Origin of the sequence: Clostridium boliviensis, assembly GCF_033342255.1 — a bacterium.
Lineage (GTDB): Bacteria > Bacillota > Clostridia > Lachnospirales > Lachnospiraceae > Lacrimispora > Lacrimispora boliviensis.
Map to the genome: position 1 here is coordinate 1 of NZ_JAWONS010000103.1, position 57,482 is coordinate 57,482.

Here is a 57,482-nt window from a genome sequence, read left to right on the forward strand (position 1 = left end):
ATAATTATAAATAATATCATTTTCAAGTTATATTTATTATAAAAGAGTTCTTTTATTCTGTCAATAGTTTTATCACATTTAATTGTTATAAATTAATTTGTTCTATTTATTTTTTTGATTGACAGAAATACCTGGTAGTGTTATCATTTGTATGTACAAACAAGAGAGGTGATGTTTTGAGAAAAAATGACACACCAGAGGAACAGACCTGTTCCCTGAACAGCTGCCTGTTTTTTACGACAGTAAAGCTTTCCAGAGTTTTTGGCAAAGTTGCAGAAAATGCATTTTCTAAAACCGGGCTCTCTCCCAGTCACTCTCTTCTGCTATCTCTGGTTAATCAGAAGGAAGAAATTCTGCAGAAGGAACTGGGAGAGACATTGTTTCTGACCCCCTCCACCATTACCCGGCTGATTGAAAAACTGGAGCGCAAAAAGCTTGTTTCCAAACGATGTGAGGGGAAATCTGTAATTTTAAGCACCACACCGGAGGGTCTTGCACTTCAGACAACCATTATGGAATCCTGGGAGTCACTTCATAGGGAATACCAGGGAATATTAACACAGGAAGAGACAGTTCTCTTTCTAAACCTCAGCAAAAAATTACTGGGAAAACTAGAAAACAATTAGGAGGATTTTTTATGCAGGAGATTTTTAACAGACGGAGTATCCGCAAATTTACCACTGATGCCGTAGAACCAGAGAAAATTGACAAGCTTCTTCGTGCCGCCATGCAGGCACCGTCAGCAGCAAACCAACAGCCATGGGAATTTATTGTAGTACAGGACAAAGAGAGTTTGAAAAAGCTCTCCGACGTATCCCCCTATGCAAAACCTGTAGCAGGGTCACCTGTTACCATTGCACTTTTAGGTAATGAAAAGGAATTTAAAGTACCAAAGGGCTGGGAAGAAGATATGGGAGCCGCTTCACAGAATATTTTGTTAGAAGCTGTTCACTTAGGTCTGGGAGCCGTCTGGCTGGGCGTAGCTACATCAAATGAGGTTACTGATCATGTACGTAGTTTCTTTCAGCTTCCGGACCATATTAAACCATTTGGTCTGATTGCCATTGGTTATCCGGATGGACAGAAAAACGAATTTACAGAACGCTACAAAGAGGAACGTGTTCATTACGAGACGTGGGCATAAGTAAAGGAGAACAGATGATTAAGGTTGTTGCTAAAAATTATATCAAAGAAGATAAAATCAATACATTTATTGAAACTGCCGTGGAACTTGTGAAAGAGACCAGAGCAAAGGATGAAGGATGTATCCGTTATGAACTGGTTCAGGATGTAAAAGATCCCCGCATTTTAACTATGCTTGAAGAATGGGAGGATCAGTCCAGCCTTGCCGCTCACGGAGGTTCCCCGCATTTTAAAAAGGCCATGGAGGCCATGAAAGATCTGGTAGAAAAACCTGGAGACAGCAATTTTTATAAAACTCTTATATAGAAGAAAGGATTGATTCCTATGAAACCTGTTTTTCCTGTGGAAAAAACCATCCGGGAGCGCAGCAGTGTCAGGTCCTATGACCCCCGTGCGCTTTCAACAAAGGAAAAAGATCTGTTCTATGATTTTATTAAAAGTTTAGATAATCCATTTTCTGTTGACGTCAACTTCCGGCTTCTGGAAAACAATGACGCCTTGAAAGGAGAAAAGCTGGGTACCTATGGAGTCATTAAAGGTGCCAGAAATTTCATTGGAGCCTCTGTTCCTGATACAGATCTTGCGTTAGAGGCGCTGGGCTATTCTATGGAGCACTTAATCCTTTATGCCGTAGCCCTGGGATATGGTACGTGCTGGCTGGGCGGCACCTTTGACCGGAGTGCATTTTCTCATGCCATGAACTTAAAGGAGGGAGATTTGTTTCCTGTTATTACTCCCCTTGGATATCCTGCTGAAAAGAAACGGCTTATGGAGTCCCTGATGCGGTGGGGCGCTAAATCAGATCAGAGAAAGGATTGGAATGAGCTTTTTTTCAAGGATAACTTCTCTACTCCACTCATAAAAACCGATGCCGATGATTTTGCATTTGCCCTGGAGATGACGAGACTGGCCCCCTCTGCTGTGAATAAACAGCCATGGAGAGTAGTGAAATCTCAGAATGCCTACCATTTCTATGAAGCGAAGACATTAAAGGAAGGGAAGCACTCATTTGATATCCAGAGAGTTGATATAGGAATCGCAGCCTGCCATTTTGGTCTGGCTGCTGCAGAAAAGAAGCTGCAAGGCGGATTTAAAAAGCTGTCGCTTCCAGATATCAGCTCTCCTGCTGAAATGATATATTTATTTTCCTGGGACCTTAATTCATAAAAAATGGAGGTAAATTCATTGAACATATTAGTAGTTACTGGTAGTCCGAGAAAGAACGGTAATACAGAAATCATGGCTTCTGCTTTTGCAAATTCAGCAAAAGAGGCAGGTCATAAAGTTACAGTAAAAAATTTAAGTATCTTAAAAGTAGAGCCCTGTATGGCATGTACATACTGCTTTTCTCATGACGGCGTATGCATTCAGAATGATGATATGAACAGCATTTTAACGGATCTAGATCAGGCTGACATGCTGGTACTGGCATCCCCTGTTTACTGGTTTGATGTATCAGCCCAGACAAAGTGTTTTATTGACCGGATGTATGCTTTCGGGAAAAAAGGGTTTCATATCAAATCCATAGCTATGCTCTTAAACTCAGCTTCTGACGGAGTTTATGATGCGGCAAATGCCCAGGTGAATTCTATTTGCTCTTATTTAAAGTGGGAAAACAAAGGTGTACTCACAATTTCCGGTATGAATGAAAAAGGGAGCATGCTCAAATCCGAAGAGCTTAATAAGGTCCGCAATTTTGCCATGAACTTGTAAACGTTCCTGCTGGTGTCACGTTTTGTGACTCTGTCACAGACATTTTTCCTCTGACGTCCTATACTGAGAATGTCAAAAACATAACAAACTAATTATAATTTTTATATATCAGGAGGCAGACAATGAAGAAAACTGTTATAATCGGCGGAGTCGCAGGCGGAGCCAGCTGTGCGGCCAGACTTAGAAGGTTAGATGAAGAGGCTCAGATCATTATCCTGGAGCGCGGCGAATATATCTCCTACGCAAACTGCGGTCTTCCTTACCATGTGGGCGATGTAATCAAATCCAGAGACGCTCTGCTCTTACAGACTCCGGAGGCTATGAGAAAAAAGTACGAAATCGATGTCAGAGTAAAAAATGAAGTATCTGCCATTGACAGAGAGAACAAAAAAATTACAGTCCGCAAACTTGAAACTGGGGAGACCTATGAGGAATCTTACGATACCCTGGTAATTTCCACCGGTTCTTCTCCAGTCCGCCCGCCGATTAAAGGAATTGAATCTTCCCGCATACAGACTCTTTGGACAGTTCCTGATACCGACCGGATCCGTGGTATGATTAAAGAAAAAGGAATCAAAAGCGCCGCTGTGATCGGCGGAGGCTTTATCGGACTTGAGATGGCCGAAAACCTTCGTCATGCAGGTCTTTCGGTTTCTTTGATTGAAATGCAGGATCAGGTCATGGCTCCTGTGGATTATGAGATGGCACAGCTGCTTCATGAAAACATTGTTCAAAATGAAGTTTCTCTTTATCTGGGTGACGGAGTCTCCTCATTTACAGATGAAGACGATTCTGTTTCTATCACACTAAAAAGCGGTAAGATTTTAAAAGCTGAACTGGTGATACTCTCTATCGGTGTCCGCCCAAACAGTGAATTGGCTAAATCCTGCGGGCTTGCAGTCAATGAACGGGGAGGAATCATTGTTGATGATACCTTAAAAACCTCTGATCCTGATATATATGCTGTAGGTGATGTGATTCAGGTCAATGACTTCACCTTTGATGATGCTGCCATGGTTCCTCTTGCAGGTCCTGCCAATAAGCAGGGACGCATTGCTGCAAATAACATTGCAGGCGGGACAGAAACCTATAGAAAGACACAGGGAACCTCTGTTGCCAAAGTATTTGACCTAACTGCTGCTTCAACAGGAGCCAATGAAAAAATCCTGATTAAGAGAGGCTTTAAAAAGGGAACCGATTATGAAAGCATCATCATTACCCAGAATTCTCATGCAGGTTATTATCCGGGTGCTGTTCCGCTTACGTTAAAGCTTCTGTTTTCTCTGGATGGGAAAACTATATACGGTGCACAGATTGTCGGCAGAGATGGTGTAGATAAGCGGATCGATACAATTGCCGTTTCCATTCGCCTTGGAGCTACAGTTGAAGATTTAAAACATCTGGAATTTGCTTATGCTCCCCCCTTCTCTTCTGCCAAGGACCCTGTTAATATGGCAGGATTCACAGCCGAGAACCTGTTAAAAGGAAGAGCTTCCTTTGCTGCCTGGGACGTGACAGAAACCAATAAGAACGCTCAGTTTCTTGATGTCAGAGAAGATGCGGAACTGATGGCTTTCGCCCTTCCAGAAGCCGTGCATATCCCTCTTGGACAGCTGCGGGAACGGTTAAAAGAACTGGATCCCTCCAAAGAAGTGATTACCTTCTGTGCCATTGGAGTCCGTGCCTATAATGCAGCACGAATCCTGATGCAAAGTGGATTTTCCAATGTAAAGATCTACCCGGGCGGTGTCAGATTCTACCAATCTACGCATTACCAGAGTGACACCACTCCAAAAATAACCGCACCAGCCTCTTTTTCGGATAACGGACAAATGGATACCAAAGATATCCCAACCACAGCCATGCGTTTGGACTGCAGCGGTATGCAGTGTCCTGGTCCTATTATGAAGGTTTTTGAAACCATGAAGGAGATGAAGGAAGGTACAGTCATGGAAGTCTCTGCCTCTGACCCCGGATTTGCAAGAGACATCGGAGCATGGTGCCGCCGCACAGGACACACCCTCTTATCCAATGAACGGAGAGGTGATGATTATGTGGCACTGGTTAAAAAAAGCTCCACTGCTTCTGCTGCCCCTGCGAAAGAAGCTGTAGATGGAAAAACGCTGATTGTTTTTTCCGGTGATTTAGATAAGGTTCTTGCCAGCTTCATCATTGCCAACGGCGCTGCTGCCATGGGCAGACCCGTCACCATGTTTTTCACATTCTGGGGTCTGACTGCATTAAGAAAAGAAGAGAAGCAGCCTGTTAAAAAGACCATGATGGAATCCATGTTCGGAGCCATGCTCCCGAGAGGAAGCAAGCGGCTGAAACTGTCTAAAATGAATATGGGCGGAATGGGTACTGCAATGATGAAAAAAATCATGAACGATAAAAACGTGGACTCTCTGGAAACGCTGATAAAGAAAGCCATGAAGGCCGGTGTTCGTATTGTTGCCTGTACCATGAGCATGGATGTAATGGGAATTCATAAGGAAGAGCTCATTGACGGAGTAGAGCTTGGCGGCGTCGGCGCATACCTGGGAGATGCGGAAGAATCCAATGTAAACTTATTTATCTGATGTTAAATATAAAAAAAGCACGGAATCAGAGGCGTGCTCCTGTTTTGCAGCATCATTGACATTTCTGTCAAGTAAAGATATACTAACCTTATTTGAAATGAGGTGACAGATAAAATGGCCAGACCTGTAAAACAGCGCCGTGTATGCGAATTGCCTGGAACAATGGAATTTGCCCCCTGCAGTAAAGAAAATTATAATATCGTAGAGATGACCGTAGACGAATATGAAGTAATCCGCTTAATTGACCACATTCATCTAACCCAGAGTGAGTGCGCACAGCAGATGGATGTTGCAAGAACTACCATACAGGCAATTTATGACAACGCCAGGAGCAAGATTGCGGACACCATAGTAAATGGAAAGAAACTGGTGATCCAGGGAGGCACCTATACACTGTGCCCCCAATCCGGTTTCTGCTGCGGTAAAGACTGTTCCCTCCGCCGGGGCCTGCTTGGACATTGCAGGGATCAGAGCCGGGCGGATATCTGCTGCGGTAAAAACCGGTTCTGCAGTAAATTGCTCTAAGTAACTGATTAACCAGGAATAAAACCGGAACCAGCTGGCTCCGGTTTTATATTTGATCTTTTCCTTCACCTCTATAAAAGGCGAATCCTTTTTTATCGTTCTGCTTTATGTAATACATTGCTTTATCGGCAGCACTGTATAATTCTGCATAGCTGCTTCCATCTTTAGGTGCAACCGCAATACCAATACTTGCAGAAACCCTCATCACAATATAATCTTCCTCCATTGTGCTGTCCATCAGCTTCATAATTGACTGCGCCATATCCACAATCAGCTGGTTTTCCCAGCTGTCTGCGATAAAAATAACAAATTCATCTCCGCCTACTCTTGCAACAATTCCGTCACTGCCCACCAGTTTATCAAATGCTCTTGCCACTCGGGTCAAAACCTGGTCGCCTACAGCATGTCCGCACGTATCATTGATTTCCTTAAAATTATCCAGATCAATCATAAAGAAAACACCGCTGCAAAGAAGTGACAATTTTCCGTCAATAATCTCTTCTCCAGACCGGTTATATACTCCGGTCAGCGGATCTTTATTAGCACGGTTAAGGAGCATCTCCTCTCTTCCCAGTTGAACGGTAATATCCTCCAGCTTGCCTACCATACGGGGTTTACGGTTTGCTATATCAGGAAGAATCTTGTATTGACAGCTGAACCAGCGATATTCCCCAGACTGACCTTTTAAACGGATTTTGCAATACCGCACCTCATCTGGTTTACTGCCCAGCAATGCCCACCTAAGCCGGTCCCCATTCTGCCAATCCTCTGGATGCATTAAATAAACGCCCCTGTTAAGCCTCACAATACCTCTCGTCTTTAATTGCTCTAAAAACAGCTTTCTTCTGGCGTTTGATGTAAATTCTATGGTGTCGGTTTCATAATCGTATTCATAAAGAAGTGTGTCTGTAAACTGGGAGAGAACGGAATAACGTTCTGATTCCAGCTTCAGCTTCTTTTTTTGTATGTAGAATAATAAGAATATCCAAAAGCAGCCAGCTATTGTCAGCACAATCAGCAGAAGTGCCGTACCAAAAAACATTCCGAAAACATATTCGGAACGAAGCATGATATCAGGAGAACAAACATAGTTAACAAGACTCCAGTCATTTACTCCTACTTTCATCACTGAGATATAGTATTTTTTCCTATATCTGGAAAGTAAGGTAGTGAAAGAATCCTCTTTTTCAATCCGTGTTTTTATGACATCCCCATACTGATTAACAATTCCATTCTTTGTGTCGGTGGTAAACAGATTCCCGGTACCATTGTTGTGATTATTGCTGGAGTAAACAATACTGCCATCCGGCTCAATGATGAAAGAATGAATGTTCTTGAACGGTGTATGACCGCCCGCTTCCTCTCCTAACTTCTTCATCTGATATGCCGAAAATAAAACCCCTTTCACCGTACCATTCTTTTGCAGGGGCTGAGCCACTGAAAATATGTAACCGCTCTCGTCTTCCGGTGAATCCTGTATATCCAGTATAACCATCTTCTCATCTAGTACTTGTTTATAAATCTCCTTTTTTCCTTCTCCGGATATTGTTTCTTTCCAATTGCTGCTTGAGACATAATCCAAGTTATAATCCGGATTATCCCGCTCCAACTCTGCCAGATAGTGATTCATCCATTGATCCTCCGGTGACAGGCCCGCGGCTTCCATCATAAATTCCAGGCTTATCCCCAAATTTTTCGCATCACCGGCCATCTTTAAGATCTGATCTTTCTGCACATCTGTATAAGACGTAAGACTTGAATAAATCAACTGATTGAATTCCTGATTCAGCTTTTTCTGCTGACTGGACAAGAAAATAAAAGCAAGGACCATCAAAATAAGAACACTGAACATGCCCACGATCACAGATGCAATCCTGGAGTCTCTTCTGTAGTTCATATAAGTGATCTCCGTTCTAAAAACATTTTCCGAAAAAAGCCAGTGGAATTAATCCAGCTGGCTTTTCCCAATTCTATATTCATTATATCTCTGCAAGAACGGTTTTACAATATATTTCAGACTTCAATTCCTCTTAATTTTATATAATCCTTAATAAGTCTGGCTGTCTGCTCCAGATCAATCCGGCTGGTATTAATTATAAGATCATAGTTGTTCCAGTCTTCCCAGTTTTCCCCTGTATAGTAACGGTAATATTCTTTTCGCTCTTTGTTAATCTTTTTTACCCTCTTTGCAGCTTCTTTCTCATCTATCTTATCCACTTCCATGGTTCTCTGGATCAGTGTGGGCGTATCAGCATAAACAAAGATTTTCACAAGTCCCGGCACATTTTCCTCATCCCGGTCTAATATATAATTCGCACACCTTCCGGCTATGATACAGGATTCTTCATTTGCAAGTTCTTTTATGACCTGAGACTGAAACCGGAATAAATTCTCTGGTTTTACAATATCTGCGTCGGTAGAGGGCTTACCCAGCTGAGGCTTTAATCCGCTGACAATCCGGTATAATAAATTATTGCCGGCCTTTTCATCTGCAAGGCGGAAAAAAACTTCTCCAACCGCACTCTGCTCTGATGTAATTGTCAGAATCTCCTCATCATAAAAATGAATCCCCAGTTCCTCTGCAAGAGCTTTTCCTACAATACGTCCGCCGCTGCCGTACTGCCTTCCTATGGTGATGACCAGATTACTTTTTTCTTTCATATGCCTGCCTCCTTTTCCCTGTGTTAAATAAGGGATTCCTTACTTCTATTGTACTCTATTATGGCAGTATTTTCAATTATTATTGCTTCGCAGCTGTATTAAAACAGATGGAACCATAAGGTCTGATGCTCATGCGGTAAGCATTGCCTTCTCCCAACGCATTTTCCATATAGGAGATATATTCATCTGTAATCTCATTGGGAAGCACTGCCATGATAACACCGGCAAATCCACCACCATGAATTCTGCATGCGCCCTGTTTTTTGCTGGAAATATACAGTTCCGTAAGCGCTAGAGCAACCGTAATTCCCTGTTCCTGATAGCTGGTATTGGTAAAGCAGTTCTGCAGCCATTTCCAGGAAGAATTCCCGGAAGCCGTAATATTAGAAAGGAATTCATCAAATCTTCCTTCCTTTAACGCAGCTACTTCAGCGTCCACCCGCTTATTCTCCTCAAAGAAATGAAGTGCACGCAGTACCGAACGGTCCCCTGCAAATTCCCGCACCTCACTTAACTGCCCGATCACATCATCTTCGGATATATCTGCACAGACTTCTTTTCCAAAAAACTCAGCCACCTTTTTCATCTCAGCAGGTACAGAAGAATAATCGGCACTTAAATCTGCATGTCCCTTTCCTGTATTAACGATAATCAGGCTGTGATTCTGGGAAGCAAAATCAAAATCAATCTGTTCTACAGCTGGCTGGGAAGGATTCTTAAAATCAATGGTGATCAGACCTCCCACCGCACATGCCATCTGGTCAAGCAGACCGGAGGCCTTGTCCCAATAGACATTTTCCGCAAATCTTCCTATATGGGCATAAGCCACTGTATCCATGCGGCTTTCATTAAAAAATGTATTCAAAATGGAACAGAGCAGCATCTCAAAGGAAGCAGATGAGCTGACACCTGCAGCACTGATTACATCGCTTGTGATATAGGCATTAAACCCGCCGATCTCATACCCTTTTTCGATAAATCCCTGTAAAAGTCCTTTCACTAAATCAATGGTGCCGGCCTTTTTATCGCTTGGGGATAAATCCGTTAAATCAATGGTAAAGCTCTGGTTGTAAGTCACGCTGACAATATTTACGATGCTGCTGTTGTTCTTTGCAGCCACGCCTACGCAGTCTAAATTAATACTCCCTGCCAGGACTTTGCCGTGGTTGTGGTCTGTATGATTACCGCTGATTTCCGTCCGTCCCGGTGAAGTAAACAAAAGTACGTCCTCTTCCGGAAAATGATTTTTAAAGTCGTTTATCAGATTCTGATACCGTATTATATTCTCTGCTGCGGCCTCCCTGCCATATAAAGCAGTCATCAGTTTTCCTGCCTCTTCGGATTCCAAAAAACGGATTGTTTCATCTGTTCTCATGCTGCAAATTCTCCTTTTCCCCATTCATTGGCAAACAAACGCCATTGTCTCGAGTATAACATAAGTGCTAAAGTTTTCACAATATAATATTTTACGAAAACCTATAAAATAATTTGACTTCCCTCTCTCCCTCTTCTATAATGGTACAATCAAAATGTAGGAGGTCCAAATGCTCTGGAACGACAAGCCTTACCACTCTCTGGATTACGAACTGAAAATGCAATATGGGCAGAAAGTCTATAAACTTGCCCTTGATGGAGGCATGACCTGCCCCAACCGGGATGGGACACTTGGTAATCGAGGCTGTATCTTCTGCAGCAGTGGCGGATCAGGGGAATTTGCAGAGTCCAGTACACTTCATTCTTCTGTTGCAGAACAGATTCAGTCAGCCAAAAAACGGGTTGCCTCTAAGATGAATACAGACGGCGGACTTTATATCGCTTATTTTCAATCCTATACCAATACTTACGCCCCTGCCGCGTATTTACGGGAACTGTTTACACAGGCTGTTTCTGAGCCTGATGTTGTTGTCCTTTCCATTGCCACCAGACCGGACTGCCTCCCTCCTGATATCATCCTCCTGTTAAAGGAGTTAAACCAGATTAAACCCGTCTGGGTGGAGCTGGGACTTCAGACCATTCATGAATCCACAGCATCGTTTATACGGAGAGGTTACCCCCTGTCCACTTTTTATAAGGCTTATCAATCTTTAAAAGAAGCGGGAATCAAGGTGATTGCCCATGTAATTTTAGGGCTTCCAGGCGAATCAAAAGACATGATTTTAGAAACAGTCCGCTACCTGGGACAGATGGGAGATCACGGCATAGACGGCATTAAGCTGCAGCTTCTTCACATTCTGGAAGGAACAGACCTGGCTGACCTTTATAACCAGGGATCTGTACCTGTATATTCTCTAAGTGAATATACGGATCTGGTCATTGATTGCATCGCCCTTCTGCCTCCTGGCGTCGTGATACACCGGCTGAGCGGAGATGGTCCCAAAAAGCTCCTTCTTGCACCTTTATGGAGCGCAAACAAACGTCTGGTGCTGAATACTCTGGCAAAACGATTCAAAGAACGAGGTATCTGCCAGGGTGACAGATACCTCGTCTGATTTAATTTCCGTTATTGTGTATTACACCATTGTCATCAATTGTGATACCAAATGAGAGATTCTGATAATACTGATAAAAATCAGCAGTTTTCTCCGGTTTTGCCAGTGTCCTTGTAAAGCCGGCACCGGAGGTACCCGGAACCAGGGAAAGCTTTGTGGTCTTGTCAGCAAAATTCACCTCTGCTCTCATAAGTGCCGTTTTGGGGATACTGCTTCCGAATATAAAATTACCCAGACTGTAACAGATTGGTTTCCCTTTATAATACTCCACTCCCTGTAAAACATGAGGGTGGCTTCCCACCACCAGATCTGCACCTGCATCAATGATCTGCTGCCCCAGCTGCCGCTGATAATTCTTTGGTTTCTCTTCCCGTTCTACGCCCCAGTGAACATAGACCACCAGATAATCACATAAATCTCTGGCTTCTTTGATCTCCTTAAGAAGGACAGCAGGATCGTAGCCGCTTACCATACCGGGCTTTTTGCTGTTCGCCACCCAGTCCGGATCAGGATAAACTCTTGAAGCTGCGAGAAATCCAAAGGTCCTTCCATTCACCTCTATGGTTTCCAGCTTCTTCGCCCGGTTCATGTCCGGTCCTGCGCCCACATAGCGTATTCCAGCTCCATCTAGCGCCGTGCAGGTATCAATCAGTGCATCCGTACCATAATCCAGTGTATGATTGTTGGCAATTGTTACAATATCAACTCCGATCTCTTTCATCATGGTTACCCGGTCAGGATTTAAGCGGAATGTAAACTGCTTGTCCGGTGCAGCCTTTCCCCGGCTGCTGAATGGAAATTCCTGATTGGCCATAAAAATATCTGCCTTGCTGATTTCTCCCCGCATCCCTTCATCAAGCACTCCATTAATACCGCCGTTTTTATCATATGCTGTCGTAACATGAGTAGATAGTAATATATCCCCTGCAAAAAGCAGATGAACCACTGGATCCGGATCCCTGGCTGTGGTTGATTCTTTGGTTTCTTCCGTCACAGTCAGTACCTCCTGGCTGCTGCTTTCTTTCACAGAGGACTTTTCCGGCTCCCCGTTCATAGAAGCCAGACTATCTCCGCTTACTGCCTCTTCGCCCCTCTGATTCTCTTTCCATTCTGTTCCTCCGATCCACCCTGCCAGCAATACAAACAGCAATATGGGAAGGATGATCAGAAATTTCATATAAACATTTGTCTTCTTCATTCTATCCTCCGATTGTTAATAATTTCCACATATATTTGATCAAATCATAACTTTTTCCACAATTACTAATGTTTTTTCCCCATATATGACCCAGCATCTCACTTTTACACAATCTATCTGTGGATAATTCATAACATTTCCCTTATATATTTTCTGGAAATAATTCCCGTTTTTACATCTTACACTGGTTCCAGGATTTTGTCAAATAAAGGGGAAGCGGTAACATACTTCAGGAGACAGCAAAAAAAGCCTGGTCTGCAGAATGGAATCTCTATTCCTGTTCCCTGCAAAACCGGCTTTTCTTTCCGTATGCACCTTTGACATGTCTGACTTAGAGAGTAACAATGATACCACCGTCATTGGCATAAACCGTTGCCACACCTGCTGTTTCCGTAATGATAACGTCCTTAAATATTCCTCTTTTCAGCATCTCCTGCTTTACAAACTCCGCTCTGTCCGGATTGTTACAGTGAGCGATAGCCAACACCTTGTTCCTGGTGTCCCCAGCTTCCTTCATGGCAATATCCGTCATGCGCACCAGTGCTTTATTAATTCCTCTGGCCTGGTCCAGCTTGATAATAACTCCGGATTCAGCTCCCATGACAGGCTTAATATTTAAAGCTGTGGCAAAGAAGGCCTGCAGACCGGTAAGCCGTCCATTCTTTCTTAATGTATCAAGACTTTCCAGTACAAAATAGGTCTTCATATCCTTAATGTAGGCTCTTACCTTATCTTCAATCTCTTCAAACGGCAGTGATGCCTGGCAGAGGGACTGAACAAAAAGAGCGATATTAAGCTGGCCGGATGATGCAGAATCAGAACCAAGTACTGCAATCTTTTTACTGTCTTTTCCATGTTCCTCTTCATACAGCTTCTTACCTAACACGGCACTGTTATAGCTTCCGCTTAAATGCTCGGATATAGTGATAACAAAGACCTCCTCTTCCTCACATTCGAATGCCTCTTTATATAATTCAGGAGACGGACATGCTGTTTTCAAAGATTCACTGCTGCTTTTTACCAATTCCAGAAATCGCTTCTGGTCAAACGTCTCATCATCAATAACCTGTGTATTACCAACCTGTAAAATTAATGGAATGATCTGAAAGTGGGGATCTTTTTTCAGATCCGGCGTCAGGTCTGTACAGCTGTCCCCAATGATTTTATAGCTCATATCTAAAATTCCTCCTGGCACGAAATTTATCATGTAGTATTCATTACTATATATTATAGAGAAACAAAGTTCGTCTGTCAATAGAATTCCCATGAAAAAAGATGGATGCCAGAAATAGCCGCCTTCTTTTTGAAGACCAGCTGTTTCTGGCATCCGTCTTTATCTTCTGTATAAACTATACTTCTGCCATGACTAACATCAGTTCATTGCTTCTTGCTATAAAACCTGTCATACGTTCTGGTGTCATAGAACCGTGGCTTAATGCCGCAAGATCATAAAGCTGCTCACAAATTGCATTGGTATGAGCACCGTCTTTGTGGTTTAACACATACTGAACCAGCTTGTTGTTGTAATTAAGAACCAGTGTCTCTCCACCTGCACCGAACATGGAAGCATCCATACCTGGCATGGTATACATCTTCATCATTTCCTGCATACGGCGAGATTCTTCAGAAACCGTAATCATGGAAGAAACCGTATCGTTCTTTAACTTCTCAACCTTTACCTCTAAATTCTCTTTATTTAATGCCTTACGGAAAAGGTCCGTCAATGCTTCTACATCAGACTTCATCGCTTCCTTGTCTTCTTCCGTAACTTCTTCTTTAAAGATATCTGATAAGTCGGAGTTAATGCATAAGAACTTCACATTTTCATTCTTCTGCTCTAAATATCCAACAAATGGATTATCGATATTCTCCGTCAAATAAACCGCATCAAGACCAGCTTCTTTAAAGAGGTTGATATACTGGCTCTGCTCCTTTTCATTGGTAATGTAGAATACGCGGTTTTCATGCTTTTCCTTATTCTCTTCCAGACAGTCAGCCAGTGTTAAATACTTGCCTTCCAGGTTCTTAAAGAGAATGGAATCATTTATCTTCTCTGCAAATTTTTCATCCTTTAAGCAGCCGAATTTAATGAATGGATGAATGTCAGACCAGTATTTCTCATAATTCTCACGATCTGTCTTGAACATACCGGTCAGCTTATCTGCTACCTTTTTCGTAATGTAATCTGAAATTTTCTTAACAAATCCGTCATTTTGCAGTGCACTTCTTGATACGTTCAAAGGAAGATCCGGGCAGTCAATCACACCCTTTAAGAGCATTAAGAATTCCGGAATAACTTCCTTAATGTTATCTGCAATAAATACCTGATTGTTATACAGCTTAATCGTTCCATCCAGGCTATCATAGTTTAAATTCAGTTTTGGAAAATAGAGAATCCCCTTTAAATTAAACGGATAATCCATGTTTAAATGAATCCAGAATAAAGGCTCTTTATAATCATGGAATACCTTGCGGTAAAAATCCTTATAATCCTCTTCTGAACATTCATTGGGGTGCTTATTCCAGAGAGGATTGGTGTCATTCACTGTCACCGGACGTTTTTTAATCTTATATTTTTCTTTGGCAGGAGATACTTCCACGGTTTCTTTCTCGCCGTTCTCCTTCTCTACTTCTTCTGTCTTGGCTTCCTCTACGATGGTCTCTACCACAGTATCTTTATCAGTCAGTTCTTCCTTTTCGATAGTCTCAAACTGAGGTTCTGCAGTTAAATTGGTTAAATAAATCGCAACCGGCATAAAGGAGCAATACTTTTCTAAAACTTCCTTTGCTCTGTACTCATTGCAGAATTCCAGGCAGTCTTCATTGAGATAAAGCTTAATGGTGGTACCAAATCCCTCTTTCTCTCCTTCTGCCATCTCAAACTCTGTACCGCCGTCAGACTCCCAGTGTACCGGTACAGATCCTTCTTTGTAGGACCGGGTATCAATTGTTACCTTATCTGCAACCATGAAGGCAGAATAAAAGCCAAGTCCGAAATGTCCGATAATCTGATCCTCATTGGTCTTGTCCTTATACTTCTCAAGAAAATCCTTTGCTCCTGAAAATGCGATCTGATTGATGTATTCATCAACTTCTTCCATTGTCATACCAATACCGTTATCGATAAAAGTAATAGTCTTTTCATTGGAATCGGTAATTACTTCAATCTTAAACTCCAGATCTTCTGGTTTCTGCCATTCTCCCATGACATCCAGCTTTTTCAGCTTTGTGATGGCATCGCAACCGTTGGATACCAGCTCACGGTAGAAAATATCATGGTCTGAGTACAACCATTTTTTTATAATCGGAAAAATATTTTCGCTGTTAATTGTTAAGCTTCCTGTTTTTGCCATATCAGTACACTCCTTCATCTCTTTTTCTATTTTTATTCCATGATCAACCTGGAATTTTCACAAATTATTCCTCAAAGAGTATTTTAATACGGAGAAATAGAAATGTCAATAGAAAATCAGCACTCAAACGGTTTGAGTGCTGATAATACTATTCTTCCAGATATACAATCTGATTTTGTTTTAAAAAAGCTTTCACTTCCTGGTCCCATTCCAGATCCAGTGTCTTATCCATGGTAAAAACAGAGACAGAACTTCCAGTCACACAGGTCAGCCTGTCGTCTTCGTATCTGATATTCATATAAAGTCCCTTTACCTCACTGGATTGAAGGGAGATCTGTCTTTCTGAAAGAAAGCGCTCCGTATCATCTTTTGGCAGCTGCATGACTATCTTAAAACTTTTTGGCAGCCGTTTTCCTTTTATTAGAGAGAAACAGAAGGGCTTCATCATGGCCCAGGTGGATAACTCTCCTAAGTTTAGTGCTTCCTTCTCATCCTCCGTATAATAGCCAGGCCGTATGGTTCCTTCAATAGTAAAGGTATTAAAGGTGGTAATGGATGCTTCTTTTATAAGAAACCGGTCAAAGACTTCTCCTACAAACAGCTTGGATGTAAAGGGCTTCATCTCGTCTATATTCAATGCAATCATGGTCTCATTCTCCCCATCCGTATATTCTCCGTTAACTATACAACGGATACTCTTCCCATGTCAACGCAGATTTCACACTCCCTTCAGTATTCCAAACCACCGCCTTCTATGCTATAATAGATCCACCGGTTTCTGGAAGGAACCAACAGGAAATGAGAAAAGAGGATAATGATATGAATGATTTCAAACAGCTGGAAGAACTGATTGCCGCATCCGTTTCTCCCTACCACTGTATTCTGGCGGCTGCCGACCTGCTTAGTGCAGGCGGATTTAAAGAACTTCCTTTAGCAGAGCCCTGGGAATTAAAGCAGGGCGGCTCCTACTATATAAACGCATTTGACTCCACCTTAATTGCATTCACATTAGGAAGTTCACTGACAGATGTCCCGGAACTGAAGCTGGCTGCGTCTCATACGGACTGGCCCTGCTTAAAGGTGAAGCCCTATCCGGAAGTAACATCTCTGGGATACGGTAAATTAAACGTTGAGGTCTATGGGGGACCTCTCTTAAACACATGGTTCGACCGTCCTTTATCCATGGCAGGCAAGGTCAGTGTAACAGGTGATTCCCTTATGAAGCCCCGGACTATCTATATCGATTTTTCCCGTCCGGTCCTCACAGTTCCCAATCTTGCCATTCACATGAACCGCAATGCCAATGAAGGATTCCCTATAAATGCCCAGGTGGATATGCTGCCACTGATCACACGGATCACCGATGAACTGAACAAAGAAAGCTTTTTCATCGATGCACTGGCAAAAGAAGCAGGGGTCAGGAAAGAAGATATTCTGGATTACGAAATCTATATATACAATTATGAATCAGGAACCACACTTGGCCTTGAAAATGAATTTTACTCCGCACCCAGACTTGATAACATCACTTCCGTTTCTGCATGCTTAAGCGGCATTCTTTCAGATACACACAGCCAGGGAATCCATGCCATTGCCCTGTATGATAATGAAGAGATCGGAAGCCGTACAAAGCAGGGAGCCGCCTCTGCATTAATGGAACATATTCTGGAAAAGGTCTACGCAGCCCTTGGATATACCAGAACCGATTTCTTAAATGCTTTGTTAAGTGGATTTCTTCTCTCAATGGATGTGGCTCATGCCATTCACCCAAACCACGGAGAGAAATGTGATATTAAAAACCAGATTATGATGGGAGACGGTGTGGCAATTAAGCTGGCTGCAAGCCAGGCCTATGCAACCGATGCATACAGCACCGGCGTGATCGAAGGTATCTGCCGTGCGGCCGACATTCCTTACAAGAAGTTTTCAAACCGTTCCGACGTAAAGGGAGGATCTACATTAGGCAGCATCTCTTCTGCCCTGCTGACCATGCGCACTGTCGATGTGGGTGTCCCCATGCTTGCCATGCATTCAGCAAGAGAGCTTATGGGTGTGAAAGACCAGGAAGCACTGGCAAGACTGGCTGAAGCATTCTTTAAAGCTTAAAAATTGTTTTTAACACTTTAGCCCCCAGATTTCCATTATATAGGATAGAAATCTGGGGGCTAAACAAAGTTTTATCACCTTCCCAACAATGTTCCATAAAGGAAATCAGCCTCAAAACGACTGATTTCCTTTTTTATGGAAGCTGCCCCATAGTCTCCGGCAGTACCTCTCTGCTGGATTCCAATGTTTCAGGAGAAGTTCTGCTTCCCTGAACGTACTGGTAACCAAACCAGACTCCTGCAGTCAGAACAACCAAGAGGAGAAAGAAAAATAAAAACATGATTACCCTCACAAATAACTCCTGACCGCCATTTCCCCTTCGCCTGCGGCTGCGCCTATTCCTCCCACTGCGAATCTCATCCTGCTTCATTGGTGGTTTACTCTTCCTTCCTTATCTCTCAATCTGGAAAATGTTTTTTATAGATTTCAAAAAAATCTGTTGTTTTGGTTTTATCATCTTTGGAAAATTTAAGGTCCTTCCAGATGTCATTGCTGAATGTAACAGGATTATCCTGCTTAAACTGAGCATAGATCTGGTCAAATGCTTCTTTTTTCCGGCTCGTATATAAACCAGCCTTCCGCTCCTGAGTGGCGGCCGCATCATAGTCATTGACACACCTTATAATATAGTATTTGCCCTCATTTTCTATTAAAGGACTTATTTCACCTGCAGCAAGTCCAAACGCTGCATCCTCCAATTCACCAGGAGTTTCTCCTCTGCCGATTTTACGCTCTATGGTAGCATCTTCTGAATATTCCTTAGCAAGTGCTGAAAAATCAGCTCCCTGCTCTTTGGTTTTTAACAGAACTTCTTCCGCAGTAGTTTTATCTGACATCACGATCTCTTCCAACTCAATTACCTTAGCTTCACTATCGCTGATCTCAAGATTCATATCCCTGGTAAGTTCCACCACTACTTTATTGGACAGATAGTATTCTTCATACATAGTTCTCACATCAGACTGGTTCACTCCCATATAAGCGATATCATCGGGAGTCAGAGAAGCATAATACTCCTCGGCCGCTTTGCGTACCTCTTCCTTCTCACCGCTTGTCAGAGTCACACCTTTCCTTTGTGCAAGAAGATTCATCATCTTCATATCCTGAAGAAACTCCCTTACCTGGTCCATCAGATAAGTTTCAAAGGTCTGGCCGCCAGGAATACTAACGCCCCAGATCTGGCTGGTATAAAGCTGTTGATATTTGTTTCTCTCTGTAGTCAGTATAATCATGGACTGGGGCAGAGAGTATAGCTTGGTATCCTTGATTTCTGAAACAAGGGGAATCTCTGTCTTGCAGCCTGTAAGTATGGCGGAAACTGCCGCCGCGATCAAAAGGAGTCTTCCCCAGTATCTGCGCAGGTTCTTCATACGCACCCCTCTTTCCTATAAAAGCAGTTTCAATATCTTTAATACGCCCTGATTTAAATTGGTATCTGACTGAAAGCGGGCCGCTTGTTTTACTTCTTTTCTGGCATTTCCCACAGCAAAGCTGTAGTATGCCTGATTGAGCATCTCAATATCATTGAGCTGGTCGCCGAATGCCATGGTTTCCTCCGGTTTAATAGAAAGACTTTCCTGAAGGATCTTTACTGCTTCACCTTTATTGACACCAGGTCTCATACAGTCCATCCACATATCTCCTGAAATAGTAATCTTAAGCCTCTCCCCGTACTTCTCTCTTAAATGTCTGGTATAAATTTCCACATCTGTTTTCCGGTACACACTGATCTTGATAAATTCTGACTGAACCTTTGTTAAATCCTCCACCGTTTCAACACGAAATTTGTAGTCGTTAATCATCCAGTCGAGGAATTCTCTGTCTTTCGTCTCTAAGTATACCACATCAGGACCACTGAGCATAACTTCAAGTCCTTCCATCGTCCTTACATCTTCCACCATCTCCATGACAGTCTTACGTTCAATTGGATTTAGAAACAGATTTCTGCCGTGACAGCCTATGTAAGCGCCGTTATCAGAAAGATAGAATATTTTTTCTTTAACCGGATCAAAAATGGATTCGATACTGGCCCACTGCCTTCCGCTTGCAGCAGCGAACTGAATCCCCTTTGCCCGTAATTTACGTATTACCTCATGAAGCTCATCCGGTACGTCATAACCACCGTCCGTCACCAGAGTTCCGTCTATATCCGATGCAATCAGTTTTATCATGCTTTCCCCTCCTGCTCACACATCTGCTTTAGTTCCTGATAAACACGTCCTACAGGCAATCCTACTACATTATTGTAATCTCCGTCAATCCCTTTGATAAAAGCAGCAAACCGCCCCTGGATTCCATAAGCACCTGCTTTATCCATCGGTTCCTCACTCTCCGCATAGGAACGGATCTCTTCCTGTGTCATCGGGTATACATGAACATCTGTCTGTTCTGCAAAAGACCGGACGATGTTTTCCGTCTCTCCACGAAGAATCATAGTCACGCCGGTAAAGACTTGATGAGTTTTTCCCTGAAAAGACCGGATCATCTCAAGGGCTTCTTCATGGCTCACCGGCTTTCCCATAATCTTACCGTCTGATGCCACCACCGTATCTGCTCCGATGACAATGGTACCCGGAAGCTGGTTTATCGCCACATCCTCTGCTTTCTGCCGGGACAGTTCAATTACTGCCTCCTGGGGAATGGTGGTTGTTATCTTCTCATCAATCCCGCTGGGCTCTATCACTGGCCCCAATCCAACTTGGTTTAAAAGTTCTTTTCGTCTCGGTGATGCCGAAGCAAGCACAATTTTTCTGTCACTTATCATTTGTACCCTCTCTTCATAAAAACTACTGCTATTTGAAATTGCAAACAGGCGGGACCCATAACGAATCCCGCCATTCTTTAATATACTTTCAGCCGTCCCACTAAGGACGATTCATCTTCTTCACAATCCGCTCTCAGCTGCAATCTCATGGTATATACAAAATCAGTTGCATAAAATATCAAGAGAAACAGGCCTGTAAAACGTTGAAAATTTTCAGGAATCAATCCAGCCGCCTGATTTACAAAGCCATTAAGAAAACGGAAATAAAAAATTCCCAGAAATCCCCATGCAATGCTGCTCTCCAGACATATAATTCCCTTGTAGTTAAACCTCTTCCTGCTGTAATCCCACCAGAATGATCCGAACAGCTTAATCATCATATAAGCTGTAACCAGCTCCATAAAAGTTGCCATCACCATAGAGGCGAAATACAGGCGTACCGGACTGTGCATAAAAGGGCTGAGTAAAACCATCGCTCCCACAGATCCGAATCCATATATAATACAGAACGGTCCGTGTCCAAATCCCCGATTAAAGACCGGTCTTTTATTTTCATAACTAAGAACTGCGCATTCAAGAAGATAACCCAGAAAGCTGAATAGGAAAAAACAGTTTATCCTATGATAAATTGACATATCCAATTTGCCTCCAAAATTAACAATTTTTTAACTTGTTAAAGTATAATATGGATATCTAAAGAAATCAAGGGTTATTTTCTTACGATTCCCCGAAATTAATCTTTATTATTAATAATATTGTGCAAGAAATACCGCAAGTAAAATGCCAAGAATGGCTCCTGCTGCAACCTGCAGTGGTGTATGTCCAACATATTCTTTTAATTTTTCCTGTAAAATCTCACCACTCAGCTTCAGGGGATTTTCTAATAATATGCTGTTTAACAGCTTTGCCTGCTTTCCTGTTTCTCTTCTTACTCCCATGGCATCATACATCACAATCATGGAAAGTACAAAACTGATAGCAAACTCAAAAGAACCGACGCCATAACGATAACTGGCGGCGGTCGTTAATGCACAAACCGTAGAGGAGTGGGAGCTTGGCATGCCGCCGGACCCCACAAGCCTCTCCGGGTTAAAATTCTTATTAAGAGCCAGATCAATCAGAGTCTTTAATACCTGTGCCACCAGCCAGCCGGTAACAGCAGTCACTAAAACCTGATTTCCCAGAATCACTTCCCAAAATTTCATGGTTTCCTCCATCTATGCCGCACTTTTTCTGCCTAAACCGTATAATACCCAACGTTTTATCCTTGCGGTGGTTTCAACCAAACCACATAGTTTATCCGCATAAATAATCACCATTCCGCCTTTTGTTCTGGGTGGAACAGGTGTCAGCGGCCACATATGCCGCAGAATCATGTTCTTCTCATTCTCCGTTAAATCGAAATGCTTTTCTGCATTCTTTAATGCAATTCTCGGGTGAGTAAAACCATGGAAACGTTCCCCGGTTTCTCTGGCACGTGTGTGCCAGTCATATAGAAAGAAATCATGAAGAAGACCTGCTCTGGCAGTTTCTCTGTATTCCCAGCCTAATTTTCTGCAAATGCTATAGCTTAAATAGGAAACCTTGATACAATGAGCCTTGCAGGTAGTATCTCCATGCTGCATATAGTTATCCATGGACTGGAACAGCTCGTGGTCTAAGATATCCTTCACACAGGCAAGATATTCCGAATCCATATTATAATCTTCCCGCTCTACCCATGAGGCATCCTCTGCCCACTTAAGTGCTTCCTTCTCCTCCTCCGGGGTTAAATACATATTTTTCATGGTTATTCTGTCGCTTCCTTCTTAATAATGTACACCGGCTTAACAGCCAGTCAGCCAGTCATAAAGCTCCTGATACTTCGTTGCTGAAGTTTTCCAGGAGTAATCCTTTGACATAGCCCGGTCGATGATCTTGTTCCACTCACGTCTCTTATCATAATATATGCGCTGTGCATATCGGACAGTGCCAAGCATCTCATGAGCATTATAGTTGGAGAAGGAAAAACCTGTCCCCTTACTCTCATACTCATTATAGGGCTCCACCGTATCTTTTAAGCCTCCGGTCTCCCTTACAATGGGCACTGTGCCATATCTTAAGGCCATCAGCTGGCTTAAACCACAGGGTTCAAACAAAGATGGCATCAAAAACGCATCACAGGCGGCATAAATCTTATGAGACATTGCTTCCGAATAATAAATATTTGCTGAAACCTTATCCGGATACTTCCATGCATAATGGCGAAACATATTCTCATACCGTTCTTCACCAGTACCAAGAATAACCAGCTGGATATCGTCCTGACACAACTCATCCATCACGCACTGGACTAAGTCCAGTCCTTTCTGATCAGTCAGTCTGGAAACGATTCCAATCATAAACTTCCCCGCATCCTGTATCAGGGAAAGCTCTTGCTGCAGAGCAGTTTTATTCTTTTCCTTTTCCTTGCGGAAATTCCGTAAATTATAATTCTCTACAATATACGAATCTGTCTCAGGGTCAAACTCGTCATAATCAATTCCGTTTACAATACCCCTTATGCTGCCTTCTCTTGCACGCATCAGGCCGTCAAGTCCTTCTCCATAGAAAGGCATCTTTATCTCCTGTGCATAGGTCTCGCTGACTGTAGTAATGGCATCTGCATATACGACACCGCCTTTTAACAGATTTCCATCCTTATAGGCTTCCAGCTTATCCGGAGTGAAGTAGTAATCAGGCAGGCAAGTCAGCGCCTGTATGGTTTTTGCGTCCCAGACACCCTGAAATTTTAAATTGTGAATGGTAATCACCGATTTCATACTGCGAAAGAATTCGCCTTCACGAAACCGGTCTTTTAGCAGAACAGGAATAAGACCAGTCTGCCAGTCATGGCAGTGTATCACATCCGGCTTAAATCCGATTACCGGAAGAGAAGATAAGGCGGCCCGTGAAAAAAAGCAGAACTTTTCCAGATCCTGATACCATTCCCCATAAGGTCTTGCGCCCTGGTAATAACCTTCATTATCAACGAAATAGAAGGTTATACCATCCCAGACACACTGAAGAATTCCCACATATCTGCTTTGCCCCAGATAATCCATATAAAAATGATCCATATACGTCATCTGGTTTCTCAATTCTTCGTTGATGCAAAGATATTTGGGTATCATAACTCTCACATCATAATATTCCTGATCAAAGCACTTGGGAAGGGATCCCACTACATCTGCAAGGCCTCCGGTTTTAACAAAAGGTACTGCCTCCGATGCAACGAACAAAATCTTCTTCATCCAAAAACCCCCCTTATCTTTTCCCTTCCGGGCATTGTCTGTTATGCTATAGTATACTGCATTTTCAGAAAATAAGGAAGTATCTTTCCCTTAAGTTTTATGAAAGTTTTTTATAATCCAGCCTTATTTTATCAGCAATGAGTGCAATAAACTCAGAATTCGTAGGTTTTCCTTTTCCTGTGCTCACGGTATATCCAAACAGATCATTGATGGTATCCATCTTTCCTCTGCTCCAGGCTACTTCTATTGCATGACGGATCGCACGTTCCACACGGCTTGGTGTCGTCTGATGTTTCTTTGCAATGGAAGGATAAAGGATCTTTGTGACAGAAGTGAGCATCTCCTGATCCTGTACCGATATTACAATGGCATCTCTTAAATACTGATATCCTTTAATATGTGCAGGAATTCCGATTTCATGAAGCATTTGTGTAACATCATTTTCTAAATTCTGCTCCATGTACTCCGTCTTATTGACATAAGGTTTCACCTTTTTCATGCCCTGAAGACTTGGTACTTTCGTCTTTCTCTGCCCCACTCTTCGTACCTTATCGACGATAATTTCCTTATTGAACGGCTTCATTATGTAATAATTCGCCCCCATCCGGAACGCATCTTCGGTAATATTCTCACTTCCTGCGGCGGTTACCATAATAAATGAGGGAATCTTTGACACAGCACCGTTTCCTCTCACCCGCTCCATAACTGTAATTCCGTCCATTCTCGGCATAATCACATCCAATAAGACAACATCCGGATTTGTTTTAAGGATCATGTTATAGGCGTCTTCGCCGTTATCCGCTCTTCCTACTACATGAAAATCCTCCTCTCCTTCCAGTATATCATTCAGCAGATTTAAGGTCTGCAGGTTATCATCTGCAATAGCGATACTGATTTCTGACATATTGATACTCTCCTCCTGATTCTTCAAAATAATTAAAACTAGTGTATAGCCATTATAATCTTGCCCCAGCTCATGCCGCAACGTGATTCTATCGCATAATTCGACAAGAAAAACATTTAATTTATCGAATATGGGATTCTGTTCTTATTGTCCCACTGTCGAATGAAGAAAAGGTCTTATTCGGTCTCACTCCATGTTTCCCCCCTTTTTTTTGCCGGTGTTGAAAATTGAAACTACTTGTCGTCAAAAAAAACAATAAACACGTCGTAACTAACTCTTATACTACCACATTACAAATAGGTTGAAAAGCCTTTCACAATGATTCTGCCTATTTTTAATACGTTCTTTTTAGCCGTTTTATAAATAAAATAAATGGTATACTTATTTTTATTATAAAAAAACCACAATATCTCTTGCTCCTTTTAAAATAAATGATTATAATTGTTACTGAATAAAAAAAATCAGGGGGAAATACATATGAAAGAACAAAACGATTTTAAGCCGTATGTACCGGCTGAAAAAATCACTCCGGAATTTACAGTAACCTCTATTGCTCTGGGCATCATATTGGCCGTGGTCTTTGGTGCCGCCAATGCCTATCTGGGTCTCCGGGTTGGTATGACCATCTCTGCTTCTATCCCTGCCGCCGTCATCTCCATGGGTGTGATCCGGGTAATTATGAAGAAGAACTCGATTCTGGAAAGCAACCTCGTTCAAACCGTTGGTTCTGCAGGCGAATCCCTGGCTGCAGGAGCTATCTTCACGCTTCCTGCTCTTTTTTTATGGGCTGCTGAAGGAAAAATGGAAACACCTGGTATTCTTGAAATCACACTTATCGCTCTGATCGGCGGTATCTTGGGTATCCTTTTCATGGTACCTCTCAGAAACGCGCTGATTGTAAAAGAACACGGAGTTCTTCCTTATCCTGAAGGTACTGCCTGCGCAGAAGTTCTCCTTGCAGGGGAAGAGGGCGGAGCCAATGCCTCTACGGTGTTTGCCGGAATGGGGTTTGCCGCGGTCTTTAAATTCATCATCGATGGACTGAAACTGGTTCCAGGAGAAGTGTCCTTCCGCGTAAAAGGCTATGCGGGTGAACTGGGAACACAGATCTATCCGGCAGTTATGAGTGTTGGTTATATCTGCGGTCCGAGAATCTCCTCTTACATGTTTGCCGGAGGTGTTATCAGCTGGCTGGTGTTCATCCCTGCAATCGTCCTATTCGGAGCAGATCTAACCCTTTATCCCGGTACTGTTTCCATTGGTGAGATGTTCGCAGGCGGCGGAGCTGGCGCCATCTGGGGAACTTACATCCGTTATATTGGTGCCGGTGCCCTGGCTGCCGGAGGTATCATAAGCCTGGTAAAATCCCTGCCGTTAATTATCCGTACCTTCGCAGATGCCATGAAAGGACTCGGCCAGAGCGGTGCAGGCACTGGCCTTCGTACACAGCAGGACTTAAACTTTAAGATAATCCTGGGCGGCGTGGGACTTCTTACTATCCTCGTCTGGCTCATCCCCACCATTCCGGTAAGCCTGATTGGTGCTATTATCGTAGTTATTTTCGGTTTCTTCTTTGCTACCGTGTCTTCTAGAATGGTTGGACTGGTTGGAAGCAGCAATAACCCGGTTTCCGGTATGGCGATTGCAACGCTTCTTATCGCTACTATCGTATTAAAAGCTACCGGTGACGGCGGAGTTCATGGAATGAAGGGTGCAATTGCCATCGGATCCATTATCTGTATCGTGGCTGCCATAGCAGGTGATACGTCACAGGATTTAAAAACCGGCTATCTGCTAGGAGCAACTCCGAAAAAACAGCAGATCGGTGAATTGATCGGAGTTGTCGCTGCAGCATTTGCAATCGGTGGAGTCTTATATCTGTTAAACGCAGCATGGGGCTTTGGATCTGAACAGCTGGGTGCACCACAGGCCATGCTGATGAAGATGATTATTGAAGGTGTTATGGATAATAATCTTCCGTGGGCATTAGTATTTATGGGAGTTTTCTTAGCCGTTGCAGTGGAAATCCTGGGAATTCCGGTTCTCCCCTTTGCAATTGGTGTTTATCTTCCTGTCCAGTTAAATGCATGCATTATGGTGGGTGGTCTGGTACGCCTTTACTTTGACAGAATGAAAAGAGACAAAAAGGAAAAAGAACAGCTGATCAGCGACGGAATGCTTTACTGTTCCGGAATGATTGCCGGAGAAGGTCTGGTAGGTATTCTGCTTGCACTTTTAGCAGTATTCGGTCTGGACAAGGCCCTGGATTTATCCGCAAAGCTGAGTCTTCCTTCCCCTGTCCTGGATTTTAGCAGTCTTGTTCTGTTTGGCCTGATCATCATAAGTCTTCTTAAATTTACGATTTGGAAGAAAGCAAAAAAATGAGTCATTTAAACAAAGAAAGCGGAAATTATCTGGATAAGATTCCGGTACGTGCAGAGCAGATTCACTGGTCTGTAGAGGAAAACGGTCTGGTGACACTGGATGTAGAAAATAAAGGATTCTTTCACGGAATTGCGCAGAAATTTTTTCACAAACCGAAAATCAGCCATATTCATCTGGATCCAATGGGAAGCTTTATCTGGTGCCTGATTGACGGAAAACGAGATATATTCAGTCTCTCCGCTTCTGTTAAGGAACGGTTTGGAGAGGAAGCCTCTCCTTTATATGAACGCCTTTCCAAGTACTTCCAGGTACTGCACAGCTATGGTTTTATCCTATTTAAGAATGACGTATAATTAAATTCATAGAAAAGAAAAGGACGGCACCGTAAGGTTACTTACGATTCTGTCCTTTTCTTTTCCGGCATTCTCTCTCAATGATTAACCATGTTTTCGATAAAGATACCATAGCCTCTTGTAGAATCCTGAATAAATACATGGGTAACGGCTCCTATCAGCTTTCCATCCTGAATAATAGGACTTCCCGACATACCCTGAACTATTCCCCCTGTTAATGCCAGAAGATCGGGGTCTGTAACTTTAATTACCATACCCTTGCTTTTGTGAATTGTGGAGTAATCAACCCGTTGGATCTCAATTTCATAATCACGTACTTTTCCGGAAGCATCACTTCTAATATACGCTTTTCCCTTCTTTACATCCTGTCTGTAACCGATTGGAAGCGCATCCTGGGATATGCTTTGTTTAAATCGTTCATTAACCGTACCGAAGATTCCCTCTTCTGTATTGGCCTTAATCGTTCCTAAGTTGGATCCCGGACCGTAATAGATAATTCCGCTCATCACACCGGGTTTTCCAAATGTGCCCTTTTCAATACCCAAAATTGCAGTTTCATACAAAGATCCTTCCGTGATCTGAACAACATTTCCCGTATCACTGTCACTGATTCCATGTCCCAGCGCTCCGAACTGTCCATTCATATCCACATAAGTCATCGTTCCGATTCCCTGGGTATCGTCACGAACCCAGACACCCAGCTTATAAGATCCATCCTCCGTTTCTATAGGATTCATCTTAATATCAATGTCCTCATCGCCTCTTCTTACTTTCAGGACAGCTTCAGAACCACCTGATTTGTTCAGTTCATTCATCAGTGTTTCCTTGTCACTTAAAGGAATCCCATTGATTGCTTCCAGATAATCCCCGGATTGTAAAACGCCAAAAGCTGGTTCTACAACCATTCCATCTTTTTTTGTTACATCACCAGTACCAATTACCATGACTCCGTTTGATTTAAGATAAATTCCCACCGGAGTTCCGCAAGGTATGGCATATTTGGTATCTACTACATTTACCTGAATATCTTTTAACTGTATCCAGCCAAACAGCTTTAAACCCAGCTTATAGCTTCCCAGATTCTTAGAATAGAGGGAAAACGGCTGATTCACCTGTAAGTGGATTTGATCCGAAGGAATATTGGAACCGTTTCCCAGAACCACTTCCTCACTGTCGGAATGCAGCGTCACATCAAAAGGCATGGAGAAATGAAACTGTTCTTCTTCTGCTGCAACGATGTTCAATTTGTCCGGAATGACCCGTTTCATATAAAACCACGTAAATCCGATACAAAAGATCAGGCTGATCCAGAACGCCCTTACAATTAGCTTATGAATTTTCTTTTTTGCCATCTCACATACCTCCTTAGAAGAATAAAGGAGACAATTTTTTGACTCCTTTCATAGTATGTGAGAAATCGTTAAAAACACTCTGTCATATTTTAGTTGAATTCATTTAATTCTGGTGCTGTAACCAATGATCAATTTTTTAACTTCTTTTTTGCAGCAAGACGCTTCATCTCTCTGGCGTTTTCTTTCACAGCATCTGTGATCTCTGCTCCGCCAAGCAGTCTTGCAAGTTCTTCCACCATTTCCTCCTCTTGTAATGCCCGGATACAAGTGGTTGTTTTTCCAGAATCTGCCGATTTTTTAATTTCATAATGGGAATCTGCCATCGCTGCAATCTGAGGCAGATGAGTTATACAAATTACCTGATGACTTCCTGCAATATAAGAAAGCTTTTCTGAAACCTTCTGCGCCGTTCTGCCGCTGATACCAGTATCAATTTCATCAAAAATCAAGGTTGGTATCTCATCGGAATCAGCAAGAACGGTTTTTACCGCCAGCATAATTCTTGACATCTCACCGCCGGAAGCTACGGATTTTAAGGGTTTTAAGGCCTCTCCAGGATTAGCGGAAATCATAAATTCTGCTTCATCAAACCCATTTGCCGTATAATGATTCAGTCTTTCAAACTCCATATCAAAATTTACATCAATAAAATTCAAATCATGTAAGCCTTCTTTTATTTTCGCGGTCAGTTCCTTCGCTGTTTCTTTCCTCATATAGGATAATTGTCCGCATAAACCTTCCAGTTTATCCTCGGTTTTAAGGATCTCTTTTTCGGTCTGCTGTTTTAAAAGATCATAATCTTCCAGTTCACCTAGTCTTTTTTTCTTTTCTTCCAGATTTTTGAAAATCAGATCTACACCTTTTCCATATTTTGCCTCTAGATTATGGATTAGATCCAGACGGGACTCTATGGTCTGGTAATCCTCCTCATCAAATGATAATTCCTTCATATAAGAAGAAATTTCATGATTAATATCGCTTAAGATAGAATCCACATCAAAAAGCTGGTCTCTGATAGAAAACAGCCGTTCATCATAAACTGCCGCCGCTTCCACCTCTTTTAATGCCCGCCCTGTCACATCGGAATTCACCGCATCATAAGCCAGAGAAAGGCTTTCCATAATCTTTTTTCCATGTAGAAACAGACGGTATTTAGAAGAAAGTGTTTCCTCTTCTCCGTCTTTTAAACCGGCATTCTCGATCTCTTCTATCTCATAACGGATAAAGTCCATCTCCCGGAGTCTGGTATCCTCATCAAGCTGAAACGACGCCAGCCGGTCCTTCAACCGGACATATTCCCGGTAAGTCTCTGCAATATTCATTTTTAGCTTATGGGACTTTTTATCCTGGTAACGATCCAGGATCTCAAGATGTGCTGATTTGTAAAGTAAAGACTGATGTTCATGCTGTCCATGAATATCGATCAGAAAGCCGGTGATTTCCCGCAATTTCCCTGAAGTTACCGTTTCGTCGTTAATTTTGCTTAAGCTCTTTGATGGCATGATCTTCTTTGAAATAATGACGATACCATCCTGATCGGGATACACATCCATTTCTTTTAACATTTGAATCTTTTTAGGATCACTGACTGTAAAAATCAGCTCTATGTAGGCATATTCCGCACCGTTTCTGATCATATCCTTTGGAACCTTGCCTCCCAGGGCAATGGTTACTGAGCCAATAATAATGGATTTTCCGGCACCTGTCTCACCTGTTAATACATTCAGTCCCTCTTTAAATTCCACATCGGCTTTTTCAATTAATGCTAAGTTCTTTACGTGTAATTCTGAAAGCATGGCTTGCCTCCTTTATCCCGTAACGAGTTTTTTTAGTTTATCCATCATCAATATGGTATCATCAACAGTCCTGATGGCGCACATAATGGTATCGTCTCCTGCGATGCATCCTACGATTTCGCTGAAATGAAGGGCATCCAGTGCTGCGGCAACTGCCATGGCCATTCCGGATACTGTTTTAATCACAAGTATATTCTGTGCCATATCCATAGATAAATACCCATCTCTTAAGATCCGGATGTATTTATCACTGAACGATCCCTGGTTCTGAAGCACCATATAGCGCTGCTTGCCGGATTCTGACTGCACCTTTGTCAGCTTCAGCTCCCGGATATCTCTGGATACGGTTGCCTGTGTTACTGCAAATCCAGCCTGATTCAGGTAATCTGCCAGCTCCTCCTGTGTTTCGATCTCATATTTTCCGATCAATTCTACAATCTTACTGTGTCTCTCCAGTTTCATCGTGTCACCTCCTTAGATACCTGCCATTTTGTTCCGAAGATTATCCAAAAATGATAAGTTTTTTAATTTTACTAATATTGTTTTAATTTCTGCCCGTTTTAATTCCATTCTATCCCCCGGTAAGAGCTGCACCGCTGAATCCCCATCAAACACCGCCGCCTGGCTTATGTCTTCCGGTCCCATAATTTCAATGCTGATCCTGTCTTCGGCTGACAGCACAATGCTCCTGGCATTTAAGGCATGGGAACAGATGGGTGTGAGCACCAGCATCTGGGAATCGGGTGCTATAATCGGACCCCCTGCAGATAAATTGTAGGCAGTAGAACCTGTGGGCGTTGCGGCAATGAGTCCGTCCGCTCTGTACTCTGTTAAGAATTCCCCGTTTACAAATACCTGAAACTGAAGCATCTTCAGATACTCACCTCTTGTTATGACGATTTCATTCAGGGCGATATCCCGGTAAATCTCTTTTCCTTCCCGGAATGCATTCCCGCTTAACATCATGCGCTCTTCCAGCTTATAGTCATCGTTATAAAGGGCTAAAAGGGCTGATTCCATGTCTTCGGTCCTGGATACCTGGGTTAAATATCCCAAAGTTCCCCTGTTGATCCCCAGAATGGGCAGATTGCGTCCGGACAAATCTCTCGCCGCCTGTATTAGTGTTCCGTCACCCCCAAGAGTAATCACACATTCCGTGGATTCCGGCACCATGGCTGAATCGGTATAATGCTTCTCTGACTGCCATTCAACCTTTTTTCCACCGCCAATCAGACAGACTGCTCCCCTGGCAGTAAGAAATTCACGTACTTGCTCTGCAGTCTCCCTGGCTCCCTTTTTATCCGGATTCATGATTACATAAAAATATTTCATACTAAGACTCCTTATTTGCCTTCGCTTAAGTCTTTGTGTGCCTCTTCCACCACTTTTTCAGGATCTATGCTGGTATCCGGAAAGCGTTCCCCTTCCGGGTGATTCTTTAGATGGAGCAGATATTCAATATTCCCTTCCGGTCCCTTGATGGGAGAGAACTCCAGATGAAGGACTTCAAACCCAATACTGATTCCGTAGTCGATCACGGACCGGATCACTTCCAGATGCACGGACTTTTCCCTTACTACACCTTTTTTCCCGACCTTTTCACGGCCAGCTTCAAACTGCGGCTTAATCAGGCAGACAATTTCCCCGTCTTGGGTGATAAGATTCTTTACTGGCAAAAGCACCTTGGTCAGAGAAATAAACGATACATCAATGGAGGAAAATCCGATGCGGTCCCGGATATCCTCAGACGTTACATAACGGATATTAGTCTTTTCCATGCAAACTACCCGGTCATCGTTACGAAGCTTCCATGCAAGCTGCCCGTGACCAACATCCACCGCATATACCTTCACCGCACCGTTTTGAAGCATGCAGTCCGTAAATCCACCGGTAGAGGATCCTACATCCATGCAGATCTTTCCTTCCAGTGTGACATCGAAGTGAGTCATGGCTTTTTCCAGCTTCAGCCCGCCCCTGCTTACATATCTTAATGTACTGCCTCTCACTTCGATCAGCGCAGCCTCATTAAACATGGAACCTGCCTTGTCCTCTTTATCCCCGTCCACGTATACAATTCCGGACATGATAATGGCTTTCGCCTTTTCCCTGGACTGCGCATGTCCATGTTTTACTAATAGCACATCCAATCGTTCTTTCATTTTACTTCATCTTATCCTTCCATTCCCTGTTCTGGCGTTCCACATCCAGATAATCCTTCTTCATGCGCCAGATTATGGAGTCACTGTCAATTCCCAGTCCCTTTCGCAGCAGAGAAACGTTTCCATGCTCCACATACGCATCCGGCAGCGCAATGTTTAACACCTTTACGGCTGGGTAGTGTTCGTGAATATACCCGTTAATCAGACTGCCGTACCCGCCCTGGAGCACGTTCTCTTCCATAGTCACAATCAGCCAGTGGTCTGCTGCCAGACGATCGATCAGCTTTTTATCGAAGGGCTTGATAAAACGTCCGTTTGCAAGGGTGCAGTTCCAGCCTTCCGCTTTCAGCTTCTGCCTTACATGCTCACCTGTGCTTACCATACTCCCTACTGCCAGAAGTGCGATATCCGTTTCCTCATAGATAATCTCACCTTTTCCATATTCAATGGGTGCTTTAAAATCTCCCAGCCCCTGATAGGCTTCTCCTCTTGGATAGCGCACTGCGATGGGACTGTTAAGAGAAAAAGCAAATTCCAGCCCTTTTTCCAGCTCCCAGCCATTCTTTGGCGCAAAAATGCTCATGTTGGGAATGGCACTTAAAAAGGAAAGATCAAAGATTCCCTGATGAGTCTCACCGTCGCTTCCTACCAGTCCCGCCCTGTCAACTGCAAATACCACCGGAAGGTTCTGAATGCATACATCATGAAGCAGCTGGTCAAACCCTCTCTGCAAAAAAGAGGAATAAACAGCCACTACCGGCTTTAAGCCGCCTGCTGCCATTCCTGCCGCTGAAGTCACCGCATGCTCTTCTGCAATACCAACATCGAAAAAGCGGTCCGGATACAGACTGGAGAACCGTTTTAAACCGGTTCCATCCGGCATCGCAGCAGTAACCGCCACAATTTTCTTATCCTCTTTTGCCAGACTGCAGATGGTCTTTGAAAATACATCTGTATAGTTTAAATTTTTCTTTTCTTTCTTCGGTTTGCCAGTAAGAATATCAAAGGGCTCTACTCCATGAAATTTAGATGGATATTTTTCTGCAGGAGCATATCCCTTCCCCTTTTTGGTAATTACGTGAACCAGTACCGTATGATCCAGATTCTTCGCTTCTTTTAAGGTTCTTGTTAAAGCCTTGACATCATGACCGTCAACCGGTCCTAAATAGGTGATTCCCATATTTTCAAACAGCATGCCTGGAATCAAAAGCTGCTTGATTCCGTTCTTCGTCCTGCTGATCTTATCAATGAGCTGCTCACCGATAACCGGAATCCTGGACAGCGTATTGGTAACGTGCTTTTTTAAATCCAGATAACCGTTCCCTGTCCGTATACTGTTCAAATAGGAGGACATACCTCCTACATTCTCGGATATGGACATATTGTTATCATTCAGGATGATGACAAAGTTTTTCTTCATCTGAGCCGCATTATTTAACGCCTCATATGCCATCCCTCCTGTAAGGGAACCGTCTCCGATCACTGAAACAACAAAATGCTCTTTCCCCAGTACGTCTCTTGCCTGGGCAAGTCCCAGGCCAGCAGAAATTGAAGTAGAACTGTGTCCTGTATCAAAGGCATCACAGGGGCTTTCCTTACGCTTTGGGAAACCGCTCATGCCGCCGTACTGGCGCAGTTCATCAAAATCCATTCTTCTTCCGCTTAAAATCTTATGGGTATAGGACTGATGTCCTACATCCCAGACGATCTTGTCCATGGGCAGATCAAAAGCCAGATAAATGGCCATGGTAAGTTCGACCACTCCCAGATTAGAGGCAAGGTGACCGCCTGTAGTACTTATTTTTTCTATTAAAAAATCACGGATTTCCTGACTTAAAAGCGTCAGCTCCTGTGGGGAGAATTTCTTAATATCGTCAGGTCCGTTAATCAATTCCAGTATCATAGTTTTTCAGATCCTTTATTTTTCCCGGTAGATCAGCATCCGGATCAGTTCTTCCAGAAAGCTGTTCTCTCCCGGCAGCTTTTGAAGGCAGGCAACTGCTTCCTCAGAAATTCTCTCCACAGCCTTCTTCGCCTGTTCCATTCCCTCCAATGTTACATAGGTGGTCTTGTGATTTTTCTCATCACTGAATACCGGTTTTCCTAAAACCTGGGCATTGCTGGTCACATCTAATATGTCATCCTGTATCTGAAACGCCAGCCCGATTTTGGATGCCATCTCTTCCACAGCCTTTAAATCGTCTTCTCCGGCTCCGGCAAGCAGTGCGCCAATCATCATGGAAGCTTCTAAAAGCGCACCTGTTTTTAATCGGTAGATGAAATCCAGTTTATCACATGGAATCGGCTTTCCAGCCAGCTCCACGTCAACTGTCTGGCCGCCTATCATACCAAATATTCCTGTTTTCTGCGCCAGAATTCCCATAGCCCCGGCCACCCGGTCCGGCCTGTCCGAACACTGAAGTGCTTTTGCTGCTGTCTCCATGGAATAGATTAAAAGACCGTCACCAGCAAGCACTGCCATATCATATCCAAATTTTACCCATGCAGTGGGAAGTCCTCTGCGTAGGGTGTCATTATCCATACAGGGTAAATCGTCATGGATCAGGGAAGAGGTATGGATCATCTCTATGGCTGCCATAAAGGGTTCAATCTCTTTTCCTGTTCCTCCAAAAAGGCGGTACATCTCCTGCATCAGCATGGGACGCAGTCTTTTTCCTCCTGCCCGCATACTATAGTCCATCGCCTCAAGAACGGTACTCTGGTGCCCTTCTACAGCTGGAAGAAAGCGTTCCACAATCTTCCAGACAGCTTTCGTGCATATGGACAGCTCATCATGAAAGTTCATGTTCTTCACCGTTTTCCTCCAGCACAATTATCTTTTTTTCAACTTTATCTATTTTATCATTGCAGGACTTGACAAGCTTCATGCCTGTCTCATAATACTCAAAGGATTCCTCTAAAGAGCTTTCACCGCTTTCCAGCTTTTTAACCAGCTCCTCTAAATCCTTTAATGTCTCTTCAATGGTTTTTTCCTTTTTTACTGCCATAAGCCTGTTTCTCCTTATTTATCTGCCTCTGACACTTCCTTTGGTTCCACTGCTGTCACTTCGGCTTCTATCATTCCGTCCTTCAGTGTGAGATGAAGAAGATCTCCGGTCTCTGCCTGCATAACAGAATCGATCCTGCGGTTTTTAAGATCCGTAATAAAAGCATATCCGCCGCCTATTTTCGTAAGTGGTGAACAGGCATGAAGGCGTCCTGCCAGCAATTCCATCCTGTGCCTGTCTCTTAACCTCTGCTTTTCCATAAGCCGGCTCATGATAAGAGCTGATTCGTCCAGGTGCCTTCTCTCTGATTCGATCCGGCGAAGAATCATGCTGTTTAACTTCTCCTCCAGATCATGAAGGCGCTGACGCCGCTCACGAATTGCACGCCTGGGATCAAAATACTTTAACTTTAAACCATACTGGTCAGCATAAAAGCGGCAGCGTTCAAGCTTCCGTTCCAACATGGTTTTTAACGTATACCGGGTGCTGTCCGTCTGTTCTTTAAACTGTTTATAATCGAATACTGCAAGTTCTGCTGCCGCTGAAGGGGTAGGTGCCCGCATGTCTGCGACATAATCTGCTATGGTCACGTCAGTTTCATGACCAACTGCTGAAATTACAGGTACCGAGCAATTAAAAATCGCTCTGGCAACCACTTCTTCATTAAATGCCCACAGATCCTCGATAGATCCGCCGCCTCTTCCCACAATGAGAACATCAAGTCCCATCTGGTCCAGAGCCTCAATTCCCTTTACAATGCTTTCTGCAGCACCTTTTCCCTGTACCAGCGCCGGGTAAAGATAGAGCTGCACAAAAGGGTTACGCCTGGCAGATATATTCATAATATCCCGGATTGCTGCGCCTGTGGGGGCAGTTACTACTCCCACACGCCCTGCATATCTGGGGATTTCTTTTTTATATTCCGGGGAAAACATCCCCATTTCCTCCAGTTCATTACGAAGCTTCAGAAAACGTTCAAATAAATCTCCCATTCCCTCTTTCGTAATCTCCTGGGCGTAAAGCTGATATCTTCCATCCCGCTCATAGACTTCAACGCTTCCCTTTGCGACAATCTGCTGTCCCTCTTCCAAATGAAAGGAAAGACCTTTCCTGGATCCGGCAAACATCACTGCCGAAATAGAAGAGGCTTTATCTTTTAAGGTAAAATATATATGACCGGAAGTATGATATTTGCAGTTGGACACTTCCCCTTTGATGGAAATCCGGTTCAGTGCAAAATCCTGGGCAAACATATTTTTAATATAAGCATTGATCTGAGTTACGGAATAAACACCTGCCATACTTACACCAGCTTTGCCAGAACTCCGTTAATAAATGCCGGAGCTTCATTGCCGCCGTATTTCTTAGCCAGTTCCACTGCCTCGTTGATGGCAACCTTTTCAGGCACATCCTGATCAAATAATATCTCATAAAGTGCCAGACGAAGAATAGTAAGCTCTGCTCTTCCCATACGCCTTGTCTTCCAGCCTTCTGCCACTTCATTAATTTTTTCATCCAGTTCCGGAATTTTATCCATGACTGCCTCTGTCTTTTCTTTTAGATAAGCAGAATTCTCTTCACTCATATCCACGTCATGGACAATCTCTTCTATACCTTCCGTATTGAAATCATCCTCTTTTGGTTCCTCAAAATATTGATTAAGCTGCCAAAGCTTCTCCTCTGCAGGGTGAAAATCAGCGCAGAAAAGCATCTTGAAGCAGTGTTCACGCATTTTACTTCTGGTCATTTACCATGGTCCTCCTATTGGTGATTTTGCTGGACGTTTGGAATTATTATACCTTAACAGGGTTTTTTATACAATAGAAACTTTTGTGCACCAGTATAGGCGCTTTAATTATAAACAGCAAACTGATTCTTCCCTTTTCCTTTCGCCTGGTACAATGCCTGATCCGCCCGTTTTAAAATCGCATCGTATTCGGTTTCTTCCTCTTCAATCAAAGTGATTCCAATGCTGGCATGGACTTTTCCTGATAACCGGAAGGCATTGATGATACGCTGTGCAATGGCTTCCGGCTGTTTCCTGCCTCTCATTCCATACAGCCAGATGCAGAATTCGTCTCCCCCGAAGCGGACGATTACATCCTCTTGTCTTGTGCAGGAATTTAAAATCTGACCTGCCTGAACAAGGACTAAATCCCCTTTATGATGACCAAAGGTATCGTTTATTTTCTTAAAATCATCGATGTCAAGGAACATACATGCATAGAAGCGGTTTTTTCCCCCGGCTTTCAGTCCATGCTCCACAAGTTTTTTTGCGGTTTCTCGTGTGTAAACTCCAGTAAGATAATCCTTCTGGAGACGTTTTTCTTCTTTTTTCCTTATACGAAGAATCCCCAGGACCAGTAATCCCCCACATAATAAAAGGAAGGTCGATCCTGCAATGAATTTTGCAGAAAGTTCCTTAATCTGATGAAAGGTATTCTCATATCCTTCTGTCTCAACAAAGGTAGCCATAAACCAGTCATTGATTCCCATAGGCTGATAGTAAAGAAGGCGTCTGTAATCATTCTCATAATAAGTAATATAACCGGACTGACGGCTGTTAATTCCGTTTTCCATGTCCGCAAGAGTCTGTCCCGGTCCAAATTTTCTGGTCTCAAGCATTCCAAAAAGAGAAATCTGATTCTCACATGCATCACATGTGATCAGAATCTCTCCGTCTTTCTGAAATATCATATTGGCTCCGTAACGGCTTAACTGCGTATCGCTTAAATATTCTTTCAGTTTATCGGCAGACACTTCCAGGCATGCCGCGCCCCTCACTGTGCCGTCCCTGATTATGGGTACAGAAAGAACGATACTGTCACGGCCGTTAAAGCTTCCTTTCAACAGACCGGATACATTCTTTTCACCGTCCAGCGCTTTTTTTAAATAGTCACGGGTAGAAATATCCTGAGTTTCATAGTTTCCAAAATAAAGAGTTCCCGATGCATCAGCAACGCCAAACCTGGAATCTTCTTTTTCGTATTCCTGCACCTGCTCCCACCACTGCTCTTTTCCTGTTCCATCCGGCAGATCGCAATAATTCGCAAACAATTCCAGCCATTCGAATTTGGTCTGCATCATGGTTTCAATATAATTCAGTGCTTTATCATTCTCCTGCTTTAAATCTCTGTGCGTCTGCAGAAACAGACTTCGTTCCACTTCATGAAAATAATAGAAATTTAAAACGCAGATACCGATAATCACTGTCATTACAAGACTTACCAGGATCAGCAAATTCGTCGGATAGCTCCCCCCGTTTCTACGATTTATCATATAAAAAAACACCTGTCCTTAAGAATCTCTCGATTCACAATATGGTCCATTATAAATCCTGTCCTGATTCATTACAAGGATAATTTTATTTTTCAACAATAAAACAGCGGGACCGGACTTCTGTCCGGTTCTCCCCGCTGTAAACATAAACTTTATTTGTTTTCTTCCATTGCTACTCCGGCAATGCGGATATTCACATCAAGAACAGAAAGACCAGTCATATTCTCTATGGCATTCTGCACTTTTTCCTGAACTTTTTCACTGACAGAAGGTATACTGTAACCATATTTGATGTTTAAGGACAAATCTACGGAAACGTGATCCTCCGTCAGTTCCACCTTAACACCTTTGGATAAATTTTTCATGCCCAGCTTCGCCACCAGTTCGTTGGTGATGTTGCCTGCCATGGAATCTACTCCGTCCACTTCTGTCGCAGCAAGACCTGCGATGATCGCCACAACATCATCCGCGATCTGTACTTCACCGATTTTATCTTTTTCATATACTTTATGAGTATTTCTGTTTTCCAATTCAGCCACTTCGATTCCCTCCTTATCGTATTTCTGGGTTCTGGAATCATTATAGCAAAATTGTCAGCTGTTTGCAAAGGCTTTTTACTCCTCTAATTTCATCAGAGTAATGACAATGCTCTCTGCTCCAACCTCTGTTTTTCTCTTCACGATATCTTCAATCTGGGCACGCTGGGGATCTGTAATGCTGGCTGCATTGACGACTACATCCACTTTTCCGTTTGAAATGCTGACTACCGGATCAGCAAACCCTTTCGCGAGAAGAAGCGTTTCTGCTGCATTCTCTTTTTCTGCGATTGCTGTCATGTCAATCATTTCCTGAATCGCCTGCTGTTTTGCAGCCTCTTCAATATTCGGATTATTGATTAAATTCATCAGTGTTTCTTTGTTTCTGGCTCTTACCTGTTCTCTGTTTAACTGCACGTTTGATATGTAATCTGCTACGTTCATGCCACTGGTTAAAACAGCCTCTCCAGGATTGTCAAGACCTGTATCTGCTGCCTGGGTTTCCCCTTCTGCAAGACTGGCTGCTGCTGTCTCATTCTCTGCAGCTACCTGTGTGCTGTCGGCTGTTTCATTCTCTGCGCTGCCTGCAGATTCTGCTGCTGCCAATTTGTCAATATCTTCGGGATCCTGATCCAGACTGGCGATATCCTTACTGGAATCGCTGCCATTTAATGCCTGGTTCTCTGCCAGAATGTCTTCTTCGGAAATATCAGTCATACCAGCTTCATAAGCATCGGTTCCGGAGGCCGCTTCCTGCTTTCCGGCATAATTTAAATATCCGGCGGCAGCAATCATGACTGCCAGAGTTGTAATGATAATCTGGTTTCTTCGAAACAGTTTCTTCATATCCATTTTCTTTGGGGTTTTCGGGACTTTGGGTTCATTGCTTGTTTTCCAACTTTTCATACCTGACACTCCTTTTTATTCCACCCTCTTTAATACTTTTATTTTATGTGGGGGCAGGTTAAATAATGCTTCCATGGCACTGGAAATTTCAGCTTTTACCGTAGGACTGCCTCCGCCCTGGGCACTGATGATAATTCCTTCTATTTCCGGACGTATTTCTTTCTCCACTATGGGAGCCGTATTTTCTCCCTGACCGGTAAGAATGGTACTCTCTTTTAATTCCGCACTTGTAATCTTTCTGGTTCCTCCGGATGTATCATTTTCTTCCGTAGAGGAACTGGAATTGTCTTTATCCACTCTTAATACCTTTTCCTCAGAAGATTTTAATACTATCATCACTTCCACCTGACCGACACCGTCCACAGTTTTCAGAATTTTCTTCACCCTTGCTTCCAGCTCTTGTTCATAGGTCCGCTGTTCGGAAACGGAAACGGCAGCATCTCCGTCTGCAGGCTGTGTTACAATGCCCTGCTGTAAAGTGGTCTGCTGCTTATTTTCTTTTTGCGCAGTCTTTTCCACTTTCTTTGCAATTCCCGGACCCGACGGAAATGTAAGGATCAGGATTATCATTCCAACCGCCAGCAGGATCAGCCATTTATCCTTACCCATCTTCCATTTGAATTTCAATATCCTGTTCCTCCAAACCATAATATTCCGCAATCCTCCTTCTAAGACCAGAAAGACTGGAATTTTCTTTCTGCTCTTCATTTTTTCCATCTTTTGGCGTTTTTTCGGTGCTTTGATTCGATTCTTTTACCGTTATTTTAATATTTTTTACATCCTCAACTTTCTTAACCGGATCCAGATTGCTGCCAACAGAAGCCGCCTCCTCTGCCTCCATTTCTTCCTTACCAGAGGTGAGCACTAAGGAAACATTTACCACATGGCCAAAACGGTCACTGGACTGATCACTGTTGATTTTTGCGCTGGTCTCTATGCAGGAGAACCCCGCTGTTTCAGCCATTGTCTCCAGATCTGTTCCCACTGCATTCTCGTAACCGGAAATCATGCGCTTCAGCCTTGTTTCCTCCATCTTAGAAACTTTTCCTGTCAATTCACCAGCCTCCTTTTTCAGACTGATGGCTTCAAACGAATAGGCCAGTTTATCATCCAGTCTTAATCCTCCTGTAACAGGCTTTAATACAAGAAGAATGAGCACCATTCCCGCAAAGAATTTGATATATTTTTCATATTTTTTATTTGGCAGCAGATTTTCTGCCACAGTGATAAAAATCAGATAATACGTAATGTTTCTGATCCATTGATATAATTGTTCCATGCCGCTCACCCTGTATAATAAGTAACATTAGTTGAGGCACACACAAGTGCTATGGTAACGATAAATAATATCATTCCTGATACAGCAACGGACAGCAGCATTTTGTGTCCCTTTGCCATATCAGAGATACAGGAAATAATCCGTTTGTCGCATACCGGCTGCAAAAGGGCTGCCACACATTGATAAAACAACATTAATATAACAAGCTTTAAGATGGGAACAATGGTAAGAACCAGAAGAATCAGGATACCGGCTGCTCCGATGGTATTCTTAATCAGCACGCCGGACCCCAGCACCATCTGGGCTACCGAGCTGATGCCCTGTCCAATACCTGGAATCGCACCCACCAGCTTTTGAAGAGCCCCTGTCTTTAAGGAATCTACATAAGGAAGTACCATGGACTGGATCAACTGAAAGCCCAGTACCACTCCGATCAGGGTTTTTAAGCTCCAGGAAACTATCTGTTCCAGCAGCTCCGTCAGCTTGGAAAGCATGTCTTCCTTTGCGATATGACCTGCCATGACCAAAAGAGCATACACCCGGATCAGCGCCAGCAGTACAGACCCTAAGAGCCACTGTGCCGCAGATAAAGTAAACAGGGTAAACTCATAGGAAGCCACTGCCGTTGCACTGCTTCCCGCAAATGCTGCCGCCAGAAAATACGCAGGCATCAGCACTTTCATAAATCCCAGTATCTGCCCCACTACATTGCTGACTATGGTAATACTGGTAAAGAAACTGGCCGCCAGATACGTAAACAATAATAAATAGGTAACAAAAAATCCGGTTTCTGAAATCTGGCTGCCGGTGAATACGCTGGAAAAGTTAGAAAAAACCGCCCCAATGATACCAAGTACAAGAATCTGCCCCATCATATGCCCGCTGGTTTCAATCTCACCCATAAGCATTTCTTTTAATGCACTTCCAGTCTGGCTTAAAACTTCATTCAGCTTTCCATCCATGAGACTTTTCATCAAATCCTGAAAGGAGAGATTCAGCCCCTGATTTCCATTTCTCTGATCCAGAAACTTTTGAATATCACTTAAATCATACTGGTCCAGATCAAGTCCCTGGGTAACCTCTGTTTCCTGGTCTTTCGCCGGAGGCTCTGCCCCCCAGGTAAGGCTGCCGGGAAAAAGAAAACACAGAATACACAGAAGTAACAGAAACCTCCTTTTCATGTTCCTTCCTCCTGTCATGATAAAAATACCTGCAGTGTCTCAATCAGTGCCAGAAGAATTGGCATACTGACTGCCAGTACAGAGAGCTTTCCGAATATTTCAATCTGGGTCCCTACTGCGCCGTAGCCAGAATCTTTACAGATTCCGGAGGCGAACTCCGCTATATAGGTAATGCCGATCATCTTTACCAGAGTGGCCAGATAGACGCTGTTGATTTTTATGTAGGACTGGATTTCTTTCATGGTGTCAAGAATTGTGGTAAGCTTTCCAACCCCATAAAAAAAGATAAAAAGCCCGGCCGCAAGGACCAGAAAGGTTCCATATTCCCCCTTTATTCCTTTTAAGGAAACTGCCAGTAATACTGACACGATCCCCACAACAGCTATGGATACAACCGTCATATTCTCACCTACAATGCAAATAAATTTTTTATTGATTCAAACAACTGATAGATATAAGGTACCAGCCAGAACAGCACAAGAATAAGCCCTGCCAGGCTTGTTAAGAATGCCTGCTCTTCCCGCCCGCTGTGCTTTAATACCTGACAGATGACGGAGACCAGGATTCCCACTGCTGCAATTTTAAATATCAAACTGACTCCCATGCTATCCTCCTTAATACATGACTATGGTCAGGAATAGACCGCCCATAATACCAAGGCTCGTATATAACCGGCTTTTTTCCTGCTTATGATTTCTTAAATATCCGATTGTCAGATCCAGCTGTTCCAGATAAAGGAGGATTGTCCTTTCCTGCATTCCGGTATCTAAATATCCCAGATGCTCTCCCAGCCCCTTTAAATTCTGCTTATCCTCAGCAGAAAGGCATACTGCTTTGGGAAGCACGTCAATCTCCTCCTGCCAGATTCCGTAAAAGCTTTCACCTCTCTGCCCCATTAACCGTTCTGAAACCTTTAAAAACAAGTCCCCCATCTGCCCCCCTGCCTTCCTGCCTGTCCGCTCAAAAGCTTCAGCCAGGGGAGAATTGGCATAGACGATTTCTCCTTTTAAAAGAAAAACCATTTTTCTTAAATGCTCCACTGTTTTTAAATGCTCATTCCACTGAGCTGCCATATAAAAACCAAGACCGGAGCAGGATATGATTACAAGGGCTGCCCCTGTCAGTCTCAACCATGTATTACCCATATGCCCTGCTCTCCTGCTTATCCGGCCGGTATCCGGTCTGATATATATTCGCCTTATACAACTGGGTTCCCCTGGAATCAAAGATCTGGTCGATGTTTCCAATTCTGCCTAAGTTATTTAACACGATATACCGTTCAAAAATCCTCTCTTCCAAAAGTGTTCTGAGCACCGGCTTCTGCTTTAAATCCTCTATGGAGCTGCCATGTACTGTTGCTATCAGCTTACATCCGCAGTTCATCACATACTCTATGGCATCTAAATCTTCTCTGCTCCCCACTTCATCCACTGCAATTACTCTGGGAGACATGGTGCGGATTAACATCATCATTCCCTTTGCCTTCGGACAGCAGTCTAAAATATCGGTGCGGATTCCCAGATCATTTTGCGGCGCCCCCTGATAGCAGGCTCCTATCTCAGACCGTTCATCCACCACTCCCACATTCATGCCTTCAAATTCTCCGGAGCCATCTGATATCTGCCGGATTAAATCTCTAAGCAGTGTGGTCTTTCCGCATCTGGGCGGGGAGATAATAAGTGTATGGCATACTTCCCTGTGATTTTTATAAACGAAAGGCAGTATGGGTGAGGCACAGCCTTTCACCTGATGAGACAGGCGGATATTCATAAAAGATATGTACTTCATGGTTTTTATACCGGACTCATCAAGGATTGTTTTACCTGCAATTCCGATCCTGTGTCCCCCCTGTACCGTAAGGAAGCCCTGCTTTAGTTCCTCTTCAAACGCATACAAAGAGTAATTGCTCATGTATTCCATGGTTTCCTTCAATTCGTTTCTGGAAATTATATATGCATCTTCCAGTCTCTTACTGATCTCTCCTGATCTGGTTAAATAAGATTCTTCGTTTTTGTATACCATTATAAGAGGGGCAGCCACGCGGAGCCTTATTTCCTGGACTTCGTCAAAGCTTAAGACCACCTTATTTAAGATTTCTCTTATGTTTTTGGAAAACAGATTGATCAGCTCGTCTTTTCTCTCCACTCTCATCCCTCCTCTTACCTCAATATATGAAAAGTGGGACAAATTATGCCTTAAAAAAAGTCCGTTGTCTGCGGCAATGTTCTTGCGCAGACAACGGACCTCTTAAATAAAATCTGTTAAAATCCCATCTCTTTTACGTCTTCTGACAGAAATCTGTGATATGTGGCATGGTTCTCATGAAATTTTATAAAATAACAATAGGAATCCTTGTCTGAGTCTTCAAAATACATGATATAATCGCATTCCTCTCCCTCGCACCTTTTACAGATATATTTTCCGTCCGAATATTTATGAAACACAGTTTTTAGATCTTCAAGCTGAATTCCTGGTTTTTCTATGGTATCAATAAATTCTCTTAAAAATCCATTCTCTTCTTTCTGTTCCCAGACATATCGGGCGCCTTTTGGAGGAATCAGAAAGCAGAACCGTTCCTGGCTCTTTGTGATTTTAATTTCTCCCAGCCGGTCTTTTACATAAGCCTTAAATTCCTTCATGGCTTCCTTTACATCGGCTTTAGCTTCCCCTGCGTCTAAGATTCTTAACAGTGCTTTTTCAGGATAATAAAACCGAATGACTTCTGTTTCATATCCCAGTTTCATCTGCACTTCCCTGATTGAATTTATGAGCATACGCTCAAGAGCAGCATACTGCATATCCGCTCTCCTTTCCCTTTATTACAGCACATCATTCATGAAGCCGCCGTATAATTTTAAATATGATTCCCCCCTCTGTAACAAATGGCTGGGAATGGGAAAAAAATACAATTCCCTCTGTAGGAGCCAGAATCTGGCTTATAATCTCTCCCTCGTACGGGTCCAGAATGTCTGCCAGAATCTCTCCCCTGCTCACTTCCTCGCCGGGCTTTACGTGGGGGCGGTATATACCAGCACAGTCTGTCCTTACACTGGATAAATCGCTTTCATGAAGAACTGTTGCAATATATCCGCTGTGACTGGTGTAACGCACCATTCCCATACGTGTTAAAAACCGCAGTACAGAAGCCACCGCCATACGGGCGGAGGGTTCGTCTATCTGATCTGTTCCACTTGTATAGATGGAAAATGCGCTGGTATTATTTAACTGCCAGTTATAATTCAGTGTTGCTTTATCAAATGGCTTGGCATCACGGACAACCACATAGGGAAGTCCGAAAAGGTTAGCAAGGCTTGGATTCTGAAATCCTGTATCCATCATACGCACATGAGGCACAAAATGACCAGGTATATAAAAGCTGGTAAACTGGATTCCATAGCTATATTCCTTCACAGCGTCAAAGATACCTGCTGCAATCCTTTTTGTGGTTTCTCCCCTTCCGTCACCAGGATACATGCGGTTGATATCCGAATCATCGGCAGGCCAGAACCGTTTTCCTACATTAAGAGATGCGGTATTTACGGTGGGGATGACCAGAATCTCGTTGCCCTTAATAATAGCTCCCCGCTCTTCTAACTCCTTTAACTGCCTGATTAACTGGGAACAGATGTAGAGCTGCTGCACTTCATTGCCTCTGCAGGCACCTACAATACACGCCGACTTTTCCCCTTTTCCAAAATGATAGCCATATAAATTCATATCGTCCCTGTAAAGATTCTTAAGGGTGAAAATGCTTTCTTTTCTCATACCAGTACACCTCCCAGCACCCGTGCCAGCAATGATCCTGGCGATACCACCGGATATTCTCTGAGAGTAAACACCAGTCCGTCAATGGGGGAAACCACTTCCTCCAGAATCGTACCGGTCAGGGGATTTAATATCTGTCCGATGGGCTGGCTTTCTTTTACAATCCCCAGATGCTCCACCAGAGGCATAAATATCCCCGGGCTCTCCGCATGCAAAAGACCCAGCTTCCTATTAAATGAAATCATGGGTTCCTTGGGGATAATAGTCTCTCCAGTCCAGATTCCCAGTTCCTTCATCAGGCAGAGAATTCCTTGTGCCAGCTGCTTTCCATAGCTTGTTGTGATCCGCATCCCCACTCCCATTTCAACCACAAAGGTAGGGACTCCGATGCTGTTTAACCCATGGGACAGGGTGGAATCCAACACTACGGCATTCTCATAAATCCAGACCAGATCCACATTCATCAGCTTTGCATAGCCAATCAGCTGGTCAGCATAGGCTTCGCTCATACGGATCTGGGGAATCTCTCTTAAAAAGATATTGCTGGCATGTAAATCCACACAGAAATCAGATCCGGAGATGTCATCCATGATCTGGGAGGCAATGTGTTCCGATACGGCTCCCTCTTCATCGCCTGGAAAAATCCGGTTCATATCAATATCATACCCGGGCAGGCCTCTGGTAATCGAATCAATTCCCAGTGGATTCAGTGCCGGGTAAATATCCACAATCCCTGTTAAATGTTCCCTGTTTTCCCTGAGAATTCGGTTAATCTCATAACATACAAACTGGCCCTCCAGCTCGTCTCCATGAACTCCGGTGACAATACTGAGCCGCTTCTCTTTCCCGGTTACTGTCTCAGGCTCTAATCTGTTCTTATATATGTTCCAGCTTTCTCCTACAGGCAGACCTACGGATGCAACTGTTTTTATCATACTTCTCATCACCCTTGCTCTTATACTTTATTACATTATAAGAATAAATCAGCATGATTCAAACGTCAAGCGATTCCTGCCTGATGGCTTCCTCCTTTTTTATCTGGATCAACATTCCATCTACGATTTTTGCCCCGGACAAAAGGACTTCGCGTCCTGATGTCACCAGTCCGCTGTCAAACCATTTTTTAATCCGGCTCCTGGAGACTGAAAGCTCACCTGCAAGCATGGCATCTGCCCTGAGCTTCAGACCTGAAGGATTTTTTATCTGTATCTCCATATAGGCAGTTTCATTAACCGGTGCAATAGTTTCCGTCTCAAGGATATGATATCCGGCTTTTATTTCCGCTATTTCTGCTTTATTTTTTATAAACAGTTCCCTGTCACTTCCATAGCTGGCTGCCAGACCGGGGCTGTTGCTTAAAAACCCCTCATACTCCGATTTATTTATGTTCTCTTTATTTGCCCGTTCTATAATGGTCATATTCCAGGAAGTGTCACAATGGCTGCATCGGTAAATCAGCCATACATCAAGAAGTTTTCCATTGGCGTTTACCCTGAATTTTCCGCTGTTTTGAAATTGCCTTTTTCCTTTGCATTTGGGGCACCTTCTTAAAACAGCTGGCAGCTGGTCGGGAACAATCAGCCACAGTTTCCGTAAATTACGTTTCATATCTTCCTCCATATTGTCTTCTTTACGGATAACTCTACTATGAACTGTGCAGCCTTCCTACCTCACTTTCGTTTATGAAACAAAAAAAAGACAGCGCATCATTATTCCTGACACACCGTCTGTATTCTTTTCTTTTCCTGGAGCACGATCCTTTGTATGCTTTTCTCTGACAGATAATAACGCTCCGCCAGAATCTTTACACAAAATCCGGAAACATAATCTTTATAGATAGAACGGTCCCTGCGTTTCCGCTCTTCTCTGGCTCCGGTTCCTTCTCCCCAGGTTCTTTTATTTTCCTGTTTTCTGGGGATATAGACATACTCCCCATCAATATAATTCTGAATCAGTTCCACCAGCTCTTCTGGCAGAATTTCATTGGCCTTCTGATAGCGCATCGCTGCCTCCCAAACATATTTTCTGTCCGGAATAGCAAAGGCTGTACAATTACTTATCGTTTCACTGCATAACCCATGCTATGCAGTCTTTGAGGGTTCCATCATAAAATAACCCGCCTCCTTTTCAACACTCGTTTACCCGCTGTATCTCCAGTATTTTACCACAGAATCGCGTAAAATAACACCTTATACTTAATACTGAATTAAAAATGAGAATTGAAAAAGGGTTTTAATTAAAACGGGGCATAGATAACGTTTTTTTCACCCCTCTACCCCATTTCTCCAATTTAAGTACCTTCTCTACCTTCTGTAATCCGTATTGGGGGCATATCAGCAGTCGGCTCTTTATTTATGCCCCACCGTTACGAGTTTGCGGGGCATAGACAAAATCTTTTTCCTACATATGCCGCATTTCCTCAATTTTATGATCCCATCTATCCTCTATGGGGCTTAGCAGGAGATAGGTCTTTGCCTATGCCCCAAAGCTACCCTGGTACAGATTCAAAAATGATTCAACTTTAACTTTTTACAACTATCCCTAAATATTTTGCCAGTTCCGCAGCCTGATACAAATCCACAACAGCACCCTTAAGTTCCCTGCACTCATCAGACAGCACCAGATTTTGTATGGTGCTGCTGGTAAAATCCATTCCTTTCAGCATGGTCTTAAAGAAACTGGCATTGTTTAAATTCACCTGGTTCCATACAATATCCTTCGTGCGGCACTGGGTAAGAAAACTCCCCTCCAGATCGGATGCTCCAAAATGAATGTGTTCCATTTTGGAACCATCAAAATTAGCATAGCGGAAATTACAGTCGGAAATTCTGGTATGAAGCATGGTGCTGCCGCAAAACCGGGTACCTACTCCCTTGGAAGATTTAAACTCCGTCCGGTTTAAGTAACAGTCTTCAAAGCCGCAATTGGAAAAATCGCAGGAACGAAAAATAACATCCGTAAATTCCCCTTTTTCAAAGGAGCAGTCCTGAAAAAAGCAGTTTTCAAAAATCACTGCGGAAAACTGCATCCGGGAGATATCCTCCCCAGTCATATGGATGTTCTGTAACAGCGCATCCCGGACCTCTTCTTCCCTCTCTATTTTACTATATAACTCCCGGGTATCTGCAAGGATCAGTTCCTCTTCCCCAGAAAGGATTGGTGCAAGCAGTTTTTCTTTCATCGTTCCATACTCCTTTTCTGGGTAATTATAAATTTCCGGAAAAATTCTAAAAATCCATCTTCTACCGCAACTGTATCAAGCACACTCTTATCCAGATCGTAAAAATGCTTACCCGTTTTTATATCAACAGACAGACTGTCTAAGGGGAACCCCTTTTTTATCCTGTTGACATGGGGTTTTGCTTTCAAAAGAAATGGTTCGCTTGCCATACTCTCTTCCATTGCCTGATAAATATGCTGGTCATCCACAACAAGACATATGGCATTGCGGTAGCGGGCTGTCAGATCTCCATACTTTTCCGCCAGTCCGCTGTAGTATTCAATCATTTCATCATCTGTCAAAGTTCTGCCATTTACGTTTCTTACATGTACTCCCGGCTGAATTTCATCTGGTACCTGATCGAAGTATAGCCCTGAATCACATGAAAAAACCGGTTCCATAAGTATTTTATAATATGCTGTGGCTTTTTGATAAGCATTTTCTAATGGTGTTGAACCGGTTTCCGGTACTTCTGGTATCTCGATATTTAAATCCTTTAATCCGACTATTTCTAAATCAAATCCTGACAATCGTTTCTTCATAGCTGATAGTTTGGCAGGATTTCCTGTTCCAAATATTAATCTCATATTCTACGCCTTTCCACTTGTCTGATTACAGCAATTCATTCCATACGACGCAATGTATTCTGCAATTACACAAATGTGAAACATTATGTTTAAAGTCCAACTGTTTTATGTATGTATATTATAATAGAAATGGTATACTTTCACAACCGTTCCTGTTAATTATCTAAAACAGATAAAATTAATAATAAAGTAATTGTTTTAAGAAACATTAAGGTAAAAAAATACCTGGGTCTAGTTTATATAAGTTCCTAGTGTGACGGCGACGGCTATGCCCAGCGCGTATTGGGTATGGATATAATGTTTCAGGAAGCTCAAATTACGTAACGGTAAACGATGGTTGGGGCAACAGAGGTGTGTCCATCAATTTAATTAATTGTGATTATATTATTTGGTAAATAGTAAAGCAAGGGGCTGACTCCTAATTAGTCAGCCCCCTGCGAATAATAAATGTACATAACAGAATTTGATATTCTCATTGGCTAGGTTATTACAGGGTCCATTACACAAAATAGTGTAATGACCTCTGTTTTTTAGCCTGATTATTACTCAATCTCCGACTCTTTGTAAATTGCATAAACTATATCTAGTTTTATACCATCATCAACTTTCTCTGCATCTTTATATATAACCTGTATCTTATCATCAACAGAAATGTCTGGTATTCCATCTGCAGATACTACTTTTTTAGGGACCCAAACTTTATTGCCCATTTCTTTTATGGGATCATCTTCATTTGGAATTACTATAAAGAAAGTATCTGTGTCTTCTGAAACAATTCCTTTAAAGTATTTATCCTTTTTTTCATTGCTGCATCCGGTTGATAACAATAATATTATTATAAAAATGAATAAAGTTTTTTTTGGCATAGGTTTATACTCCTTTTTTTAAATATAACAGGCATTTCAAACCGTAAAAGAGAATCTGAATGATATCTAGATATTACATACGGATCGCGTGACGAATTCAAGAATCAGACGATTGATGAAACCCTGAAAGAGTATTCCGTAACTGTTTCCAATAGCTTCGAATCCTTATATGCAGAAGCTGTAACCTTTAACCTATAGCTATATTTCTTAGCCACTGCATATTATCATCAGTATTACACTTATTTATGATACGGTTCCCCATTCATAATCCGGTAACTCCGGTAAATCTGTTCCAGCAAAATCACCCGCATCAACTGATGAGGAAATGTCATGTTGGAAAAGCTCAGCTTGTAATCCGCCCGCTTTAATACAGCGTCAGCCAGGCCAAGGGAACCGCCGATGATAAATACAATCTGACTTACTCCGCCGACACCAAGAGCCGCTATTTTTTCCGATAATTTCACCGAATCAGGCGTATCTCCGTCTATGGCCAAAGCGATCACATAAGCCCCTTCCTTTATGGAGAGAAGAATTCTCTCACCTTCCTTCTCCTTGATCTGCCGTTCCACCGTCTCACTGGCATGATCTGGCGTCTTTTCATCCGCAACCTGAATAATCTCCAGTTTGCAGTAACGGCTCAATCGTTTGCTGTATTCGGCTATAGCGTCAGTATAAAATTTTTCTTTGATCTTCCCCACAGTCACCAACGTGATTTTCATTCGTATCCCCTCTATCCATTCAGTTCCTTCTTCATCATCGCAATCAAAAAGCCAGTGATATCTCTTGCAGACTTTTTCTGCCCTGTCTTCACTTTCCGGACAACCTTTCCTTCTGGTTTTATATTAATATGATAGACAACACGCAAGAACTCTTCCGCTTCTTCCCAGGCTTCCCGGCTCTCCGGTATCAGATCCAGACCCATCTGAAATACATGAAACATCCCTTCAAAGACAGATACCCGGCATTTCACTCCTGCCGTTTTCAGCTTATCCCCCACCAGAAGGGTATCGCTTAACAGAACCTCATAATTTCCCACCTGCATAAGTACTGGCGGAAAACCACTGAAATCTCCAAACAGCGGAGAGATATATGGCTCCATCGGATCCGCTTCTCCGATATAGGTGGAATCGTAAAGCATGTTATGGGTGGAATTGCCAAAAAGCGGATCCAGCTCATAATTAGCCTGATAACTTTCCCCGCTGTTTGTTAAATCCGTCCAGGCGGACATGGTAAGAAAACCACCCGGAAGAGGGAGGTGATTGTCCTTTAGATAAAGTCCAAGAGCAAGACCCAGACCTCCTCCAGCCGAATCTCCTGCTATTACAATATTCCCAGGTGCATACCCCTTCTCCTGTAACAGCCATTGGTAAGCAGATACCGCATCCTGCAAAGCAGCCGGATAGGGATTTTCCGGAGCCACCCGGTAATCGGGAATCAGGACATCCCCTCCATAGCTGATTTTGGAATACCGGACTGCAAATCTCCGGTAGATATTTTTCATTGGGCCAATATAGCCGCCTCCGTGAAGCTGTAAAATCACCCGCCCTGTGACCACTCCCACAGGCCTTAAATACTCCATTTTTAAATCATTCTTCTCTATAATCTCATATTCATATCCAGCCGGACACACCCAGGCAGGTTCAACTGGATTCTTTCTCAGTTCTCCGCTCTGAATTGGCTGCTTAAAAGAAGTTTCCATCACATTCTGCATCATATCCCTGACCAGATTTCCCATCACACTCACCTTTTTTCTTCTCATGTGCGATTCCTCCTTTCAGACTGCATATTCTATATATGAAACCGCCGAATCAGTTCATTTTTCACTCTCCGGTCACCCAAAGCGATGGTTACAGCAAGAATTATCACAGTCAGTACTACTGTCACAAAAGACATCAGCGGTCTGTTAATCAGACCTGCTGCCCATAGGATCAGTGGAATAAAACTAAAAACAGTTACCGCAATCTGATACATAAAATAGCTCTGCCAGTTCATTCTGTTAACAAGAATCAAAAATACCACCCCCAGATCTGCAAACAAGATGGTACTGGGTATTCCATAGTTTACAGACCAGCCGCTGTATCCCATTTCATAATCAATAAACACCCATACAATCTCTGCCGCTATGGTCTGCATGACAACCTTCCCCGCCAGATTGGAATGACGCATAAAGGAATACCGGACTGTCATGACAAAATAAGCCATTAAAACAATTGCGATCACAGACCAGACGGAACCGGAATAGGTGGCATAATTGATCATGCCAAGGACTGCCGCCGCAAAGATCATAATTCCATAAAATAAATTGGCCAGCTTTTTCAGCCGTTCCTTATCATACCGGATCTGGGGATACTGCCCTCTGTCGTCTCTCTGGTCCGGCACTCCATTGCTTTCAGGTTCTACCGGAATCCCCTCCTTCTTTAAAAAATCGAAAAAAGCATCCGGAAGTCTTGTATCCTGAAAAACCGAACTGAAGGTAACGATCAGCTCATCCTCATAAGAACAGACTCCGCATTTCATCGGCTGTCTTCGTGAAACTCCGATCAACATCGCAAAACGTTCAATCTCTTTTGCATAGTCTTCATCTATTTGAATCGGACCGATGTTTGACAGTGTCATGGTATATGCATCACTATTTTTCCAGAAGATCAGATTCAGAACAAGCCATTTTACCACAAGAGGTGTAATTCGCAGATACCACTTCTTTTCATTGGAAACATTATAGGAAATTGTTTCCTCCATCTTCTCTTTTGTGATTTTTTCATCCATCTGGGTGCTGACCGCCTTTAAGATATCCTCAAAGGTATGATTCTCTCCTGAAGAAAAAAATTCTACGAGTGTTACTGCAAAAAAATTAGCCATTGTCTCGGAACCGAAAAAATTCCTTAGATTAATAGGAATGCTGATACCGATGGACTCTTCAGACGGCTGTTTTTTCAAATATTCCTGATAAATAGACCAGATCAGGGCAGCTGTTAAAAAACGAGTGATACTGACACCGTAACGCTTACTCACTGCCTTAATCTCTTTCAGCCCGATATAGCCATGAAGAATATTCTCCTCATCAAGAGGAAGAAATTCCCCAGTCACATGATAGGCTTTTGTGGAACTGTATTTCTGCTTTTTAATCTTCTTATAGTGGCGGACATAGCTGTCCTCCACATTCATGGAAACATCGGAAGAAATCTTCTGAGGCGCCATGTGACCGGTTCTTGAATCCCTTACCAGATCAAGGTAGCGGTAAACCAGTGCCTTTAAGAAATTAACGGCCCCCAGTCCGTCTGTAACAGCATGAAATACCTCCAGATTGATCCGGCTGCCAAAATAGGTAACACGGAATAAATAAAGCTGATTGCTGTGGGGATCTATATATTTACAGGGATAGGTTGTCTCCCGTTCAATGACCGGCATCCGGCTGTTGTGTTCAAAATAATACCAGAAAAAGCCCCTTCTCAGTTTCACGGAAAATCCTTCAAACTGAGGCAGAACTTCCTCTAACGCTCTCTGCAGCGTTCCAGGCACCACTTCGCTTTTCAGCTGGACACTGATGCGGAACACATTACTTAAGTTTTCATCGGCTATGACAGGAAAGATTTTTGCCGTATTATCAAGCCTTCTCCATCGTTCCCCCTGCGGGCTTTTTTTCATTGTGTCAGCACTCCTTAATTTAAGAAAAGGCGGATCTCTCCGGTCTCCCGGCAGAAATCCTCCTTTTTTTCACTAGACGCGGAAATAATATCCCACGCCCCACTTGGTATGCACATATTTGGGATCACTGGGGCTGGGTTCTATCTTCTCCCTCAGTCGCCTGACATGAACATCTACCGTACGGACATCGCCCGTATCCATAGCCTTGTTCCCCCATACATAAGTAAGCAGCTGTTCTCTGCTGTAAACCTTGCTGGGATTACAGGTTAAAAGCTCCAGAAGATCAAATTCCTTAGCTGTTAAATTGATCTCCTTGTCTGCGATAAAGACCCGTCTGGCATCCCTGTCCAGCTTTAAATCGCCGGCTGTTACCAGATGACTGTCTTCCTTCCGGTCCCGTCTTGCCTTCTTGGCATTTCTGCGCATAATCGCCTTAATTCTGGCTTTTACCTCCAGAATATTAAAGGGCTTTGTAATATAATCATCGGCTCCGTACTCCAGCCCAAGAATCTTATCTATATCATTGCCCTTAGCTGTCAGCATAATGATCGGCATCTCAGAAAATTCCCGGATCGCCTGACAAACTTCATATCCGTCAAATTTGGGAAGCATAACATCCAAAAGCACTACATCGTATTCCTTCTGCTTTGCCAGATTGATGGCTTCCTCTCCATCATAGGCACAGTCCACTTCCATACCGTCCTGCTCCAGACTGAATCTCATTCCCTTAACAATTAATTTTTCATCATCTACTACTAAAACACTTGCCATTTTACACCTCTGTCTTCTATTTAAACCGTAATATCATCTTTTATCTTCTGAAAGGCTGCCTCCTTAATCCCTGATATCTTCATGATGTCTTCAATCTTCTGAAATCCGCTGTGGCTTTCCCGGTAACGAATGATGTCATCCGCCTTTGCCTCTCCCACACCTCTTAAGGTCATCAGTTCTTCCTTCCCTGCCGTGTTAAGATTCACCTTATGACTGCCTTCCGGTAAATTTCCCAAGACAGATGTTCCCTGATCCAGAAGCCTTTTGGCTTCCTCCTGATCCGGCACCTGAATCTTCATCCCGTCTTTGACCTGTTCTGCCATGTTTAACGTATCGGCAGCTGCATTCTCCGTAAAACCTCCGGCCTCAGCGACAGCCTGAAAAACACGGCTTCCCTCCTCCAGCTCATAGACTCCTGGAGAAACCACCTCTCCGCATATATGTACATAGCAAATACGTGACGGTACCTCCGGCACTTCCGGTGATTCCTGGGAATCCGAAGCCGGAGTTTCCTCTTCTGAGGTAACAGGCGGCTCCTGAATGGAAACAAATGCTTTTTCTTCCCGGTATTTATGATTTCTGTTTAAGCCATAGCAAATGCTGCATAGTAATACGCACAAAGCTATGACTGCGATCTTAATCCTATGATAGTTCATGGAATCCTCCCTTTACAAAATTTTGCAAAAAAGGATTCCATCCTCAGCCCTTGTACCTATTCTACCTAAAGAAATAAGTAAATACAAGCACTATTTCCAAATTAGTTGAAGATTATAATGCCGATGATGGCAACAACGGCTCCAATTAGTTTTTTCCATTCAAAGCCCACCTTTTCCACCCCGAACAATCCAAAAACCTCCACTGCATAGGCAACAATGATCTGGGATACCACGATTATCAGAGCTGCCTTTGCAGGTCCTAAGGTTCCCATGCTTTTTACAACTGTATACGTAATAAATGCACCGATAATCCCCCCGATCAGCAGATATTTGGGATGAACCGAAAGCAGAGCTGAAATATTGTCCCTGCCTGAGAAATACCACAAAACCAGACATGTTAAAAATGCGGTCAGCTGAACCCAGCCAGTGGAAACCCACATGCTTGTCTGCTTGGAAACTCCCGTATTTAATACCCCCTGTATGCTCATGAGTGCTCCTGAAATCAGAGCTATGATAAAACCTGTCATAACACAACCTCCGCATCTGTATTTTAATAGAAAAATGCTATGATGCACTACTTTACTAGGTTGTGCTTAATTTACTTTTTTATACTTATTTTACAGTTTCAAATAACTTGACAAGAACTTTCATTTGGGTTATACTCACACCGAAATGAAAAAATTATGACACGCTGGGGGAGCCTTGGGCTGAGATTGGTATATACCTGACCCTTACTACTTGAACCGGACAATGCCGGCGGAAGGAAGCAATAGTAGTAGTAATCCCCTCCTGTGCATACGAAGGAGGTTTTTTTATGTCATTTTTTCTAACCTATTCTCAGGAATCCGGAGAATATTTTTTAAAACCAGCCGGATACGGGCTGATGGTTGCCGCACTTTTGGTGATTCTTCTGGGACTTCATCTGCTCACAGGCAAAGCTCTGCCTACCAGACAGCTGAAAACCCGGCAGATGGTAACCTGCGCAGGGGCAATGGCCCTGGCTATGGTGACTTCGTTCATCAAATTTGCCT

General features: G+C 43.1%; 62 protein-coding genes and 1 riboswitch (1 of these 63 running past the window's edge). Of the genes, 12 read left to right on the plus strand and 50 right to left on the minus strand.

Features of this window, described 5'->3' with window-relative positions:
• The first annotated feature begins 176 nt into the window (after nt 1-176).
• The 7 genes from RZO55_RS06015 (at nt 177) to RZO55_RS06045 (ending at nt 5,960) form a co-directional block, all read left to right on the plus strand.
• Nucleotides 177-626, plus strand: a complete 450-nt coding sequence (locus RZO55_RS06015) for a MarR family winged helix-turn-helix transcriptional regulator (RefSeq protein WP_318063384.1) — start codon at nt 177-179, stop codon at nt 624-626.
• A gap of 11 nt (nt 627-637) precedes the next feature.
• Complete coding sequence (locus tag RZO55_RS06020) at nt 638-1,144, plus strand: nitroreductase family protein (RefSeq protein ID WP_318063385.1); 507 nt, start codon at nt 638-640, stop codon at nt 1,142-1,144.
• A gap of 14 nt (nt 1,145-1,158) precedes the next feature.
• A complete protein-coding gene (locus RZO55_RS06025; RefSeq protein WP_318063386.1) occupies nt 1,159-1,449 on the plus strand; it encodes a putative quinol monooxygenase in 291 nt (96 codons plus the stop codon).
• A 36-nt stretch (nt 1,450-1,485) separates the two neighbouring features.
• Nucleotides 1,486-2,310: a nitroreductase family protein gene (locus tag RZO55_RS06030; RefSeq protein ID WP_318063387.1), complete on the plus strand. Its 825-nt coding sequence runs from the start codon at nt 1,486-1,488 to the stop codon at nt 2,308-2,310.
• A gap of 18 nt (nt 2,311-2,328) precedes the next feature.
• Nucleotides 2,329-2,856, plus strand: a complete 528-nt coding sequence (locus RZO55_RS06035) for a flavodoxin family protein (RefSeq protein WP_318063388.1) — start codon at nt 2,329-2,331, stop codon at nt 2,854-2,856.
• Nucleotides 2,857-2,978: 122 nt separating this feature from the next.
• On the plus strand, nt 2,979-5,435 hold the full coding sequence (locus RZO55_RS06040; RefSeq protein WP_318063389.1) for an FAD-dependent oxidoreductase: 2,457 nt from the start codon (nt 2,979-2,981) through the stop codon (nt 5,433-5,435).
• Between the two features lie 114 nt (nt 5,436-5,549).
• On the plus strand, nt 5,550-5,960 hold the full coding sequence (locus tag RZO55_RS06045) for a DUF134 domain-containing protein (protein ID WP_439100026.1): 411 nt from the start codon (nt 5,550-5,552) through the stop codon (nt 5,958-5,960).
• Nucleotides 5,961-6,006: 46 nt separating this feature from the next.
• Here the strand turns inward: RZO55_RS06045 and RZO55_RS06050 are convergent, their stop codons facing one another.
• The 3 genes from RZO55_RS06050 to RZO55_RS06060 all read right to left on the minus strand — a co-directional run bounded on the left by RZO55_RS06050 (nt 6,007) and on the right by RZO55_RS06060 (nt 9,996).
• Nucleotides 6,007-7,857, minus strand: coding sequence for a sensor domain-containing diguanylate cyclase (locus RZO55_RS06050; protein ID WP_318063391.1), 1,851 nt, complete (start codon nt 7,855-7,857; stop codon nt 6,007-6,009).
• Between the two features lie 116 nt (nt 7,858-7,973).
• On the minus strand, nt 7,974-8,621 hold the full coding sequence (locus RZO55_RS06055; protein ID WP_318063392.1) for a cytidylate kinase-like family protein: 648 nt from the start codon (nt 8,619-8,621) through the stop codon (nt 7,974-7,976).
• A gap of 79 nt (nt 8,622-8,700) precedes the next feature.
• Nucleotides 8,701-9,996, minus strand: coding sequence for a galactokinase (locus RZO55_RS06060; RefSeq protein WP_318063393.1), 1,296 nt, complete (start codon nt 9,994-9,996; stop codon nt 8,701-8,703).
• Nucleotides 9,997-10,165: 169 nt separating this feature from the next.
• On the opposite strand from RZO55_RS06060, the gene mnmL reads away from it, so the two are divergent.
• Nucleotides 10,166-11,110 carry a tRNA modification radical SAM protein MnmL/YtqA gene (gene mnmL, locus RZO55_RS06065; protein WP_318063394.1) on the plus strand — a complete coding sequence of 315 codons (945 nt, stop codon included), beginning with the start codon at nt 10,166-10,168 and terminating at the stop codon, nt 11,108-11,110.
• Nucleotide 11,111: 1 nt separating this feature from the next.
• Here the strand turns inward: mnmL and RZO55_RS06070 are convergent, their stop codons facing one another.
• The 4 genes from RZO55_RS06070 to RZO55_RS06085 form a co-directional block, all read right to left on the minus strand.
• Entirely contained in the window at nt 11,112-12,308 is a 1,197-nt protein-coding gene (locus RZO55_RS06070) for a CapA family protein (protein WP_318063395.1), read from the minus strand.
• A 331-nt stretch (nt 12,309-12,639) separates the two neighbouring features.
• Nucleotides 12,640-13,482 (minus strand): DegV family protein, encoded by an 843-nt coding sequence (locus RZO55_RS06075; protein ID WP_318063396.1) that lies wholly within the window; start codon nt 13,480-13,482, stop codon nt 12,640-12,642.
• 175 nt (nt 13,483-13,657) lie between these two features.
• Nucleotides 13,658-15,661 (minus strand): molecular chaperone HtpG, encoded by a 2,004-nt coding sequence (gene htpG / locus RZO55_RS06080; RefSeq protein WP_318063397.1) that lies wholly within the window; start codon nt 15,659-15,661, stop codon nt 13,658-13,660.
• 148 nt (nt 15,662-15,809) lie between these two features.
• Entirely contained in the window at nt 15,810-16,307 is a 498-nt protein-coding gene (locus RZO55_RS06085; protein ID WP_318063398.1) for a DUF5721 family protein, read from the minus strand.
• Between the two features lie 173 nt (nt 16,308-16,480).
• Here RZO55_RS06085 and RZO55_RS06090 point away from each other — a divergent pair, with 173 nt between their 5' ends.
• Complete coding sequence (locus RZO55_RS06090; protein WP_318063399.1) at nt 16,481-17,767, plus strand: M18 family aminopeptidase; 1,287 nt, start codon at nt 16,481-16,483, stop codon at nt 17,765-17,767.
• Between the two features lie 133 nt (nt 17,768-17,900).
• Here RZO55_RS06090 and RZO55_RS06095 read toward each other — a convergent pair whose 3' ends face one another.
• From RZO55_RS06095 to spo0A, 9 genes are all read right to left on the minus strand, one after another.
• Nucleotides 17,901-18,137 carry a hypothetical protein gene (locus RZO55_RS06095; RefSeq protein ID WP_318063400.1) on the minus strand — a complete coding sequence of 79 codons (237 nt, stop codon included), beginning with the start codon at nt 18,135-18,137 and terminating at the stop codon, nt 17,901-17,903.
• A gap of 28 nt (nt 18,138-18,165) precedes the next feature.
• Nucleotides 18,166-19,137: a peptidylprolyl isomerase gene (locus RZO55_RS06100; RefSeq protein WP_318063401.1), complete on the minus strand. Its 972-nt coding sequence runs from the start codon at nt 19,135-19,137 to the stop codon at nt 18,166-18,168.
• 15 nt (nt 19,138-19,152) lie between these two features.
• Nucleotides 19,153-19,938 carry an HAD family hydrolase gene (locus RZO55_RS06105; protein WP_318063402.1) on the minus strand — a complete coding sequence of 262 codons (786 nt, stop codon included), beginning with the start codon at nt 19,936-19,938 and terminating at the stop codon, nt 19,153-19,155.
• A complete protein-coding gene (locus RZO55_RS06110) occupies nt 19,935-20,531 on the minus strand; it encodes a Maf family protein (protein WP_318063403.1) in 597 nt (198 codons plus the stop codon). The genes RZO55_RS06105 and RZO55_RS06110 overlap by 4 nt, the downstream gene beginning before the upstream one ends.
• A 77-nt stretch (nt 20,532-20,608) precedes the next feature.
• The gene (locus RZO55_RS06115; RefSeq protein WP_318063404.1) at nt 20,609-21,166 is read right to left on the minus strand and encodes a putative ABC transporter permease; all 558 of its coding nucleotides are present in this window, start codon (nt 21,164-21,166) and stop codon (nt 20,609-20,611) included.
• 111 nt (nt 21,167-21,277) lie between these two features.
• Nucleotides 21,278-21,736: a divergent PAP2 family protein gene (locus RZO55_RS06120; RefSeq protein ID WP_318063405.1), complete on the minus strand. Its 459-nt coding sequence runs from the start codon at nt 21,734-21,736 to the stop codon at nt 21,278-21,280.
• A 12-nt stretch (nt 21,737-21,748) separates the two neighbouring features.
• A complete protein-coding gene (locus RZO55_RS06125) occupies nt 21,749-22,318 on the minus strand; it encodes an HD domain-containing protein (protein ID WP_318063406.1) in 570 nt (189 codons plus the stop codon).
• Between the two features lie 39 nt (nt 22,319-22,357).
• Entirely contained in the window at nt 22,358-23,803 is a 1,446-nt protein-coding gene (gene glgA, locus RZO55_RS06130) for a glycogen synthase GlgA (protein WP_318063407.1), read from the minus strand.
• Between the two features lie 97 nt (nt 23,804-23,900).
• Nucleotides 23,901-24,707 carry a sporulation transcription factor Spo0A gene (spo0A, locus tag RZO55_RS06135; RefSeq protein WP_097003027.1) on the minus strand — a complete coding sequence of 269 codons (807 nt, stop codon included), beginning with the start codon at nt 24,705-24,707 and terminating at the stop codon, nt 23,901-23,903.
• Between the two features lie 477 nt (nt 24,708-25,184).
• On the opposite strand from spo0A, the gene RZO55_RS06140 reads away from it, so the two are divergent.
• Both RZO55_RS06140 and RZO55_RS06145 read left to right on the plus strand, forming a co-directional pair.
• Entirely contained in the window at nt 25,185-27,092 is a 1,908-nt protein-coding gene (locus tag RZO55_RS06140; RefSeq protein WP_318063408.1) for an OPT family oligopeptide transporter, read from the plus strand.
• Complete coding sequence (locus tag RZO55_RS06145) at nt 27,089-27,445, plus strand: PqqD family protein (RefSeq protein WP_318063409.1); 357 nt, start codon at nt 27,089-27,091, stop codon at nt 27,443-27,445. Before RZO55_RS06140 ends, RZO55_RS06145 begins: the two co-directional genes overlap by 4 nt.
• 77 nt (nt 27,446-27,522) lie before the next feature.
• Here RZO55_RS06145 and spoIVB read toward each other — a convergent pair whose 3' ends face one another.
• The 34 genes from spoIVB to RZO55_RS06315 form a co-directional block, all read right to left on the minus strand.
• Entirely contained in the window at nt 27,523-28,797 is a 1,275-nt protein-coding gene (gene spoIVB, locus RZO55_RS06150; protein WP_318063410.1) for a SpoIVB peptidase, read from the minus strand.
• Nucleotides 28,798-28,925: 128 nt separating this feature from the next.
• A complete protein-coding gene (gene recN / locus RZO55_RS06155; protein WP_318063411.1) occupies nt 28,926-30,593 on the minus strand; it encodes a DNA repair protein RecN in 1,668 nt (555 codons plus the stop codon).
• 12 nt (nt 30,594-30,605) lie between these two features.
• The gene (argR, locus tag RZO55_RS06160; protein WP_318063412.1) at nt 30,606-31,055 is read right to left on the minus strand and encodes an arginine repressor; all 450 of its coding nucleotides are present in this window, start codon (nt 31,053-31,055) and stop codon (nt 30,606-30,608) included.
• 12 nt (nt 31,056-31,067) lie between these two features.
• A complete protein-coding gene (locus RZO55_RS06165; protein ID WP_318063413.1) occupies nt 31,068-31,925 on the minus strand; it encodes an NAD(+)/NADH kinase in 858 nt (285 codons plus the stop codon).
• A gap of 11 nt (nt 31,926-31,936) precedes the next feature.
• On the minus strand, nt 31,937-32,752 hold the full coding sequence (locus RZO55_RS06170; RefSeq protein WP_318063414.1) for a TlyA family RNA methyltransferase: 816 nt from the start codon (nt 32,750-32,752) through the stop codon (nt 31,937-31,939).
• A gap of 1 nt (nt 32,753) precedes the next feature.
• Complete coding sequence (dxs, locus tag RZO55_RS06175; RefSeq protein WP_318063415.1) at nt 32,754-34,655, minus strand: 1-deoxy-D-xylulose-5-phosphate synthase; 1,902 nt, start codon at nt 34,653-34,655, stop codon at nt 32,754-32,756.
• Between the two features lie 15 nt (nt 34,656-34,670).
• On the minus strand, nt 34,671-35,558 hold the full coding sequence (locus RZO55_RS06180) for a polyprenyl synthetase family protein (protein ID WP_318063455.1): 888 nt from the start codon (nt 35,556-35,558) through the stop codon (nt 34,671-34,673).
• Nucleotides 35,545-35,760: an exodeoxyribonuclease VII small subunit gene (gene xseB / locus RZO55_RS06185; protein ID WP_318063416.1), complete on the minus strand. Its 216-nt coding sequence runs from the start codon at nt 35,758-35,760 to the stop codon at nt 35,545-35,547. The genes RZO55_RS06180 and xseB overlap by 14 nt, the downstream gene beginning before the upstream one ends.
• A 14-nt stretch (nt 35,761-35,774) precedes the next feature.
• Nucleotides 35,775-37,061 carry an exodeoxyribonuclease VII large subunit gene (xseA, locus tag RZO55_RS06190; RefSeq protein WP_318063417.1) on the minus strand — a complete coding sequence of 429 codons (1,287 nt, stop codon included), beginning with the start codon at nt 37,059-37,061 and terminating at the stop codon, nt 35,775-35,777.
• Nucleotides 37,062-37,063: 2 nt separating this feature from the next.
• The gene (gene nusB, locus RZO55_RS06195) at nt 37,064-37,507 is read right to left on the minus strand and encodes a transcription antitermination factor NusB (RefSeq protein WP_318063418.1); all 444 of its coding nucleotides are present in this window, start codon (nt 37,505-37,507) and stop codon (nt 37,064-37,066) included.
• A 104-nt stretch (nt 37,508-37,611) separates the two neighbouring features.
• Nucleotides 37,612-39,039 carry a sensor domain-containing diguanylate cyclase gene (locus tag RZO55_RS06200; protein WP_318063419.1) on the minus strand — a complete coding sequence of 476 codons (1,428 nt, stop codon included), beginning with the start codon at nt 39,037-39,039 and terminating at the stop codon, nt 37,612-37,614.
• A gap of 152 nt (nt 39,040-39,191) precedes the next feature.
• Nucleotides 39,192-39,578, minus strand: a complete 387-nt coding sequence (locus tag RZO55_RS06205) for an Asp23/Gls24 family envelope stress response protein (RefSeq protein WP_318063420.1) — start codon at nt 39,576-39,578, stop codon at nt 39,192-39,194.
• 75 nt (nt 39,579-39,653) lie between these two features.
• The gene (locus tag RZO55_RS06210) at nt 39,654-40,481 is read right to left on the minus strand and encodes a SpoIIIAH-like family protein (RefSeq protein WP_318063421.1); all 828 of its coding nucleotides are present in this window, start codon (nt 40,479-40,481) and stop codon (nt 39,654-39,656) included.
• Nucleotides 40,482-40,496: 15 nt separating this feature from the next.
• Nucleotides 40,497-41,090, minus strand: a complete 594-nt coding sequence (locus RZO55_RS06215) for a SpoIIIAG-related protein (RefSeq protein WP_336624267.1) — start codon at nt 41,088-41,090, stop codon at nt 40,497-40,499.
• Complete coding sequence (locus RZO55_RS06220) at nt 41,083-41,760, minus strand: stage III sporulation protein AF (protein ID WP_318063423.1); 678 nt, start codon at nt 41,758-41,760, stop codon at nt 41,083-41,085. The genes RZO55_RS06215 and RZO55_RS06220 overlap by 8 nt, the downstream gene beginning before the upstream one ends.
• Before the next feature lie 5 nt (nt 41,761-41,765).
• Nucleotides 41,766-42,941: a stage III sporulation protein AE gene (locus tag RZO55_RS06225; RefSeq protein WP_318063424.1), complete on the minus strand. Its 1,176-nt coding sequence runs from the start codon at nt 42,939-42,941 to the stop codon at nt 41,766-41,768.
• A 14-nt stretch (nt 42,942-42,955) separates the two neighbouring features.
• Entirely contained in the window at nt 42,956-43,342 is a 387-nt protein-coding gene (locus RZO55_RS06230) for a SpoIIIAC/SpoIIIAD family protein (protein ID WP_318063425.1), read from the minus strand.
• A gap of 8 nt (nt 43,343-43,350) precedes the next feature.
• Nucleotides 43,351-43,545, minus strand: a complete 195-nt coding sequence (spoIIIAC, locus tag RZO55_RS06235) for a stage III sporulation protein AC (RefSeq protein WP_097003046.1) — start codon at nt 43,543-43,545, stop codon at nt 43,351-43,353.
• A gap of 10 nt (nt 43,546-43,555) precedes the next feature.
• Nucleotides 43,556-44,086, minus strand: coding sequence for a stage III sporulation protein AB (locus tag RZO55_RS06240; RefSeq protein ID WP_318063426.1), 531 nt, complete (start codon nt 44,084-44,086; stop codon nt 43,556-43,558).
• On the minus strand, nt 44,079-45,092 hold the full coding sequence (spoIIIAA, locus tag RZO55_RS06245; RefSeq protein ID WP_336624268.1) for a stage III sporulation protein AA: 1,014 nt from the start codon (nt 45,090-45,092) through the stop codon (nt 44,079-44,081). Before spoIIIAA ends, RZO55_RS06240 begins: the two co-directional genes overlap by 8 nt.
• 110 nt (nt 45,093-45,202) lie before the next feature.
• The gene (locus RZO55_RS06250; protein ID WP_318063428.1) at nt 45,203-45,739 is read right to left on the minus strand and encodes a DUF3877 family protein; all 537 of its coding nucleotides are present in this window, start codon (nt 45,737-45,739) and stop codon (nt 45,203-45,205) included.
• 31 nt (nt 45,740-45,770) lie between these two features.
• On the minus strand, nt 45,771-46,706 hold the full coding sequence (locus RZO55_RS06255) for a M14 family metallopeptidase (RefSeq protein WP_318063429.1): 936 nt from the start codon (nt 46,704-46,706) through the stop codon (nt 45,771-45,773).
• A complete protein-coding gene (locus tag RZO55_RS06260; protein WP_318063430.1) occupies nt 46,703-47,641 on the minus strand; it encodes a M14 family metallopeptidase in 939 nt (312 codons plus the stop codon). Before RZO55_RS06260 ends, RZO55_RS06255 begins: the two co-directional genes overlap by 4 nt.
• Before the next feature lie 58 nt (nt 47,642-47,699).
• On the minus strand, nt 47,700-48,314 hold the full coding sequence (locus RZO55_RS06265; protein WP_318063431.1) for a DUF1062 domain-containing protein: 615 nt from the start codon (nt 48,312-48,314) through the stop codon (nt 47,700-47,702).
• 101 nt (nt 48,315-48,415) lie between these two features.
• Nucleotides 48,416-48,709: a CD3324 family protein gene (locus RZO55_RS06270; protein ID WP_318063432.1), complete on the minus strand. Its 294-nt coding sequence runs from the start codon at nt 48,707-48,709 to the stop codon at nt 48,416-48,418.
• Nucleotides 48,710-49,227: 518 nt separating this feature from the next.
• Nucleotides 49,228-49,887 (minus strand): pentapeptide repeat-containing protein, encoded by a 660-nt coding sequence (locus RZO55_RS06275; RefSeq protein WP_318063433.1) that lies wholly within the window; start codon nt 49,885-49,887, stop codon nt 49,228-49,230.
• Nucleotides 49,884-50,513, minus strand: coding sequence for a non-canonical purine NTP pyrophosphatase (locus RZO55_RS06280; protein ID WP_318063434.1), 630 nt, complete (start codon nt 50,511-50,513; stop codon nt 49,884-49,886). The genes RZO55_RS06275 and RZO55_RS06280 overlap by 4 nt, the downstream gene beginning before the upstream one ends.
• A 542-nt stretch (nt 50,514-51,055) precedes the next feature.
• Nucleotides 51,056-51,379, minus strand: a complete 324-nt coding sequence (locus RZO55_RS06285; RefSeq protein ID WP_318063435.1) for a hypothetical protein — start codon at nt 51,377-51,379, stop codon at nt 51,056-51,058.
• Between the two features lie 239 nt (nt 51,380-51,618).
• A complete protein-coding gene (gene rlmH, locus RZO55_RS06290; RefSeq protein ID WP_288829269.1) occupies nt 51,619-52,098 on the minus strand; it encodes a 23S rRNA (pseudouridine(1915)-N(3))-methyltransferase RlmH in 480 nt (159 codons plus the stop codon).
• Nucleotides 52,099-52,109: 11 nt separating this feature from the next.
• Complete coding sequence (locus RZO55_RS06295) at nt 52,110-53,138, minus strand: alpha/beta hydrolase (RefSeq protein WP_318063436.1); 1,029 nt, start codon at nt 53,136-53,138, stop codon at nt 52,110-52,112.
• Nucleotides 53,139-53,167: 29 nt separating this feature from the next.
• A complete protein-coding gene (locus RZO55_RS06300; protein WP_318063437.1) occupies nt 53,168-55,024 on the minus strand; it encodes a DUF6320 domain-containing protein in 1,857 nt (618 codons plus the stop codon).
• A gap of 72 nt (nt 55,025-55,096) precedes the next feature.
• A complete protein-coding gene (locus tag RZO55_RS06305; protein ID WP_097003070.1) occupies nt 55,097-55,795 on the minus strand; it encodes a response regulator transcription factor in 699 nt (232 codons plus the stop codon).
• Nucleotides 55,796-55,815: 20 nt separating this feature from the next.
• Nucleotides 55,816-56,451 (minus strand): helix-hairpin-helix domain-containing protein, encoded by a 636-nt coding sequence (locus tag RZO55_RS06310; protein ID WP_318063438.1) that lies wholly within the window; start codon nt 56,449-56,451, stop codon nt 55,816-55,818.
• A 101-nt stretch (nt 56,452-56,552) separates the two neighbouring features.
• A complete protein-coding gene (locus RZO55_RS06315) occupies nt 56,553-56,978 on the minus strand; it encodes a DMT family transporter (protein ID WP_318063439.1) in 426 nt (141 codons plus the stop codon).
• 156 nt (nt 56,979-57,134) lie between these two features.
• Nucleotides 57,135-57,233: riboswitch (TPP riboswitch) on the plus strand.
• 32 nt (nt 57,234-57,265) lie between these two features.
• Between RZO55_RS06315 and thiT the strand changes: the two genes are divergently transcribed.
• Nucleotides 57,266-57,482, plus strand: partial view of an energy-coupled thiamine transporter ThiT gene (gene thiT / locus RZO55_RS06320; RefSeq protein ID WP_318063440.1) — the 5' end (the start) only. Its footprint extends 455 nt past the window's final position; 217 of the gene's 672 nt are visible here — the first part of the coding sequence; it begins with the start codon at nt 57,266-57,268; the stop codon falls past the right edge of the window.

Bases quoted from the DNA above. Each gene is read 5' to 3' on its own strand.
- RZO55_RS06020 (WP_318063385.1), top strand. From the start codon at position 638: ATGCAGGAGATTTTTAACAGACGGAGTATCCGCAAATTTACCACTGAT.
- RZO55_RS06025 (WP_318063386.1), top strand. From the start codon at position 1,159: ATGATTAAGGTTGTTGCTAAAAATTATATCAAAGAAGATAAAATCAAT.
- RZO55_RS06040 (WP_318063389.1), top strand. From the start codon at position 2,979: ATGAAGAAAACTGTTATAATCGGCGGAGTCGCAGGCGGAGCCAGCTGT.
- RZO55_RS06045 (WP_439100026.1), top strand. From the start codon at position 5,550: ATGGCCAGACCTGTAAAACAGCGCCGTGTATGCGAATTGCCTGGAACA.
- RZO55_RS06050 (WP_318063391.1), bottom strand. From the start codon at position 7,857: ATGAACTACAGAAGAGACTCCAGGATTGCATCTGTGATCGTGGGCATG.
- RZO55_RS06055 (WP_318063392.1), bottom strand. From the start codon at position 8,621: ATGAAAGAAAAAAGTAATCTGGTCATCACCATAGGAAGGCAGTACGGC.
- RZO55_RS06060 (WP_318063393.1), bottom strand. From the start codon at position 9,996: ATGAGAACAGATGAAACAATCCGTTTTTTGGAATCCGAAGAGGCAGGA.
- mnmL (WP_318063394.1), top strand. From the start codon at position 10,166: ATGCTCTGGAACGACAAGCCTTACCACTCTCTGGATTACGAACTGAAA.
- RZO55_RS06070 (WP_318063395.1), bottom strand. From the start codon at position 12,308: ATGAAGAAGACAAATGTTTATATGAAATTTCTGATCATCCTTCCCATA.
- RZO55_RS06075 (WP_318063396.1), bottom strand. From the start codon at position 13,482: ATGAGCTATAAAATCATTGGGGACAGCTGTACAGACCTGACGCCGGAT.
- htpG (WP_318063397.1), bottom strand. From the start codon at position 15,661: ATGGCAAAAACAGGAAGCTTAACAATTAACAGCGAAAATATTTTTCCG.
- RZO55_RS06085 (WP_318063398.1), bottom strand. From the start codon at position 16,307: ATGATTGCATTGAATATAGACGAGATGAAGCCCTTTACATCCAAGCTG.
- RZO55_RS06090 (WP_318063399.1), top strand. From the start codon at position 16,481: ATGAATGATTTCAAACAGCTGGAAGAACTGATTGCCGCATCCGTTTCT.
- RZO55_RS06095 (WP_318063400.1), bottom strand. From the start codon at position 18,137: ATGAAGCAGGATGAGATTCGCAGTGGGAGGAATAGGCGCAGCCGCAGG.
- RZO55_RS06100 (WP_318063401.1), bottom strand. From the start codon at position 19,137: ATGAAGAACCTGCGCAGATACTGGGGAAGACTCCTTTTGATCGCGGCG.
- RZO55_RS06105 (WP_318063402.1), bottom strand. From the start codon at position 19,938: ATGATAAAACTGATTGCATCGGATATAGACGGAACTCTGGTGACGGAC.
- RZO55_RS06110 (WP_318063403.1), bottom strand. From the start codon at position 20,531: ATGATAAGTGACAGAAAAATTGTGCTTGCTTCGGCATCACCGAGACGA.
- RZO55_RS06115 (WP_318063404.1), bottom strand. From the start codon at position 21,166: ATGTCAATTTATCATAGGATAAACTGTTTTTTCCTATTCAGCTTTCTG.
- RZO55_RS06120 (WP_318063405.1), bottom strand. From the start codon at position 21,736: ATGAAATTTTGGGAAGTGATTCTGGGAAATCAGGTTTTAGTGACTGCT.
- RZO55_RS06125 (WP_318063406.1), bottom strand. From the start codon at position 22,318: ATGAAAAATATGTATTTAACCCCGGAGGAGGAGAAGGAAGCACTTAAG.
- glgA (WP_318063407.1), bottom strand. From the start codon at position 23,803: ATGAAGAAGATTTTGTTCGTTGCATCGGAGGCAGTACCTTTTGTTAAA.
- spo0A (WP_097003027.1), bottom strand. From the start codon at position 24,707: ATGTCAGAAATCAGTATCGCTATTGCAGATGATAACCTGCAGACCTTA.
- RZO55_RS06140 (WP_318063408.1), top strand. From the start codon at position 25,185: ATGAAAGAACAAAACGATTTTAAGCCGTATGTACCGGCTGAAAAAATC.
- RZO55_RS06145 (WP_318063409.1), top strand. From the start codon at position 27,089: ATGAGTCATTTAAACAAAGAAAGCGGAAATTATCTGGATAAGATTCCG.
- spoIVB (WP_318063410.1), bottom strand. From the start codon at position 28,797: ATGGCAAAAAAGAAAATTCATAAGCTAATTGTAAGGGCGTTCTGGATC.
- recN (WP_318063411.1), bottom strand. From the start codon at position 30,593: ATGCTTTCAGAATTACACGTAAAGAACTTAGCATTAATTGAAAAAGCC.
- argR (WP_318063412.1), bottom strand. From the start codon at position 31,055: ATGAAACTGGAGAGACACAGTAAGATTGTAGAATTGATCGGAAAATAT.
- RZO55_RS06165 (WP_318063413.1), bottom strand. From the start codon at position 31,925: ATGAAATATTTTTATGTAATCATGAATCCGGATAAAAAGGGAGCCAGG.
- RZO55_RS06170 (WP_318063414.1), bottom strand. From the start codon at position 32,752: ATGAAAGAACGATTGGATGTGCTATTAGTAAAACATGGACATGCGCAG.
- dxs (WP_318063415.1), bottom strand. From the start codon at position 34,655: ATGATACTGGAATTGATTAACGGACCTGACGATATTAAGAAATTCTCC.
- RZO55_RS06180 (WP_318063455.1), bottom strand. From the start codon at position 35,558: ATGAACTTTCATGATGAGCTGTCCATATGCACGAAAGCTGTCTGGAAG.
- xseB (WP_318063416.1), bottom strand. From the start codon at position 35,760: ATGGCAGTAAAAAAGGAAAAAACCATTGAAGAGACATTAAAGGATTTA.
- xseA (WP_318063417.1), bottom strand. From the start codon at position 37,061: ATGGCAGGTGTTTATTCCGTAACTCAGATCAATGCTTATATTAAAAAT.
- nusB (WP_318063418.1), bottom strand. From the start codon at position 37,507: ATGACCAGAAGTAAAATGCGTGAACACTGCTTCAAGATGCTTTTCTGC.
- RZO55_RS06200 (WP_318063419.1), bottom strand. From the start codon at position 39,039: ATGATAAATCGTAGAAACGGGGGGAGCTATCCGACGAATTTGCTGATC.
- RZO55_RS06210 (WP_318063421.1), bottom strand. From the start codon at position 40,481: ATGAAAAGTTGGAAAACAAGCAATGAACCCAAAGTCCCGAAAACCCCA.
- RZO55_RS06215 (WP_336624267.1), bottom strand. From the start codon at position 41,090: ATGGGTAAGGATAAATGGCTGATCCTGCTGGCGGTTGGAATGATAATC.
- RZO55_RS06220 (WP_318063423.1), bottom strand. From the start codon at position 41,760: ATGGAACAATTATATCAATGGATCAGAAACATTACGTATTATCTGATT.
- RZO55_RS06225 (WP_318063424.1), bottom strand. From the start codon at position 42,941: ATGAAAAGGAGGTTTCTGTTACTTCTGTGTATTCTGTGTTTTCTTTTT.
- RZO55_RS06230 (WP_318063425.1), bottom strand. From the start codon at position 43,342: ATGACGGTTGTATCCATAGCTGTTGTGGGGATCGTGTCAGTATTACTG.
- spoIIIAC (WP_097003046.1), bottom strand. From the start codon at position 43,545: ATGGGAGTCAGTTTGATATTTAAAATTGCAGCAGTGGGAATCCTGGTC.
- RZO55_RS06240 (WP_318063426.1), bottom strand. From the start codon at position 44,086: ATGGGTAATACATGGTTGAGACTGACAGGGGCAGCCCTTGTAATCATA.
- spoIIIAA (WP_336624268.1), bottom strand. From the start codon at position 45,092: ATGAGAGTGGAGAGAAAAGACGAGCTGATCAATCTGTTTTCCAAAAAC.
- RZO55_RS06250 (WP_318063428.1), bottom strand. From the start codon at position 45,739: ATGCAGTATGCTGCTCTTGAGCGTATGCTCATAAATTCAATCAGGGAA.
- RZO55_RS06255 (WP_318063429.1), bottom strand. From the start codon at position 46,706: ATGAGAAAAGAAAGCATTTTCACCCTTAAGAATCTTTACAGGGACGAT.
- RZO55_RS06260 (WP_318063430.1), bottom strand. From the start codon at position 47,641: ATGATAAAAACAGTTGCATCCGTAGGTCTGCCTGTAGGAGAAAGCTGG.
- RZO55_RS06265 (WP_318063431.1), bottom strand. From the start codon at position 48,314: ATGAAACGTAATTTACGGAAACTGTGGCTGATTGTTCCCGACCAGCTG.
- RZO55_RS06270 (WP_318063432.1), bottom strand. From the start codon at position 48,709: ATGCGCTATCAGAAGGCCAATGAAATTCTGCCAGAAGAGCTGGTGGAA.
- RZO55_RS06275 (WP_318063433.1), bottom strand. From the start codon at position 49,887: ATGAAAGAAAAACTGCTTGCACCAATCCTTTCTGGGGAAGAGGAACTG.
- RZO55_RS06280 (WP_318063434.1), bottom strand. From the start codon at position 50,513: ATGAGATTAATATTTGGAACAGGAAATCCTGCCAAACTATCAGCTATG.
- RZO55_RS06285 (WP_318063435.1), bottom strand. From the start codon at position 51,379: ATGCCAAAAAAAACTTTATTCATTTTTATAATAATATTATTGTTATCA.
- rlmH (WP_288829269.1), bottom strand. From the start codon at position 52,098: ATGAAAATCACGTTGGTGACTGTGGGGAAGATCAAAGAAAAATTTTAT.
- RZO55_RS06295 (WP_318063436.1), bottom strand. From the start codon at position 53,138: ATGAGAAGAAAAAAGGTGAGTGTGATGGGAAATCTGGTCAGGGATATG.
- RZO55_RS06300 (WP_318063437.1), bottom strand. From the start codon at position 55,024: ATGAAAAAAAGCCCGCAGGGGGAACGATGGAGAAGGCTTGATAATACG.
- RZO55_RS06305 (WP_097003070.1), bottom strand. From the start codon at position 55,795: ATGGCAAGTGTTTTAGTAGTAGATGATGAAAAATTAATTGTTAAGGGA.
- RZO55_RS06310 (WP_318063438.1), bottom strand. From the start codon at position 56,451: ATGAACTATCATAGGATTAAGATCGCAGTCATAGCTTTGTGCGTATTA.
- RZO55_RS06315 (WP_318063439.1), bottom strand. From the start codon at position 56,978: ATGACAGGTTTTATCATAGCTCTGATTTCAGGAGCACTCATGAGCATA.